This is a genomic window from Halomonas sp. MCCC 1A11062 (genome assembly GCF_021404355.1).
In the GTDB taxonomy this organism is placed as follows: domain Bacteria; phylum Pseudomonadota; class Gammaproteobacteria; order Pseudomonadales; family Halomonadaceae; genus Halomonas; species Halomonas aerodenitrificans.
The window spans coordinates 1-53,561 of the sequence record NZ_JABFTW010000027.1 but is presented as its reverse complement, the minus strand read 5'-3'; the positions used below and the strand labels follow the sequence as shown (position 1 = coordinate 53,561).

The following is a 53,561-nucleotide window of genomic DNA, read 5'->3' as shown; positions in this document are numbered from 1 at the left end:
AAGGACAAGCGCAAGGCCGGCACACCTTCAACAACCATGAAATAACCCAGCGGGCCTAGGGGGTCACTTTTATTTCGGCGTTCTACGCCCAAAGGGGGTCACTTTTCAGTCGGCGTTGACAGCTATATGCTCGTCCGCTCCGTAGTCAGCTTCTTGACAGGCATTTTGACCTGGCTATTCGCATTGCTGACAGGTCTCGATCTCGCCATCGCCTGGGGAATTTTGGCCTTTGCGTTGAACTACATTCCTTTCCTGGGTTCCATTCTAGCCGTTTTCCCACCAGTAATTTTTGCCGTTGTCCAGTTCGATAGCTGGCAAGATCCGGCTCTGATTCTTCTCGGTATGACATTGATACAGTTTTCGATTGGCAACCTCCTGGATCCCAAACTCGAAGGTCATGCGCTGGCCATTTCACCAATTTCCGTCGTATTTTCCATTTTTTTCTGGGGAATGCTTTGGGGCATACCCGGGGCTTTTATGGGCGTCCCCTTACTGATCGCCATCGTCACGATTTGTCATCATTTTCATGACACCTGCTGGATAACGCGAATGTTGACTCCAGGTGGACGAAAAACCCCTCACTCAAGCACATGGCGATGATGAAATTCCATCTCTGTGGCGGGCTCTCCACTTCGTTTTATCCGCAACTGAAGATGGTACCCCCCCTCTTCTGGAAAACTGAAGAAATTTCCATAAGTAATCGTATCGGCGATAGACATGGGCTCCAGCGACCGATACGTTCCAGCATGACCTTCATGCCGTATGCGTGCAGCAACTTCAGCGTCCTCGATTCGCTGGCCGGATTCCTCATCTACTACAGTAACGATGAGGTGTTGCTCCCGGGTCGTGATACCCTCACGCCCCTGATGAATGACTCGATGCTCCCTTATCATCTCTGCTGGCAGAATACCAATATATACGGTCATGCCATCAGCCGACTGGGAGTATCTATCATCGGCTGACAATGACCCAGTACTCCATAATGTCAAGCAGGCAATAAGAAGCAGAGACTTTCTAAAATAATTCATGGCCTTTCTCCCAAAAAAATGCTTCGCCTATTTTCTCTTCCCACTACCATGCGTTTTTTGGTGGCAACTCCAAGGCTCATGAGTTGCATTATCCTTTACGTTCTGATCGACAAAACGGTAGTGTTCTTCCTTCAACCTCGTCCACCAATCATGGCTTACCTCGACTGCATGCTTCCTCAGTATATCCTCCACACAGTCGAGGCATATTCGCGTTGCATCATAAGCAAGGTCGAGCCGACTTTTCCTTGAGTCATACGATACACTCTCCAGCCCATAAAGCTGATCGATGTCGGCGATTGCCGCCTGAATCGCCGCCTCATCACAGGGCACCAGCTTCAGATGCCGGGTTACCAGATTGATCTCGGACACACCCAAGCGGCGATCTTTATCGCTCATATCAATTACCTTATTCTTCAAGAGTATCGTGCTAGCGCATCAGTCCTTTAAGTATTGCTCGGACTGGAGCCACTCACATTGATATGGATCAAGTTTGATCTCACCTTAAAAAAACAGCCAGACATGACGTTATTACTTTATGCACCTCTTCGCTTTCTTTGAAAGAAAATTTTCAACGTAGCTGCCGATTGCAAGATCAAGACGCTTCCGATAAGAGCAAGGAACCAGAATCGAAACCAGTTTGGATCCGGAACCCCACGCTGAAAAACCAGATTCCTGAGGCTCAGCTCATAGTGCAAGAAGAGGAAGTAGCTTGCATGAAGGGCTACAAGATAGAAAATTACGTAAGCGTAATTCTGAAGGTGCTTCCATGTTGAGCTGCCCAGGAAGCGCATGGCCTTGTCGGACGATATGGCGAACAGCACGAGCCCAAGGAAGAGAGCGATCAGACCGATCATGTTGGCAAGCCCGAAGCCCGGGTCAACGAGAACTGGGTCCGAAAGCCCCACTACCGGCAAGTCCTGATAGCCTAAAAAACCGCGGATCGACCAGCGTGCCCAGCCATCCCACACCAGGAAACCGTGTACCAAGGCAAAAATGGCAAACCAGATTCCAAAAGCTCGCCGCCAATTGACGAGATAACCTAGTCTCCGGGGCCACAGCCTTGCCAGCGGACCTATCGCCATGACGACAACCAATAGAATGAAGGCGGCATCACCGAAGGCCCGCCAAGTGCGCATTTCCGCGTCCCACTCCATACGGCTCAACCAGAATAGCCCGGCTGCCGCGGCACCGGTCAGGGCGACAGCGAAGTGCTTGCCAAAGTGCCAGCTCTTTGTCTGCTCCTTGGTTTTTGTTGGTGATGCCCCTTCATCCATGATCCCACTAGCCTGTGCTCTATGCTCCATCTCCAACCCTCTCTCCTCTTTATCCTGACGTCTCGACTTCGCCGGGCTAAGCGCGCTGATAAATGGCGTCAGTCGAGGCGTACCCAGTCGCGACCGCCGTTGTCGCTCTGCAGCAGCCGCCCTTCGTCATCGGCTGCCACCAGGCGCTCAGGGTTGCTGGGATCCACCGCCAGGTGCAGGAGATAACGCTCTCCCCAACCACGCTTCACGACTTCCCACTCGCGGTTGGCCTCTTCGGCCATCAACAGACCGCTATCCAGCATGAAGGCATAGAGCCGCCCATCATGGGCCACCACCAGACTTACGGGACGGCGCTCGGGGTGAATGGGACGCCAGCGCTGGCCGCCATTGGGGCTCATCAGCAATCCGCCCTGGGTGGCAGCAAAAAGATGCTCGGGGTCACGGCTGGAAGCCGCCAGAGCGATCAGGCCGTCGGGAGCTCGTCCCTGGATCTCCCATTGATGCCCCCCGTCATGGCTGACCTGCAGCCAGCCAGCGTAAGCGCCGTAGAGCACATTCGGGTCGGCCTCACTGACGGTAAGTTGATGAAAATCCACCGGGCCATCGACACCTGGCGAACGCTGCTCCCAGCGCTTGCCGCCATCGGTGGAAACCACCAGGCCAAGGTTACCGCCTCGGGCCGGGTGGCCGCTGGCAAAGAACGTTTCGGCGTCGGCAGGGTGCGGCGTGAAGCCCATGAAGTCATGGGTCTCCTCCGAAATCCGGCGCGCCATTCGGTCGGCACCAACGGCGTAGAAGCCATGGTGGGTAGCCAGCCAGAGGCGATCGCTGTCCGAGCGGTCGAAGGCCAGGCCGTGTATATGGGTTTGCTGGCGCAGCTGCTCCAGGCTGATACCCTTCTCTTCGCGTGAGCAGCCCGCCAACAGCAGGGTCGCCAACGCAGTCAGCAGCAGAAAGGCGCTTTGGAAATAGCGCATCGTGAAATCTCTCTCATCATGATTGGACCCGGAGCCGCCCGGCGGCCCCGGATTGAAGAAGCAGCGGCGATCTCAGCTCACGCGGATCGTCGCCATCATGCCGACCTCCTCGTGCTCGATGATGTGGCAATGGAACAGCCAGTCGCCGGGTTCACGGAACACCATTCGCAGCTTCAGACGCTGATAAGGCGCCAGATTGACGGTGTCTTTCCAGGCCAGCCAAGGCGCTTGCTGCCATTCGCCTTCGGCATCGCGGGTGGCGATCACCTGGAAATGGGTACCGTGCACATGGAAAGGATGATCCATGTGGGAGTTGTTGAAGACCTCCCACTCCTCCACCTCGCCCACCTTGCCTTCGAACAGAATCTCATCCATGGCGAAGGCACGACCGTTGATCAGGAAATCCACCTCGGGGCGCTCGGCCGCTGCGTCCATGGCATGATCAGCCCCATGGCCAGGGCCGTGGGTACCATGATGACTGCCGCTGCCATGACCGGCATGCGGATCGCCGTGGCCGGCACCGTGATCGTCATGGCCGACATGCGGGTCGCCGTGGCCGGCACCGTGATCGTCATGGCCCGGCATCACTTCGGTCAGTTCCACCCGGCGTTGCACTGCCGGTTCACCCAACGGCTCGACACGGCCCAGGCGCTCGGGCAGTGCGATGGGAGCTTGAACCGCCGAGTCGAGCGTGTGAATCGCCAGCAGCGGTGCCACGTCGTCCAGATGGGGCGGCCTGTCTCCCATCCAGCCACGCTCGTAGGGGTGGCTGGCCAATTGGAAGTGTCCCTCGGCCCGCTCGCTGACCCGCACCAGCAGGTCGGCCCGCTCGCCCGGAGTGAGCAGCAGTTCCTCCAGCGGCTGCGGCCGCTCGATCGGCCCGCCGTCGGTGCCGATCAGGATCAACTCGTGATCATCCAGACGCAGGCGCAGATAGCGTCCGGCACAGGCATTGATCAGCCGCAGGCGCAAGGTAGAGCCCGGCGCCACATCGAGCCGCGGTTCGCGCTGGCCGTTGACCAGCAGCAGCTCGCCCTCGCGGCCGTTCATCCAGTCCTCAGCGGTATGGGGCGCGACCTCGCCATTCGCCCTCAGGCGCAGGTCGCTGATCACCAGCAGGTGCTCCTCGACCCCGGCAGGCAGTGCATCCTCGGCGGGGCGAACCAGCAGCGCTCCCGCCAGGCCATGCGCCACCTGCCTGGCCGTGCCCTCGTGAGGGTGGGGGTGGAACCAGTGCAGGCCCGCACTCCCGCTGGGGAAGACGTAGCGGTACTGGCGCGACTCACCCGGCGCCACGGCGTCCCAGGGAGCGCCATCGTGCGCCTGCGGTACCGGCACGCCGTGCCAGTGCAAGGTGGTCTCCTGCTCCAGCTCGTTGATCAGGGTGATATCCAGCTCATCGCCCTCTCTCACCTCGATCAGTGGCGCCACTTTGCCGTTGTAGAGCCATAGCCTGGCCTCGAGCTCATCGCTCAGGGGCACACTGTGGGGGGCCGGGGTCAGCACGCTGCGAAAGCGGCCGGCGGATTCGCTCAGGTTGACGATACGCGGCAGCGGCTGTAGCGGCTGGCCGCCCTTCGGCAAGGCGGCCAGGCTGGCAGGCGGCACCCCATGGGGGTGCTGGCGAGACAGGGCGTAACCCATGGTGCCAGCCGTCGACAGCAACAGCGCGCCCAGCGCCGAGTAGCCCAAGAATTCACGACGTTTCATTGACTTGTCCTCGAGACATGTACGCTCTCACCGCGAATCGATCGTCCGCGGCGCCATCAGGGAAAAGAGGTTCAGACCCGAGGAGGGCGTTCGATGGGATCCGGCGGTCCAAAAGGCCCGTCGGGAACGGCATCGAACGAGATCAATGAAGACGCCAAGGCGCGACCGTCCGACGACATCACGACGGTTCCGCACTGCAGGCAGGGTAGGCAGCAGGGAGACGCTGCGGAGGAATGCGGCTCATCCGGATCGGTCATTTCCCAGGCCAGCGGCTGCTCCTGGGCTACCAGGCTATCCAGGCAGGAAGCATCGCCATGGTGCCCACCGGCAACCACGGGTGGCACGATGACCAACATCAGAGCCAGCGACAGGCTCAGTAGCCAGTGCCAGGAGAATCGACGCATGGAGGTAGGGACGTATGAGCCAGTGGTAACCGGAGTATTTCATGCTCGGGAGAGGGGGAGCAACCTGGGTCCTGCCCATACCTTGCCTGAAAGATTCTTACGTTCGGGGTGGTCGGCTGACCGAGATCAGGAAATGGTGACTTTTCGCGGCTTGCGAGCCGGCGGCGCTTGTCTGCCTTTCTTCACATCGCGATGATGAACGGGTAGCTCTTCATCGGATACCAGCCGCTCATGCGCAGAATACTGCTTGTCCTGGTCAGCCTGTGCCTGGTCCTGTCACTGTCGGCAGGCTCAACGGCACTTGCCAGCGTGGACGCTGTGCGCGATGCCGCCCATGGCCAGCATGAGGCAGCCCGAGACGAGCACCCCGCCTGCGGCCAGACGGCCCACACCGATGTGACCGAGTGCCAGGTCAGCTGCCTGAGCAGCAGCCACTGCATGAGTGGGGCCATGCCGCTCGCTGCGACCCTGAGTTCGCCTGCCCTGGCGACGCGGCCCCCTTGCCATACCGGGGTCCGGCCCACTCCTCCCTGCTTCATGGATGAGCGACCTCCCAGAACCGCCTGATTTGCCGCTAACGACCCGGCGCGCCAGCGCCATTGACCTCGTATGCTGTCTATCAGGAGCCCACCATGGCGACCCTTCTCACCTATTCAGCCCCCTTGCTGTCGGGCAAGCCCGCCATGCCAGGAACAACCGCCCGAGCCGCCGTCCTCATGGCCGGCATGCTGCTGGCCGGCACACAGGCAACGCAGAGTTTCGCGCATGACGAGCCGGCACATACGCATGTCGCTCCGACGAGTGTGAGCCATGCGGCACATGACCATGACCATGACCATGACCATGACCATGACCAACAGGAGCATGGAAGTAAGGCGACCCACGATCACGGTCATCAGCAAGATCACGGCCACGACCACCAGGGTCACGACCACGCAGGCAGCGCGGAGAAGCACGACCCTGCTCATCGCACCCACGATGCCGAGCACGTGGAAGCGGCTCATGATGCGCACGATTATGACCACGCACATGACCACGCGCATGAGCATGCTCACGATCGGGCCATGCCGGAGGCATGGGCAGCCCGTGAGAACCCCCTGCCGCTGAGCGCCGAAGCCCTTGCCCGCGGTGAGCAGGTTTACCAGCAGTACTGCTACGCCTGCCATGGCCCGCTGGGCCAAGGCGATGGCCTGGCGCCCGCCGTCGCCTACTTCGATCCCAGCCCCACCAACCTGGCGCTGCACGGGCCGGCCCATGGCGCCGCGGAATATGCCTGGATCATCAGCGAGGGCAATGCCGAGAGCGCCATGCCGCGCTTCGACACCAAGCTGAGCGAGAAGGAAATCTGGTCCGTGGTGCACTACATTCGCCATGGCCTGACGCAAGCGCCGGACGAGCAGTACGCCCAGGCTCACCAGCACTGAAAACGAATCGGGCGCCCAAGGGCGCCCGATTCGCTCACGGCCTTACCAAGACAACTAGACGGCCAGTTCGCGCCAGAGCAGATGATCCTCTTCAGGCTCCTCTTCTTCGGGCTCCGGTTCCGGCTCGGGCGCCGGCGTCAGGGCAATGACCTCCCCGCTGGGATTCTCGAGCAGCTCGCGCAGCATTTCGTAGTTCAGGGCCGTTGCCGGCTCGTCATCGTCACGCTGCAGCATGGCCAGCGTTTCCATCAGGTTGGCCATGCCGGTTTCCTGCTCGCCCAGCGCCTCGTAGACCTGCACGTAGGGCGTGTCGCCGTCCCAACCCGCCTTGATCGGCTGGTTGATGAGGTGTACCTGCATACCGACCGGCACGCGGTCGAAGATCGACTCGATGTCCTCGGGGAACATGCGGATGCAGCCGCGGCTGGCCCGCATGCCGATACCATCGGGCAGATTCGTGCCGTGAATGAGATAGCCGGGGATGTCGAGCAGGATGGCATGCCTGCCCAGCGGGTTGTCCGGCCCCGGCGGCACCACGGCGGGCGCCGTTTCGCCACGCGCGGCGGCCTCCTCACGCACCGAGCGGGGCGGATACCAGGCCGGGTCCTTGAGCCGCATGGTGGTCTTGGTGATGCCCAGCGGCGTATCGAAACCTTCGCGACCGATGCCGATGGGATAGGTCTCGACGCGCGGTGTCTCACCCTCCCTCGTCGGCGGGTAGTAATAGAGCCTGAGTTCGGCCACGTTGATCACGATGCCCTTGCGCTCTACCGGGGGCAGGATGAAGCGGCCGGGAATCAGCACTTCGGTGCCCTCGCCCGGCATCCACACGCTGACATCGGGGTTGGCACGGCGGATCTCTTCGTAGCCGACGTTGTTGGCGCGGGCTATGTCGAGCAGGGTCTCCTCGGCTTGTGCCTTGACAACGTAATCCTCGCCGATGACGTCGCCCTGCTCAGGCAGAGGATAGTGCCCCTTGGGCCACTCCTGCTCCGTTTCGTTGCCGTTTTCCTCCGGTGCTTCCTCGGCCCAGCTCATCCCGGCCAGCAACACGGTGGCCAGTATGCCCAGACCAAGGGACAACCAGGTCTGGCGTCGCAAGAGCCAGTTGCACTCACGTACCGCAGCGTAAAGGTTCATAGCATTGCCTCTTGCCTGTCTATCCTTAGGAAACTAATGAAAAATGCCCCTATCATAACGATCTGTGCAAAATTCGACACCTCATGGGCTCCAGGTTCACCCTGCGCCGGTTCACAGCACGGGCGCAAAGAGGTAGGCGCCCCGCCCCGCGACACGCTGCCAAAGCGGCCGGTCGAGAATGTCCTCAGCCGTCATCTGGCGCGATCTGGCGAAGTCACGGTCGAACATCGCCTCCACATCGCTGGCAAACTCCCGGTCCATGATCAGCGCCGTCACCTCGAAGTTGAGGCGGAAGGAGCGATTGTCGAGGTTCACCGTGCCCACGGCGGCCCAGACGTCGTCCACCAGAAACGCCTTGCCGTGCAGAAAGCCTTCCTGATAGCGATGAATTTCGACCCCGGCGTCGATCAGCGGCCCCAGAAAGGCATAGGCCGCATAGAAGGTCAGCAGATTGTCCGGTCGCTCGGGAATCAGGATCCTGACATCGATACCGTTGAGTGCCGCCAGCTTGAGCATGCCCTGCACACCCTCGTCGGGAACGAAATAGGGGCTCGAGATCCAGATCCGCTCGCGCGCGGAATGGATTGCCTGCTGGATCATCAGGCTGGCGGTCTCGAAGCGATCCGCCGGACCGGTGGGCAGGATCAGTGCCGGCACCCCATTGACCGAAGGTACGGTGGGCTCCCAGGGTAGATCGGGCACCTCCTCGGTGGCCCAGTGCCAGTCCTCGATGAAGACGAGCTGCAGCGCCAGCGCCGCCGGTCCCTCCAGCTTGAGGTGAGTGTCACGCCATGGGCCAAGATCCTCGTGGCCGTGGAGATACTCGTCCCCAATGTTGAAGCCACCCACCCAGGCGCGCGCTCCATCGGCCACCACGATCTTGCGGTGATTGCGAAAGTTGAGCTGGAAGCGGTTGCCCGGCCCACGCGTCGAGTGGAATCGGTGTACGTTCACCCCGGCATCGCGCAGCGTCTGCAGATAGGCGTTCGGCAGTTTGTAGCTACCGATCTCGTCGTACAGGAAATAGACCTCGACACCTTCGCTGGCCTTGGCAATCAGGCGCTGCTGGAGCTCGCGGCCGAGGTCGTCGTTGCGCACGATGTAGAACTGCACCAGCAGGTAACGCTCCGCAGCGTCGATACCGGCAAAGATGCTGGCGAAGGTCTCCTCACCGTCGATCAACAGCGTGGCGTCGTTACCGCCCAGGTAAGGCAGCTTGGCCAACTGCTCCACGCCGGCCAGGTGACGGTGCTCGTGCGGCCACTCGACACCATGCGCGCGCAGCTCGCCGAGCTTGTCCGCCAGGGCTCGGGCCAGCTCGGAATCCTCGTCACGACGCGAGGTGACATAGCCTTCGAAGGTGTTGCGCCCGAAGATCCAGTAGGTCGGCACGGCGACGTAGGGAATGGTGTTGAGCGAGACGATCCAGGCGATTGCCCCCTGGGACGTGCGGCTCGACATCAGCGCTTCCACCGACGACACCAGCCCTACCACATGCGCCACCAGCATGAACACGGCCAGCTTGCCCCAGGAGCGGCGCCCCCGGGGCCGTGTGCGCGTCAACCAGGCGACCATCAACTCGCCTCTTGCGCGGAAGTCGACACCGCGACTCGCTCATCGCGAGCCTGCCGCCGCGACCATGCGATGAGCGCTGCGCCAGCGGCGATCATCGGCAGGGTCAGCAGCATGCCCATGGTCACCCAGCCGAAGGCGATGAAACCGATATGGGCATCGGGCAGGCGCACGAACTCCACGGCAAAGCGGAAGACGCCGTAGAGCAGCAGGAACAGTCCCGATACCAGACCTCTGCGCCGAGGGCGGCTCGAGATCCACCACAGCACCGCGAACAGCACCACACCCTCGAGGGCAAACTCGTAGAGCGCCGAAGGGTGGCGTGGCTCCGGCCCCAGGTGCGGGAACGGCATGGCCCAGGGCAGATCGCTCACGCGCCCCGGCAGTTCGTGGTTGATGAAGTTGCCGATGCGCCCGGCGCCCAGCCCTATCGGCACCAGCGGAGCGATGAAATCGGTCAGCTGGAAGAAGGCGAGATTCTTCTTGCGCGCAAACAGCAGCGCCGCCAGCAGCACGCCGATCAGGCCGCCATGAAAACTCATTCCCCCATCCCAGAGCCGGAAGGCCCACAGCGGGTTGGCCAGGAACTGCTCCATACCGTAGAACAGCACATACCCCAGGCGTCCTCCGGCCACCACGCCGATGGCGGCATAGAACAGCAGATCGCCAATGTCGTCATGAGTGAGCCCCAGGCGATGGGCGCGATAGCGCCCCAGCAGCCAGGCGGCGACGAAGCCCACCACGTACATCAACCCATACCAGTGGATCTGCAGCGGCCCGATGGCGATGGCCACCGGATCGATGTCGGGATAGTTCATCTCGATCGTGCTCCTTGCAGGCACATGGCTGGAGCCATCGCACCTGCGGCGAATTGAGTGTGAATGCCGCTGAGCATCGACATTCCGAATCCAATGCCGGGCACAGCGACACCGCTGTGCGGGCAAGCATCATTCAGAAAGGGGCAGGCGCTATGCCCGCGGAGGGCGCTCCGGTCGCTCGCGAGGGGCGTGGAGAAGCGTCGTGTCGACGGGCCGACGAGGCTCGAGTGAGCGAGGGGCCACTGAGGCAAGCGCTAGGCCGGCACTGGAGCAAACAGGTGTTGCACTCGTACAGGCAGGTTGTTCGCCCCCCTGGGCTTGGCCGTTGTCGGCCTCGAACACGAGGCCAGCGTCCAGAGACGAAGAGGCACCCGTCTGGCAATCGGCGTCAGCGTAATTCCAGGCGCCCAGGGCCACCTGCGGCAGCGTAAGCACGATGCCGAAGAGGAGACAGAGCAGCCAGGCGAAAGGGCGAGAACGCATCGAAATGGATCAACCGAGTGTAGGTCATGGTCGTGCCTAGTCTTCCATGCTCGCAAGCGAGTCGCAAGCGCCCCTGTTCTCATGCCAAAAAAAAGCAAAAAAACAACAACCTATGTGCGGCACTCAGGTTGAGAAAAACGATGCTGATTGATACAAGTCAAAGGGAGGCTCAGCGGGTTCGTCTATTCTGATATTGCCTATCATGTCGGAGCGCCACGCCATGCTGCAGCGGGCCGTTACACCCTCACAGCACTGCATCACCCGTCGCGGGTGGTGCCGCAGTTGGCTTTTCAGCCTGCTGCTGCTGTCGATGGCCGTGGTGTTCGGCGTTCAGGCAATGGCGCATCCAGCGCCGGCATCTCCACACTCCGTGGTCGAAAGCCTTGCGCAAGCAAACCCGCCAGCACCTGCGCCACACTGCGAGCACGGCCACGGCGGGGAACATGCCGCAGAGCTCCTGCTGCGCGCGGAGCGCCTGGACGTCGATGGCGCTCCTTGCCATCGCCCTGTTCCCGCGGTGACACCGCCGCCCGTCGCCGTCACCATCGGCTTGCCCAGTGCCGCTCCCACGCTTGCCAACCCACCGCTCTATCTGTTGACGCAGCGCCTGCGTCCCTGACTCCTCTGCAACACCCCACCTGTCTTGCGGCAATTCCCGGTGACGTCCCACTGGACGCTCGCCAATTCCGGCAGCAAACCCCGAGCGTTCACGCTCGCAGGAGAACGACATGAAACTGCGCAAGCTCGCAATTGCCACGGGCCTCGCCCTGGCTATCGGTACTACCGCCTCCAGCCTGACTCTTGCCCAGGGGATGGGGCCAGGAGGCGGCATGATGGGCGGCGGCATGGGCCCCGGCATGATGGGCGGCGACATGATGCCCTGCCCGATGATGGATGGCGGCAAAGGCATGCTGCAGATGCTCGAGCCCGAACAGCGCAGCGAACTGCGCGAACTCATGCGTGAGCATCGCCCCACCCAGTTCGAGCGCATGGGGCAGCTGATGAACCTGCGCGACGACCTGATGGCTGCCATGCATGCCGAGCGACCCGATCCCGAAGAGGTGCAGGCCATTCATGCTCAGATGGCGGAACTCCATGGCGAGATGATGGCGGAGATGGTGCGCATGCGTAACGCCATGCACGACCTGCTCACCGACGAGCAGCGCGAGCAATGGCAACAGCAAGCCACACCGCAAGCCGACGAGTCGGATGACCACGCGGCCCACCACTGATCGTCGATAGCCGCCTGGTATCGGGCGGCCGGCCACGGCCGCCCGGGAACACGGCGCGAGGGAGCATGCGATGACCACAGCGACGAAACGGATCACCCTGACAGTGCCCGGCATGGGCAGCGACCACTGCGCCGGTATCGTACGCACGACGCTCCAGCGTCTCGACGGCGTCGGCGACATCCAGACCAATATCGCCAGCCACCGAGTCAGCGTCGGCGTCGCGCAGGGCGGCCCCGACGCCGATGCCTTGAAGCAGGCGGTGGAGGGGGCCGGCTATGACGTCGCGGCGGTAAGCGGCGAAGCCGAGGCGGATGGCGAGGCAGATGCCGTCATCGAGGAAGGCTACCTGCGTCAGGCCCGCAAGCGGCTGTGGATCGCCGGCGTGCCCACCACGCTGATCATGATCCTGATGATGCCGCACATGTTCTGGCAGCCGATTCCCGGCTACCTGGCCATCGTCGCCCTGCTCGCCTTCCCGGTGGTGTTCCTGTATGGCGGTGCGGCCACCCATCGCTCGAGCTGGCGCTCGCTGAAGAACGGCACCTTCAACATGGATGTGCTGATCTCCATGGGCAGCCTGCCGCCCTACCTGATCGGCCTGATCGGCTTCGTCTACCCGATGACCTCTTTCATCGAGATGGCGGCCACCATCATGACCTTCCATCTGCTGGGCCGTTATCTCGAGGCACTGGCCAAGGGGCGCGCTTCACAAGCCATTCGTCGCCTGCTGACGCTGGGCGCCAAGACCGCCCGAGTAGAACGCGGTGGCGAAGAGGTCGAGGTGCCGGTCAAGGAGCTCGAGCCCGGCGACATCATGGTCGTGCGCCCCGGCGACAAGATCCCCACCGACGGCGAGGTGATCGAGGGCGAGAGCCACCTCGACGAATCCATCGCCACCGGCGAATCGATCCCCGTCTACAAGAGCGTCGGCGACAGCGTGATCGGCGCCACCATCAACAAGGAGGGGCGGCTGCGAGTGAGGGCCACCAAGGTCGGTGGCGACACCTTCCTCTCCCAGGTGGTACGTCTGATCGACCAGGCCCAGGGCTCGCGGGTGCCGATCCAGGAGTTCGCCGACCGCATGACCGGCCGCTTCGTGCCGGCGGTACTGTTGATCTCGCTGGCCAGCCTGGTCGCCTGGCTGCTGCTTCCCGACGTCTTGCGCCCGATCCTCGACTGGGGCGCGAACTTCCTGCCCTGGGTGAACCCGGAAGCCAGTACACCGGTGCTGGCACTCATCGCCGCCATCGCCGTGCTGGTCATCGCCTGTCCCTGCGCGCTGGGTCTGGCCACGCCGACGGCCCTGATGGTCGGCTCCGGCATCGGCGCCGAGCGCGGCATCCTGATCCGTTCCGGCGAGGCGATCCAGACCTTCAAGGACATCAAGGTCATGGTGCTCGACAAGACCGGCACCATCACCCGCGGCGAGCCGAAGCTCACTGAGGTGGTCACGGCGGAAGGAGTCGAAGAGAAAGAGCTGCTGAGACTGGCGGCAAGCGTCGAGAACGCCTCGGAGCACCCCATCGCTCGCGCCATCGTCGACGGCTCCGTCGAGCGCGGCATCAAGCCCGGCGAGGTCAGCGAGTTTCGCTCCACCGGCGCCCGCGGCGTCTCCGGCAGAGTCGAAGACAAGCAGGTGCTGATCGGCAACCGCCGGCTGCTCGAGGAGGAGGGCATCACAGGGCTGGAAGCGCTGGACGCGGCCATGCATGAGCTCGAAGGCAAGGGGCGTACCGCCGTCATCGTCGCCGCCGAGGGCCGTGCCCGAGGTGTCCTGGCAGTCGCCGATACGCTCAAGGGCGAGTCGGTCGAGGCCATTCGCGGAATGCACGCGCTCGGCCTGCACGTGGTGATGATCACCGGCGACAACGAGCGCGCCGCCCGGGCGGTGGCCGCCGAGGTCGGCATCGACGAGGTCCAGGCCGGCGTGCTGCCCGAAGGCAAGGTCGAGGCCATTCGCAAGCTGCAGGAGAAGCACGGCCCCCACGTGGCCATGGTGGGTGACGGTATCAACGATGCCGCCGCCCTCAAGCAGGCCAACGTCGGTATCGCCATCGGCGCCGGCGCCGACGTGGCCATCGAGGCCGCCGATGTGACCCTGGTAAGCGGCGAGCTCACCGGCGTGGTGGAGGCCATGCACCTCTCCCGCGCCACCTTCAGCAAGATCGTGCAGAACCTGCTGTGGGCCAGCGGCTACAACGTGGCAGCGATTCCCATGGCCGCCGCAGGCCTGCTGCACCCTATGATCGGCGTCATCGCCATGACCGCCAGTTCGCTGTCGGTGATCGGCAATTCGCTGCTGCTCAAGCGCCGTTATGCCCGCCTACCACCCCGAGGAGATGCCTCATGAACGCCCTTCCCGACCCCCGGCCGCAGGAATCCCATCAGGACCGCGGCTCGAGGGATGAATCCCGAGGCTCGTCTTCAGGCGGTTTGCACGCCTGGCTGATGCCCCTCTGCCTGATCCTGATGGGCGGCGCTTTCGTCCTGGTCATGTGGCGCGGACAAACCGCTGGCGGCGCCTGGCTGCTGCTGCCCATGCTGCTATGCCTGGGCATGCACTTCCTGATGCACCGTCATGGCCATGGCCATCGGCATCGCGATAAGTGACGGTGATGAGTTGCGCTGGGTCAATGCAGCGCAACTCGTCTCGCCTTAGGATGAGACCAAGCACCGTGAGGCAACACCATGACGCGATTCGCCCCTTCTAACCTGCAACATCGACGCATCCTGCGCTTGCTGGCGCTGCTGCTCGCGTTGCTGGTGGCGATGAGCAGCCTCACGACGCACGCCGCCATACAGGCCGACTCGGTCGACTGCATCGCCGTCGAACAGCTTCATGAAGCAAACGACAGCGAAGAACATAACTGCGGCACCTGCACCGCAGTTATACCCCGCACGCGGCTGGCTCTCACCGGGCCCGCCGAGCAAACGGCCACGCCCGACGCGGCCTTCATGCCCCACTCCTCGTTGCCCCCGCAGCGCCCTCCTAGAGCCTGATCGACATCGGCGGCCTCGCCGCCTGGCCATTCCGAGCCGTACACGATTTCGTAGATCAGGAGTTTCATCATGACCCTTTTTCGCAAAGGCACCCTTGCTCGTCGCCCCGTCACCGCTGCCATTTCCCACACACACCTGGCCACGCGGTTCCACCCTGCCTTCGGCTGGCTGCTCGCCGTCGGTCTGACGCTTGCCAGCACCGTCAGCCAGGCCGGTCAGATGCCTCACGGCCAGGTGTTCACCGCCAACGAGCATGGCGCCTCGCTGACTCATATCCAACTGGATGAAGGCACCACGACCACACATGACATCGCCATTGCACCGCATAACGTTCAGGTCAGCGCCGACGGGCGCTACCTGCTGGCGGTCGGCGAGCGCGCCGGACACGCGCATGGCGACGATGGCCACACCCATGGCGACGAGCCGGGCAAGCTGAAGGTGTTCAATGCCCTCGATTTCGATGGCACACCGCTCGCCGTCATACCGGTAGGCAGCCATCCGGCGCACGTGGTGAGCGACCTGAGCAGCCAGTTCGCCTTCGTGACCAATGCCGGCGATGCCAGCGTGTCGGTGATCGATCTGGCCGCCCGGGAAGTGGTCGCCACCATCGCCACCGGAGAGTACCCCCACGGCCTGCGTCTGAGCCCCGACGGGAGCGAACTCTACGTGGCCAACGTGATGGATGGCAGCGTCTCGGTGATCGACGTGGCAGCCCGCGAGGAAGTAGCGCGCATCCCCGTGGGGGCAACCCCCGTACAGGTGGGCTTTACCGCCGACGGCGCCCAGCTCTACGTCTCGCTGCGTGACGAGAACCGAGTGGCGGTGATCGACACCGCCACTCGGGAAGTCACCACCGCGGTCGAGGTCAATCGGCTGCCGATCCAGGTCTACGGCACCCCAGATAGCCGGCTCATGCTGGTGGCCAATGAAGGAACGAGCGACGAGCCCGACAACCGCGTCTCGGTGATCGACACCGCTACCCAGCAGATCGTTGCCACCCATGAGGTCGGTGCGGGCGCTCACGGCATCAGCATCGACGCCAGCGGTCGCTTCGCCTTCGTTACCAGCCTGTTCGACGATTCGCTGTCGATCATCGATCTGACAACCGGCGACATCGTTGCCACCCATGCCACCGGCCACGGTCCCAACGGCGTGACCTGGCTGGCCCACTGAGAAGGAGCACCACCATGATGACCGACTGCCTCGCCCTGATGGGCCACATGAGCTGGCTGGGCTGGCTAATGCCGCTAGCCGTTCTCGCTCTGCTGGGCCTCGGCATTGCCGCCCTGCTCAAGTACCTGTTCACCTCGTCCAAGCCCACCACCGGAGCAAGCTCATGAACCCTCGTACCTCATCCCTGCTGCTTTCCGCCAGCCTGCTGCTGAGCGCCGCCGGCACCGCCCACGCCGCACTGCCCGCCGAGGCCACCCTCTACATGAACCCCGAGTGCGGCTGCTGTCACGAGTATGCCCGCCAACTGGAAGAGAAAGGCGTCTCGGTCACCATCATCGACGACGTGGAAGTCGGCAAGATCAAGCAGCAGGTCGGCCTGCCCTTCGGCCTGGGTTCCTGCCACACCACGCTGATGGGCGACTACGCCATCGAGGGCCACGTGCCCTTCGACGCCGTGGAGCGACTGTTCCAGGAGCGCCCGAGGATCGGCGGCATCGGGCTGGCCGGCATGCCCATCGGCACCCCCGGCATGCCCGGACCCAAGCGCGGTGACTGGGACGTCTACCAGTTCACCGACCAGGAGCCGATGCCGTTCATGACGCTGTGATATCGCAACGCGCCGGTACTGCCGGCGCGTTCCAATCCGCTCCAGGGAGCGCCGGATCAGCCGCGCGTCACATAGCGCAGGATCTCGACTACCTGCTCGGTGGTGGTCGCCCAGGCCATGGCCGCGGCATCGACCTCCTTCAGCGGGTGGACGATCTCCTCGCCGTGAAGGGTCACGTACGGCTTGCCGAGTGCTGCGCAGTAGCCGGCATCGAAGGCCGCGTTCCACTGCTTGTACTTGTCGCCGAAGCGCACCACCACCAGGTCGCTCTGCTCGATCAGGGTCTTGGTACGAATGGCATTGACCTTGGCCGACTTGTGGTCGCGCCAGAAGGCGTCGCTTTCGCGTCCCAGGTGGTCGCCTGCGGCATCGCTGGCGTCATGGTCGGTGACAGGCGCGGTGAACACGATGTCCAGACCGGCAGCCTTTGCGCCGCGCTCGATCTCGTCACGCCAGTCGGTATGGATCTCGCCGGATAGGTAGACATGTAAGCTCATCGGGGCGCTCCTGAAGGAAATGGTTCTCCATCATAGCCAGCCGATATTTGTATACAAGTCTTGTGTACCCGTTCGAAATCTCCTTTTTCCAAAGCGTGCCGTAGCGGCGAGACGGATCCCTACACAAGTTGTAGGCAATCTCTTACAGAATGGAGAGGAAATGGATGACATTCGCAATGCGAAAAAGGCGCTACCTTGAACTTACTCACGCCGGTTCTTGCACAGCAGTCGTGAGTCCCTTGCTTATGCCCGCTCTGAGAGCGGGCTTCTTTTTTATCGCTTCTAGCCGATCTGCAGCTCATCCCCGACCATGAGACTCTCTCCCGCTCCACGGAGAAGCGTGGCGTTCTGACCGAAGTAGGCGCCAGGACGCAGCGGCTGGGTCTTCATCTCAATCAGCGTTTGCAGCGGCTCACCGGGAATGTCGATGGTGCCGCGGGCCTGATCGACGGTGGTGATCTTGCAGCGCTGACAGGGTTTGCGCAGCCCGAAACGATACCTGCCATCCTGAGCGGCCAGCTCGCGCCAACCATCCTCGGCGAAGTCGGGAGCCCCCTCGAGCACGATGTTCGGACGGAAGCGGTTCATGGGCAGCGGTGCAAGCCCCTTCTGCGCCAGGTTCCGGTTGAGAGCGTCGAGAGAGGCCTGCGAGGCAATGAGGAACGGATAGCCGTCGGCGAAGGCAGTATGGGCCTCCTCACCTTGCAGGTAGTGCGACTCGACCGGGCGCCGATGCTCCTCGTCGAAGCGCACCAGACGCAGGCTGCTACCACGCAGATCGCCCAGCACCGCCGTCAGCCAGTCGCTGGCCTCGGCACCTTCGTCAAGGGCCTGACAGGCGTCGTCCCACACATAGGCGGTCAGCCTCGGTCGATCGCGGCTCGCCAGCTCGATGGCCAACGGCTCCGCCTCGGGATGTTCCAGCACCAGCCAGTCGCTCTCGAGACGCACCGAGACTCGCGCCATGCCTGGCAGCTGCCGCTGGGTAACGAAGCGCCCCACCTGATCGACCACCATCCAGTGACGGTCATAGGCCAGACCGCGTACCCCCAGCGTGGCTTGCTCCAGGCCGATACCGCCCAGCGACTTGACCGGATAAACGTTGAGTTTCGAGATTTTCACGCTGCTTCCTCTGCTGAACATTTCTTAACTCGCCTTGGCGAGACGCCCCGCATAAGCTGATGACGCAAGTTAAATTGATGCTAGTCTCAGTGGACCAAGGAGAGGAACCATGCTGAAACGTCTTGCCTTGTTGACTGCCGCCCTGCTGCTGACCTTCTCGACGGCCGCTCATGCCAACGATCTCGAAGGCGAGATCGAGTCGCTGGATCGTGAAGCGCGCACCCTGACCGTTCAGGGCATCGTCTTCCACACCGATGACGATACCGATTACGACGACGGCCTGAGCAGCTTCGACGATCTCGAAGAGGGGCAAAGGGTCGAGATCGATTTCGAGTACGACGGCGAGCGCCACCTCGCCAAGGAGATCGAGCTCGAAGACTGACAGCACCCACGGCACTGACAGGCGGGCCGGCATTGGCGACAATGTCGGCCCGTTTGCATTTCAGGACACCATCATGACCCAAGCCTGGCAACAGTATCGTAGCGCACCCGCGCTTGGCACGCGCCTCGTTCGACACGACGAGCTGCCGGTGGGCTCTACCCACAGCCTGACCCTGCAGGGAGAGAAGGGAAGCTTTCCACTGCTGCTGGTGCGCCTCAGCGACGCGCTGTTCGGCTATGTCAACGCCTGTCCTCACCAGTTCCTGCCACTCGACCAGCGCGGCCCGCGCATTCTCAGTCAGGATGGCGAGTCACTGCGCTGCACAAATCACGATGCCACCTTCTCCGCCCGCACCGGCGAAGGCACCGGCGGGCTTGGCGTCGACTGTGCGCTCGACCCGGTGCCGGTGAGCGTCGACGCCGAGGGCTGGGTCGTCGTTGGCGGGCCGGACGAGTAGGCATCGTTGATGCATATCATCATGTTTATTGATGGATAGAAGGCTATCCATCTTCCGGCCGTTTCGTTTACGCTCACCGTTCAGCCACTGCTCGCCAAGGACCGTTGCATGACGCCGGCCGATTCCCTGCGCCTGATTCTGCTCTCTTCGCTATGGGGCATGTCGTTCATCTTCATGCGAGTGGCGGTACCCGAGTTCGGCCCGGTACCGCTCATCCTGGTGCGCATGGGCATCGGTGCGCTGCTGCTGCTTCCGCTGCTGCTCAGCCTGCGCTATCTCAAGCTGGTGTGGGAGAACAAGGGCGGCCTGCTGCTGCTCGGGCTGGTGAACCATGTACTGCCCTTCGTGCTGCTGGCACTGGCCACCGTGCGTCTGGAGGCGGGCTTCACCTCGCTGATCAACGCCACCACGCCGATCTTCACCGCCCTGCTCGGTGCGCTGTTCTTCACCACGCCAGTCCAGCGTCAGCAGTACCTGGGTCTGGCACTGGCCTTCTTCGGCGTCTACGTGCTGTCGGCCAACCGGCTGGACTTCGCCCTGGGCGGCGATGGCTGGTTCATCCTCGCCGCGGTGGGCGCCACCTTCTGCTACGGCGTGGCGACCAACTACTCCAAGACCTACCTGTCGCACCTGCCAGTACGCGTGCTCGCCGCCGGCAGCACTGCCATGTCGGCGCTGATTCTGCTGATCCCCGGGCTGCTGCTGTGGCCCAGCGAGCCGATCGGCGGCCTGGCGTGGGGCAACGCCCTGGGCCTGGCCGTGTTCAGCACCACCCTGGCCTTCCTGCTCTACTTCGGGCTGATCTCGAGCGCCGGTGCCACCGCCACCTCGACGGTCACTTTCCTGGTGCCGGTGAGCGCCCTGCTATGGGGCTACCTACTGCTGGACGAACGCCTCAGCCTGCAGGTGCTGGTGGGCATGGCCATCACCCTGGCGGGCACCGCCATTGCCACCGGCATGATTCGCTGGCGACGCCGCGAGCTGGCCTGAACCGACACGCTGTAAACGAACGAGAGCGGCAGCGTCGTTACGCTGCCGCTCTCTCGTTACCGCACCGCTGATGAATCAGAAGTTGGGCTTGCGCTTCTCGACGAAGGCGCTCATACCCTCCTTCTGCTCGCTGCCGGCAAAGCCCAGCGCGAACAGGCTGGTCTCCAGCGCCAACGCACTGTCGAGGTCCTGATCCATGCCATCGTGCACCGCCTGCTTGGCGCTGCGCACCGCCAGCGGGCCGTTGCCGGCGAGCTGTTTGGTCAGTTCCTCGGCATAGGCCTCGAGCTCGGCCAGGGGCATCACCCGGTTGACCAAGCCGATACGCAGGGCCTCCTGAGCATCGATCTTGCGCCCAGTGGTAACCAGGTCCAGTGCCATGGCCGGTCCTACCCGACGCGGCAGGCGCTGAGTGCCGCCGAAGCCGGGAATTACCCCGAGCAGCACCTCGGGCTGGCCGAAGATGGCGTTGTCGCTGGCTACGGCCCAGTCGCAGGCCAGCGCCAGTTCGCAGCCGCCGCCAAGACAAAACCCGTTCACCAGGGCGACCACCGGCACCGGCAACGTTTCCAGTCGCTTGATGGTACGCAGGGCCTGGCTGGCGAAGGCGCGTGCCTCCTCCGGGGTCTTGGTGCGCATTTCGGTGATGTCGGCACCGGCCACGAAGGCCTTCTCACCCGCGCCGGTGATCAGCAGGGCGCGCAGGTCGCTGCGCTTCTCCAGCTCGGTGAGCAGCGCTTCCAGCTCGGTGAGCACGGCGCTGTTGAGGGCATTCAGCGCCTTGGGACGGGTGATGGTCAGGCGCACGACGCCGGCGTTGTCGACCATCTCGATCAGCTTCTCGCTCATGGGGGCTCCTTGCTTGTAGTCAGAACGATACCGACCAACCCTAGCGAACGCTTGGTTGGTCGGCAATCCTTTCTTGGTCGAGCGCAGTAGTGAATCGTCGCTTATTGGTAGATGTGGAAGCCGCGCCCTGATTTCCGCCCCAGATAACCGGCCGCCACCATGCGCCTGAGCAGCGGACAGGGGCGATATTTCGGGTCGCCGAAGCCCTCCTGCAATACCTCCATGATCGCCAGGCAGACGTCCAGGCCGATCAGGTCGGCCAGGGCCAGCGGCCCCATCGGGTGAGCGGCGCCAAGCTGCATCGACTGATCGATGTCCTCGGCGCTGGCGGCGCCCTCCTGCAACAGGAAGGCGGCCTCGTTGATCATCGGGATCAACAGGCGATTGACGGCGAACCCGGGCGAGTCGGCGATGGCCACCGGCGTCTTGCCGAGCTGCCGGGTCAGTTCCTCGATGCGCGCCGCGGTGGCATCAGAGGTCTGCTCGGCGCGGATCACCTCGACCAGCTTGAGCACCGGAACCGGATTGAAGAAGTGCATGCCCACCACCCGCTCCGGACGCTCGCACACCGCAGCAAGCCGGGTCAGCGACAGCGACGAGGTGTTCGAGGCCAGAATGGCATCGTGGCTCAGCCGGCTCAGGTCACGAAACAGCTTCTCCTTCAGCGCCGGCTGCTCGGGAGCGGCCTCGATGATCACCTCGCAGCCGCGCAGGGCCTCCAGCGAAGTGGTCGTCTCCAGGCGTGCCATGGCCTCGGCCTTGTCGTCGTCACTGAGCTTCTCCTTGGCCACCAGCCTGCCGAGCCCCTTGTCGATGGCGGCCTGGGTGCGGCCCAACTGCTCGGCGGCCACGTCGTAGAGCCGCGTGGGAAAGCCGCTGGCCACCAGCACCTGCGCGATGCCCTGCCCCATGGTGCCGGCGCCGACCACACCGATTGCCTGTCGTGTCATTGTCTTGCTCCCGTTCACTGCTTGCGCGCTTCTTCGCGCAGGACGAATTTCTGGATCTTGCCGGTAGAGGTCTTGGGCAGCTCGGTGAAGATCACCGTCTTGGGCACCTTGAAGCGTGCCAGATGCTGGCGACAGTGCTCGATGATGTCGGCTTCGGTGACCTCGCCGAAGCCCACCTTGAGCTTGACGAAGGCGCAGGGCGTCTCGCCCCACTTCTCGTCGGGCTTGGCCACCACCGCGGCCTCCTCAACAGCGGGATGGGAGTAGATGGCATCCTCCACCTCGATGGTGGAGATGTTCTCGCCACCGGAGATGATGATGTCCTTGGAGCGATCCTTGATCTCGATGTAGCCGTCAGGGTGCCACACGGCGAGATCGCCGGTGTGGTACCAGCCACCCTCAAGCGCCTGCTCGGTGGCGGCCTCGTTCTTGAGATAGCCCTTCATCACGTTGTTGCCACGCATCAGGATCTCGCCGATGGTCTCACCGTCCTTGGGCACCGGCTCCAGGGTGTTGGGGTCGGCGACACAGAGCGCTTCCAGCATGTGATAGCGCACGCCCTGACGCGCCTTGATCCTGGCCCGCTCCTCCAGCGGCAGCTCGTCCCACGCCTCGCGCCAGGCGCACACCGTTACCGGCCCGTAGACCTCGGTGAGACCGTACACATGGGTCACTTCGATACCGAGCTTCTCGACCCCAGCGATCACCGAGGCGGGCGGCGCGGCGCCGGCGGTGGTGACCTTCACCGGGTGGTCGAAAGCACGCTTCTGCTCCGCCGGCAGGTTGACCAGGCCGTTGAGTACGATCGGCGCACCGCTGAAGTGGGTGACCTTCTCGTCGACGATCAGGTCCATGATCTTCTTCGGATCGACCCTGCGCAGGCAAACGCTGACGCCGGCATTGGCGGCGATGGTCCAGGGGAAGCACCAGCCGTTGCAGTGGAACATCGGCAGGGTCCAGAGATAGACCGGATGATGCGGCATGGCCCACTCGAGGATGTTGCTCACCGCGTTGAGGTAGGCGCCGCGATGATGGTAGACCACCCCCTTGGGCTTGCCGGTGGTGCCCGAGGTGTAGTTGAGCGAGATCGCCTGCCACTCGTCCTCCGGGAGCTGGTAGGCGTACTCCGGATCGCCCTCGGCCAGTAGCGCCTCGTACTCCAGCTCACCGATATGGCGTGTTTCGCCCTCGTACAGGGCGTCGTCCACGTCGATCACCAGCGGCTTGATCGCCAGGCGCGAGACGGCGTCCTCGATTACCCCGGCGAACTCGGGGTCGACCAGCACCGCCTGAGCCTCGCCGTGCTCGAGCATGTAGGCGATGGCCTCGGCGTCGAGGCGGATGTTGAGGGTATTCAGCACGCAGCCGGCCAGCGGCACGCCGAAGTGCGCCTCGAACATGGCCGGCACGTTGGGCAGCATGACGGCCACCGTTTCACCGGGCTGGATGCCGCGTTTCTCCAGCGCCGAGGCGAGCCTCCGGCAGCGGCTCCAGGTCTCTCGCCAACTGCGACGGATGTCGCCGTGGATCACTGCCGGGTAGTCCGGGTAGATGGAAGCGCTGCGCTCGATGAAGGTCAGCGGCGATAGCGCCACGAAGTTGGCCTGCGTCTTGGGCAGGTCCTGTTCGAAGATGCTGTCGTTCATGGTGGGCTCCGAGTGGGTATCGTTCTTATAGGTACTGTCCTGACCACCGACCGCCGGCGTGGCGGCCGGTAGAGTAACGGCTCAGGGAAGCGTGACCCGATAGTCGGCCAGACTCTGCATGCCGGCCTCGATCACGCTGCGGTTGGCGCGCCCGACCGGCAACCACTGACGCAGAGCGTAATCGGCGGCGGCGAGCTTGGCGCGATAGAAGGGGTCGCTGCTGCCACCCGCCTCGACGGCACGCGCCTTGAGGGCGGCCCGGCCCATCTGCCAGGCGCACAGTACGTGGCCGGCCAGGCTGAGGAACGGCGTAGCATAGGCCTGCACGGCGTCGGCGCCGTGCTGCGGGTCGCGGCTCGCTTCGAGCACCAGCGCCATGGCGGCACGCAGATCGGCGGCACCGGCGGCCAGGCTCTCGCCCAGGGCGGCAAGTTCGCCGCTCTCGCGCAGCGCGTTGGCGGTGGCCTCGACCTCGTCGATCAGCCCACTCAGCGCCGCCCCACCGTCGCGGGAGAGCTTGCGCCCGGCCAGGTCGAGCGCCTGAATGCCGTTGGTGCCCTCGTAGATCGGTGCGATGCGGGCATCGCGCAGCAGCTGGGCGGCGCCGGTCTCCTCGATGAAGCCCATGCCGCCGTGCACCTGAACGCCGAGCGAAGCTATCTCCACCGCCTGATCGGTGGAGAACGCCTTGACCACCGGGATCAGCACGTCGACCCTTGCCTGGGCCGCTTCGCGCTCGGCGGCATCTGCCGCGTGGCGCGCCACGTCGAGCTGGGCGGCGCAGTAGAGCGCCAGCGCCCGCAGCGCATCGGTACGAGCGCGCATGGAGAGCAGCATGCGGCGCACGTCGAGATGCTCGCTGATGGTGGCCTCGGCGCCGCGTGCCCTGCCCTGTACGCGATCCAGTGCATAGGCGAAGGCATGCTGGCAGGCACGCTCGGCCACACCGATGCCCTGGATGCCGACCTTGTGACGCGCCTCGTTCATCATGGTGAACATGTGATTCAGGCCGCGTCCCTCTTCGCCCACCAGGTAACCGATGGCGCCATCGTTCTCACCGAAGCTCAGGGTGCAGGTGGGCGAGCCGTGGATGCCCAGCTTGTGCTCGATGGAGGCGCAGGTGACGTCGTTGCGCTCCCCCAGCGAGCCATCGGCATTGACCAGGTATTTAGGTACCAAGAACAGCGAGATACCCTTGTTGCCCTCGGGGGCATCAGGTGTACGAGCCAATACCAGGTGGATGATGTTCTCACTGGCGTCGTGCTCGCCCCAGGTGATGAAGATCTTCTGGCCGAACAGGCGGTAGTGATCGCCCTCTTCATCAGGGCATGGAACTGCTCGCGTGCGCACCTTGGAAAGATCGGAGCCGGCCTGGGGCTCGGTGAGGTTCATGGTGCCGGTCCAGCTGCCCTCGACCAGCTTGGGCAGGTAGGTCTCCTTGAGTGCGTCGCTGCCGTGGTGGGCCAGCGCCTCGATGGCACCGGCGGTCAGCATCGGGCACAGACCCAGCGCCATGTTGGCGCCGTGGAGCATTTCCTGCACGCTGCTCGCCACCACCTCGGGCAGACCCTGGCCGCCCAACGCCTGGGACACACCGATGCCATTCCAGCCGCCTTCCGCATAAGCCTGGTAGGCCTCGGCGAAGCCGTCCGGCAGAGTCACGCCGCCATCCTCACGCCGCACGCAGCCCTGGCGGTCGCCGCTGGCATTCAGCGGTGCCCACACTTCGCCGGCGAGCCTGGCCGCCTCCTCCAGTACCGCTTCGACCAGGTCGGGGCTGGCTTCCTCGAAGCCGGGCAGATCGAGGGAGCGATGCTCGAGCAGTTCCTCGAGCACGAAGCGAAGGTCACGAACGGGAGCGACGAAGGGAAACATGGAAGCACCTCAGGAAAAATGATAACAGCGATAGTAGATATACTACTTTTAGTTGGCCATTATCACTAGGTCGCAGCCTGGTGGCCAGTGCCGCTCTCATGGGCGCATGAAAAACGCCCGATGCGAAGGCATCGGGCGTCATAGAGGGTCAGCAGTTTCAGCGTCGAGGATCGCTGTCGAGCGCTTCCTTTTCTCGCTCCACGGCCGGGACGTCATCCTCACCATGATAAAAGACGATATGCGGCTCGTCCGGTGGCGGCGGGCCAACCAGGGGCTCGGCGACCTCCACTTCGGGTACCACGTTGGAGAGATCCTCCATGTGCTCGTGCTCGATAGCGCCCTGCACCAGCTCTTCGGTGACGGTGAGCTCGGCACCCACCGGCGACATGGGAGTATTGGGCGAGAATGGCGCCACCGGTACCGGCGCCGGGCGCACGCTGCGCCGCCAGGTGAAGAAGCCCACCAGGAACAACCCCAGAGCGCCAAAAGCCCAGAACAGCCCGGCATCGCCCACCCAGGCCATGGCCGGTGAAATCAGCGGCGGGCTGACCGTGGAGCCGATGGCGTTGATCAACAGTAGGCCCTGGCTCATGCGCACCAGCGCTCCGGCCGGGGCCCGGTCGGCGGCATGGCTCACTGCCACCGGATAGAGTGCGAAGACCCCGCCACCGAGCAGGAACAGCAGCGCCGCCAGCACCCAGGTGGTAAGCGGCAGCAGCAGCATGCCGGCCGAGATCAGGGTGCAGAACGCTCCGATCATGATCAGCACGATCTGGCGATCGTGGCGGTCCGACCAACGCCCGAGGGGGTACTGCAGCAGCATGGCGCCGAGGATCACCACCGCCATCATCTGCCCCACCTGCGCCACCGTGAGTCCGATGCGCTGTAAATAGAGCGGCAATAACGTGTAGACGGCGGCGACCGCCAGGCCCGAGCCGAAGCTGCCCATCACCCCGGTGGGGGTCATGACGATAAGCCGCATCGGCGAGAGCGGTTCGGCGTGCTCGATCAGCGGCGAGACCCGCGGAATCATCGCCATGGGCAGCACCGACAGCGAGGCCAGCATGCCGATGACCATGAACGGCGCGGCCTCGCCCATGGCATCGGTGACACCGAGCAGCAGCTGGCCGAGGACGCCGGCGGCATACAGCGAGATCATGTAGAGGGCGAGCAGCCTGCCGCGCACCTTCTGGTCGCCAGAGGTGAGCAGCCAGCTTTCGATGACCAGATAGACCCCCACGGTGGCCCAGCCGCCGATCAGGCGCAGGCCGAACCAGGCCCAGGGGTCGAAGATCAGCGCCTGCAGCAGCACCGTGACAGCCACCAGCGAGGCAAAGCTGCCGTAGGCACGAATGTGGCCGATGCGCAGCAGCAGCCGGTCGTTGAACATCGCCCCCAGCGCCAGGCCGATGAAGTAGGCCGAGGAGACCCAGCCGATCACGACCGGCGATTCGCCGGCGGCGTCGAGCCGCAGCGTGATTAGCGTGGCCAGGAAGCCGTTGCCGATACCTAGAATGAAAAGACCCAGCAGGGGGGCCAGGGCCATGGCCAGCAGTTGCCGCGACATCAGCGCGCCTCTCGACAGAACCGAAGAATGGACAAAGGAAGAAAGATGGCAGAAAACGCCGTGGAACGCTGCCCATCGCCGTTGCGTTTGGCATTCGAACGGCCAACGCTTGGGTGGGGCGGCGCGAATCATACGCTCGGCAGCGCCGGTGTCAAATGCTTAATCCTCTTCCTCTCTGCCAGTCAGAGCAATCCACCATTCTAGATCAAAAAAACAGCAAGACAGGCCAAAAATAGCCTGCATCAGCGCTTCTGCAGCAAGGCCACGTCGGCGGCCGGAAACTCGACGCTCATGCCCAGGTGCTCGGCCAGCCACTCGAAGCTCGCCTCGCTGAAGAAGCACACATGAGTGGGGTCGAGAATGTAGTGCCAGCGTGCGAAGGCCTCCTCACCGGTCATCCGTTTGGTCATCAGCCCCAACCAGCCGCCCGCTGGCAGCAGCGCCGCTAGCCGCGCGAGCTCGCGCCCCGGGGCGAACAGATGCTCCACCACCTCGGTAGCGGTGATGAAGTCGTAGCGGCGCTGGAGCACGCTGGCATCGGGCGCATAGAACGGGTCATAGACCGCCATCGGGTGGCCTACCTCCTCGAACATCAGCGATAGCGTCGGGCCGGGACCGGCGCCGAAATCGAGGCCGCTGGCTCCCGGCGCCAGCCGGTGCTGCAGCGGCTCGAACAGGCGCGACAGGAAACGCCGATAGCCGGGGTCGTCGGGGCGGTTCTGGTGCTGATTGTAGACCGCCCTCTCCTGCTCGGGCGACAGACGCTGTTCAGGCGGCACGAAAGCCAGCCGGCAATTCTCGCAGCGGTAGTAGTCGCGCCGCGCATCGTGATGAAAATGGCGCGAATGCGGGCTAGCGCATAGCGGGCAGGTCGGCATCGTCGTATCCTTCATGGCCTGACGAAAAACACATCATAACGAGGAGGCCGGCAATGCTGTCAGGTCTGGACCACCTGGTCATCACCGTGACCGACATCTCCCGCGCCGTGGATTTCTATTCTCGCGTACTCGGGCTCGAGGTGCGTTATCGCGATCGTGAGCGAGTCGATCTGCTGCTCGGCGACATCGCCCTGCGCCTGCACTGGACGGCAACCGACATCGAGCCGCGTGCCGCCACGCCCACGCCGGGCAGCCTGGACCTGTGTCTGCGCAGCCTGCTGCCGTTGGACGAGGTCCAGCGCCACCTCGAAGCGCTGGACGTGGAGGTCGAGCTCGGCCCCGTCTCCCGCCAGGGTGCCACCGGCCCCATCGAATCGCTCTATCTGCGCGACCCCGACGGCAACCTGCTCGAACTCAGCCGGCCGCTGAAAGAAACGCTGGAATAATGGCCCCGCTGGCAATGACGCGCGTGACCGGTATCATTGGGGCAAATCGTGTTTGACTGGATGGCCCATGAACGACAGCCCCGATAGCCGCAACGTCATCGAACCGAATGGCACTCCCGACATCACCCTGCCCATCGTCGTCTATGCCCTGCTTCTGGCGGGCGTGGTCAGCGGGGGGCTGACGGCCATCGTCGGCGTGGTCATCGCCTATGTCTATCGCGGCCAGGGTCCCCACTGGTTCGACGAGCACTATCGCTACCAGATCCGTACCTTCTGGCTCTCCGTGCTCTACTTTGCCATCTCCGGCGTGCTCACCCTGGTGATGATCGGCTTCGTGACCTGGCTGCTGGCCGTGGTGTGGCTGGTAGTGCGCTGCGTCAAGGGCATCAAGCGCCTGCAGGAGCACCGCGAGCCCGACAACGTGGATGCCTGGCTGATCTGAACCATGAGCGAGTCGCAACCCCCTTCCGCTACCCTGCAAGGCCGCGCCATTGCCACCCTGTGGCGCACCCTGGCCGGGCGTCGCCCCGCCATGCTGTGGCGCCTGGCACGTGTTTCCGGCCCGCTGGTGCATCGTTTCAGCCGGCGCGAGCGCGAGGTCACCGAGATCAATCTCGCCGAGGTCTTCCCCGAACAAGATCTCGCCACGCGCCGCCGGCTGGCCCGGGAGAGCCTGACCCACTCCACCGCCACCATGCTCGAGCTGGGCTTCGCCTGGATGGGCGAGCCGCAGCGGGTAGAGGACTCGATTCTCGAGATCCACGGCCGCGAACTGCTCGACGAAGCCCGCGCCGAGGGACGCGGCGTGATCGTGCTGGCCCCGCACTTCGGCAACTGGGAGGTGCTCAACTTCTGGCTCTCCAGCCACTTCCCCTTCACCGCCATGTACGAGCCGCCCAAGATCGCCGAGCTCGATCCGGTGATCCGCCAAGGGCGCGAGCGCATGGGCGCAAGCCTGGTGCCGACCAACCCGCGCGGAGTGGCCGCCCTGCTCAAGGCGCTGAAGCGCAGCGAAGCGGTGGGCATCCTGCCCGATCAGGAGCCCAACTGGGGCAGCGGCGTGTTCGCGCCCTTCTACCACCGCCTGGCCTATACCGCGACCCTGCTACCCAAGCTGGTGGCACGCACCGACGCCCGGGTCGTCACCGGCGTGGCCCGACGCATTCCCGGGCGCGGCTTCGCCATCCACTTCCTGGCCGCCGACGAGCGCGTCTATGACACCGACGAGGAACAATCGGCCACCGGCGTCAACGCCTGCGTGGAAGACGCCATCGCCCTGGACCCGGCCCAGTACCAGTGGGAATACAAGCGCTATCGCAAGGTGATCGAGGAGCAGCAGGGCGTGCCGAACCACCAGGAGTTTCGGCTCTACTGAACGCTGCCGCCGTTCGTACCCAGGGGGATGAATGCCTCAAGGACGAGAACGCCATCCATGATCCACCCCAGGCCGCTCAAGGCGCTGACATGGCTCGTGCTTTTTCTGGCACTGCTCTACGCGCTCTATCTGGCCACTGCCAATGCCCTGCTCGCCAGCGCCTGGGGGCGTGCCCAGCTCGACCGCACGCCGCGGTTCTCCCTGGAATGGGAGCGCGCCTGGACGCTCTTTCCCGGTCAGCTCGAGGTCACTCAGCTGAGCCTGGCCGGCAGCGCCGCCGAGCGTGACTTCACCCTGGCGGCCGAACGCGCCTCTCTGCGTTTCGCCCTCACTCCCCTGCTCGACCGTGAAGTCAGCATTCGCACCTTGGAAGCCGAGGGGATCCGTCAGGCCAGCCTCGACGCCTACCGGCTTGCAGGCAGCGGTACCCTAAAGCTGGCCGGCTTTCATTGGCGCGCCGGCGAGATCGGCGCCGAGCGCTTCTCGCTGCAGCTGGAAGAGGGCAGCGTGCTGCATGGCGATACGCTACTGGTGGAAGGCGTAACGCTTGATGCCGACCTGCGCCTGGCACCGCTGATCCTGGCCGAACACCCCGGCAGCGAAGCGGCACGCTTCGTCTCCGGCAGCCTCGCCCTGGCCGGGCGCAGTGACGCCTACGACGTTTTCAATCCCTACCTTGCTGCGCTGGGCTGGCTCGAGATCGACGGGCGCGGCGACCTCACCGGCGACATCGCCATCAAGCGCGGCGAGGTGCTGCCGGGCAGCCGTCTGCGCCTGGACTCCCCTCGCCTGAGCGTGCGGCTCGATGAGCGCCACTGGCTGGAAGCGGGAGCGCTCTACCGCATCGACGGCTCCGGCGCCGTCGAGGTCGAGGTGGCGCAAAGCGCGCGTCTGGCGCTTGAGCTCGACGACATCGAGATGACCGAAGCGACACCCGACGCTTCGCTCGCCACCACGGCCCAGCCGCTGCTCGGCGGCGAAGGGTTCCGGCTGGCGCTTGAGACCCCCGTGCTGCGCCTGTACGCTCCGCCGGACGAACTGCGGCGTGCCGAACTGCACTGGCGCAACGCCGAGGCGTTCGACATCGCCGCCTTCGAGCGCTACCTGCCGCCACCCGTACCGCTTAGGTTGGAAGGCGGTTCGGCACGGCTACAGGGCGGGCTCGTCTATGACGACGAGCGCTTGGCCGGCGGTTTCGACCTCACCGGAGAGGCCATCTCGGTGCGCCTCGGCGAGCAGCCGCTGACCGGCTGGCTCGGCCTGCACCTGCCCATCGTCGAGCTCGACGTGGAACGCGGCGCAGTGGACGTTTCCGGCACGCGCTTCGAGCTCGAGGCGGCCGCCCCTGGCGAGGCGCAGCCGCTCAGCACGGCCCTGTCGCTGGCCACCGCCCGCTTCCGCTCGCCGCTGGCATGGCGCGAACTGGATGACGACGCCCTGCGCGATGGAGAGACTCCATGGCAAGCGGAGCTGGAGCTGTCCGGCCACGTCGCCAATCTCGCCGTGCTCGACCCCTTTCTCAGCGGGCTGTTCGATGGGCGCGGCCTCACCCTGCAGGGTGGCGGCCGGCTCGATGGTGCGCTCCAGGTGCGCAACGGGCAGCCACTGCCGGGCAGCCGGCTCGACGTTTACTCCGAAGCGCTGGGCGCCCGCTTTCTCGACTTTCACACCCAGGGCGACGGTCGCGCCCATCTGGCCCTGACCTCCGGCGAGCCCCACCCCGAGGCAAGCGTGGAGCTCGTCTTCGGCGAGGTGGACCTCACCCGCCTCAGCGATGGCCGCCGGCTGTTCCAAGCCGAGCACCTCGCGCTTGCCGCCGCCGCTCAGGCGGACTCACAGGCCACACGCCCCGACACTGCTGAGATCGAGTGGCGCGGCGCGCGCATCCCCGACGTCAGCGTGCTCGACGCTTACCTGCCGTCAACGGCCCCGCTGCGGCTGCACGGCGGCCAGGCCGGGAGCAATGGGCGACTGCTGATCGACGAGGAGCGCGCCCGAGGGCAGGTCACCCTGTCGGGCGATGCCATTCGTGGTCGCCTGCTGCAGGAAGCGTTCGAGGGGGAACTGCAGTTGGTCCTCGAGCTGCGCGACCTCCACCCCGCCAGCCAGCGCCTGGACCTCTCCGGTAGTCGCCTGACTATCGATGCCGCGACCAACGGCGCCGAGCCCCTGCGCACCCAGCTGGTGGCCCGGCAGGCCAGTCTCCAGGGCGGCTTCGACTGGCCCGGCAGCGAGGCGTCGCGCCGACCGCTTTCCGGCACGCTGCGGCTGGACGGCTTGTTCGACCGGCTCGGCTTTCTCAACGCCTTTCTGCCCGACGAGCACGGCCTGGCCATTCAAGGTGGCGGACGCCTGAGCGCCGACCTGCGCTTCAGCGACGGCGAAGCCACGCCCGGCAGCCAGCTGCGCGTGCACTCCGAGCGACTCGGCGCCCGCTTCATGCACTACGAGGCCTTCGGCGACGGCTCGCTGAGCGTGACGATCGACGCCCGCGGTGCCGAGCTCAACCTGTCGCTGCCCCGCTTCGGCCTGCGCCGTCAGGCGGACGAAGGCGCGCTGATCGAGGGCCGGCTGCTGAACATTCACAGCCGCGCACGCCATTTCGATCTGCCCGAGGGGCTGCGCGAACTGAGTACGCGCATCGATATTCCCCACTTGGTGACAGCGGATCTCGCCACGCTCAACGACTACCTGCCCCAGGGCGGCGCCATCGAGCTGCTCGCCGGCCAGGCGCGTATCGCCACCCAGCTGCAACTCGAAGGCATGCGCGCCAGCGGCCGGCTGGAGCTGCATGCACCGGACGCCCGCCTCGCCCTGCACGAGCAGACTCTTGCGGGCGCTCTGCATCTGGAGACCCGGCTCGCCGACGGCGACCTGGAGAGTCTCGACTTCGACGTCTCCGGCTCGCGGCTCAGTCTCGACGGCGTGCGCCTGGCGGACGCCGGCGGCAGTCTCAGCCATGGCTGGTGGGCGCGGCTCGAGCTGCCCGAGGGACGCATGCGCTGGGAGCGGCCGCTGGAGCTCGATGCCCAACTGGAACTGGCCATGCGCGACAGCGGCCTGCTGGTGAATCTGCTCGTCGATGCCGCCCGCGAACGACGCTGGCTGCGTGAACGCCTCACCCTCGGTGAGGTACACGGCGAGACTCGGGTCATGCTGAGCGACGACACCGTACGGCTGGAGAATCTCACCGTGCAGGGCGGCGACCGCCTGGAGCTGCTGGCCAACCTCGCCCTGCGCGACTCCCAGCTTGCCGGTCGCGCCTTCGCCCGCTATGGGCCGCTGCGGCTGGGCATCGAGATCGACGAGGGCAGGCGTCGCTGGCAGCTGCGCAACGCCCGCTCGTGGTACGCCAGCGGGCTGCCGGCCAGCGAGCTGGTCCTGCCCGAGAGCGAGGCCTGGTTCGAACGGCTGGACGTCGGGGTGGAATGAATCAGAGCGGAATGAACCGGGGGAATGAAGCAAATGGCCCGGATGGCTGGAAAGCGGCCGCCGACCTGCTAGACTGGCCACAACGCTTGACGGGGTGCCGGTGGAACCGGCTGAGATCGCCATACGACATGTCTGCTGCAGACGCGTCGTCACGGCGGGGCCCGTTGAACCTGATCCGGCTCGTACCGGCGTAGGAATCAAGCGGTGGCCAGGCACCAGTACCTCCCTCTTCAGCCCTGCCCCACTCTTCTCCCCTTCGCCCGCGCTCCGGATCCGTCCACACCCGGAGGCAAGATGGGCTATCGCTTCACCGACCTGACCCGCGCCTGCCACGACGACTGGCGCGCCTACATCGAGCACGACTTCGTCCGTGGCTTGGGCACCGGCACCCTGGATGAAGGCGCCTTTCGCCACTATCTGCAGCAGGACTACCTGTTCCTGATCCACTTCGCCCGCGCCTACGCGCTGGCCGCCTACAAGAGCCGCACCCTGGCCGACCTGCGCCAGGCCCATGAGGGGCTCAAGGCCATCGTCGACGTGGAGCTCGGCCTGCACGTGGGCTACTGCCGAGAATGGGGCATCTCCGAGGCGGAGCTGGCCGCGCTGCCCGAGGCCCGGGCCACCATGGCCTACACCCGCTACGTGCTGGACACCGGCAACCGCGGCGACCTGCTCGACCTGCACGTGGCGCTGGCCCCCTGCTTGGTGGGCTACGGCGAGATCGCCCACTGGCTGGGCGCCCAGCCGAATACCCTGCGCGGTAACGCCAACCCCTATGACGCCTGGATCGCCATGTACGAGGGCGAGGAGTTCCAGGCCGCCATGCAGGCGGAACTGGCATGGCTCGACGCCCGCCTGGCCGACGTCACCCCGGCACGTTTCGACGAGCTCGTCGAAGTGTTCCGCGATGCCACCCGGCTCGAGATCGATTTCTGGCAGATGGGGCTCGACCGCAGCCTCTGACGCACCCCTGACCGACAACAACGCATCAAGGATTCCAGTTTATGAGCAAGACCGCCCACTTCCTCGCCGAGACCGCCAAGGTCGACGAAGCCGCCATCCAGCCGCTGCCCGGCTCGCGCAAGCTCTACGTCGAAGGCTCGCGCCCCGACATTCGCGTGCCCTTCCGCGAGATCTCGCTGTCGCCGACCAAGACTTCCGGTGCCGATGAAGAGAACCCGCCGCTGCTGGTCTACGACACCTCCGGTCCCTACACCGACCCGCAGGCCGAGATCGACCTGCGCCGCGGCCTGCCCGAGCTGCGCCGCGCCTGGATCGAGGAGCGCGGTGACACCGAGTTCCTCGACGGCCCCACCAGCGAGTACGGCCAGCGCCGCGCCAACGACCCGACCCTGGCCCAGTTGCGCTTCGACCTGAGCCGCACGCCACGCCGCGCCAAACCCGGAAAGAACGTCACTCAACTGCACTACGCCCGCCAGGGCATCATCACGCCGGAGATGGAGTTCATCGCCATCCGCGAGAACCAGCGCCGCCAGGCCTTGGGCACCGCCGAGGTCGAGCGCATCCTCGGCCATCAGCATCCGGGCCAGAGCTTCGGCGCACGCCTGCCGGAAGAGATCACCCCGGAGTTCGTGCGCGCCGAGGTGGCCGCCGGTCGCGCCATCATTCCCTGCAACATCAACCACCCGGAGTCGGAGCCGATGATCATCGGCCGCAACTTCCTGGTGAAGATCAACGGCAACCTGGGCAACTCGGCGGTCACCTCCTCCATTGAGGAGGAGGTCGACAAGATGACCTGGGGCATCCGCTGGGGTGCGGACACCATCATGGACCTCTCCACCGGCCAGAACATCCACGAGACCCGCGAGTGGATCATTCGCAACTCGCCGGTGCCGATCGGTACGGTGCCGATCTACCAGGCCCTGGAGAAGGTCAACGGCGTGGCCGAGAACCTCACCTGGGAGGTGTTCCGCGACACCCTGATCGAGCAGGCCGAGCAGGGCGTGGACTACTTCACCATTCACGCCGGCGTGCTGCTGCGCTACGTGCCGCTCACCGCCAAGCGCGTCACCGGCATCGTCTCCCGCGGTGGCTCGATCATGGCCAAGTGGTGCCTCTATCATCACCAGGAGAGCTTCCTCTACACCCACTTCGAGGAGATCTGCGAGATCTGCAAGCAGTACGATGTCGCCTTCTCGCTGGGTGACGGCCTGCGCCCCGGCTCCATCGCCGACGCCAACGACGAAGCACAGATGGCCGAGCTCAAGACCCTGGGCGAGCTGACCAAGATCGCCTGGAAGCACGACGTGCAGGTGATGATCGAAGGCCCCGGCCACGTGCCCATGCACCTGGTCAAGGAGAACATGGACAAGCAGCTGGAGTACTGCGACGAGGCGCCCTTCTATACCCTCGGCCCGCTGGTCACCGACATCGCTCCCGGCTACGACCACATCACCTCCGGCATCGGCGCGGCGATGATCGGCTGGTTCGGCTGCGCCATGCTGTGCTACGTCACGCCCAAGGAGCACCTCGGCCTGCCCAACAAGGACGACGTCAAGACCGGCATCATCACCTACAAGATCGCCGCCCATGCGGCGGATCTGGCCAAGGGCCACCCTGCAGCGCAAAGGCGTGACAACGCGCTGTCCAAGGCGCGCTTCGAGTTCCGCTGGGAAGACCAGTTCAATCTCGGCCTGGACCCGGACACCGCCCGCGAGTACCACGACGAGACCCTGCCCAAAGACTCCGCCAAGGTGGCTCACTTCTGCTCCATGTGCGGGCCCAAGTTCTGCTCCATGAAGATCACCCAGGAAGTGCGCGACTACGCTGCCGAGCACGGCCTCACCGGCGACGCCGATGCGGTGATGAAAGGCATGGAGGAACAGGCGGAGAAATTCCGCAAGCAAGGTGCGGAGCTCTACAAGGAGGTGTGAGCCCTCATCGGTTCCGCCCACGCCGGCCCAAGTGGCCGGCGTGTTTTTTTGCTGGCATAGGCGACATCGAGGAACGCTCGGATGTAGCCTGTAGAAACCTGCAAGGAGAAGTGCGGAGGGAGCGAGCCCATGCCACACCTGCACGTCGCGCTGGTGACCGAGCGCCCCGAAGTGAGCCTGATCCCGATACTACAGCTGCGCCCACAGCGGGTCGTGCTGGTGCCGTGCCAGGCATCGCCCCAGGCCGCCGAACGCCTGGCCATCCTGCTGCGTCACGAAATGTGCGGTGAAATTGAGGTCGAGGTATGTCCAACCCTCACCACCCAGGACCCGATGCGCTGCGCCATCTATGCCAACGAATTGGCCGAGAACCTCTATCGTGAGCAGTTCGACGCAACGAACCTCTCGGTGACGCTGGACCTGGGCGAGTGCGGCACCCTGACCGCACTGCTGTTTCAGCAGGCCATGCAGCAGTGCTCGGCCGACTGGCTGTATGTGGACACTCAGGCAGGAGTGCTTTACCGCATGGACTGCGACAGCACCGACAGGCAGCCTGATACCATCGCCATCGAGCCGGTACTGAATGTCGACCGCTACCTGCAGGCCAACGGGCGCAAGCGCGTTCGCGCCCTCTCCGACGGTGCCGCCTGGCGCGACGCCTGCCAGCTCCGCAAGCCTCTCACGTATTATCTTGCTCATCATGCCGATCGGCTGGCCGCCCTGCTCGGTGAACTGCACGACATGGTGCATGGCACCGATGGCGTGCTGGCAGAACCCGATCCTCGTGCGGGGCCACAATTACGCCCCGGTGGCGAACGCCAGCGACTGCGGGCCTCCCCGCACTTTCCCGCCACCGATGCGTTAAAGGTCCTTAGCGAGGCCCGGCTGCTGCAGTGGGCGAGCGACGATCCGCACAGCGTCGTCATCGACACGCTGGAAGGTGCCCTCTACCTGGGTGGCGGCTGGCTCACCGAATACACCTGGCTCAGCACGCAGGAGGCCGGATTGGCCCACGCCTGCTGCGAGGCCCACCTACTCGACCTGAGTGTTCAACACAATCACGAGCCCGTTGTGTCGGATTGCCTGGCGGTCGAGCGCAACCAGCTCCTGTTCGTCGAATGGTTGATCGCCCGCCCTGGGGCAGAAGTCTGCCTCGAACAGGGCCTGAAGCGGCTACATGAAATCCTCGATCACTCCGCCGGGCTCTCGGCCACCCGCGTCCTGCTCGCCTGCGGCGAGTTCGACAAGGCCAAGCAGCGCCTTACCGAACTGCAGCGCCGACAGGGCTTGCGCGTCGAGGTGGTGGAAAGCGCAGAGCTGAAGCACCTACCCGCACTGCTGGCCAAGTGGAAGGAACATGGCAGGTGGCCCGGCGGCTGACGATACACTTCAACCCTCGCTGATCAATTGATACAAACGCTGCTGCGCATCCCGGCTGGAGATGCTCGGGTCATCGAAGAACTCGGCCAGGATCGCCATCCACGCTGCCACTTGGTGGGATGGCATCCCCCGCGAATGCACCTCGGTTCGATCCTTTTCCTTGATAAGTGCCTGTAAACCCAGTTGACCGCAGCTATCGAGCTCGCCTGGGTCGACATCGAGTCGCGCCGGCAGCGCGCCCTTGATTCGGCTGAAGGCCACTTGATTGTCGGCATCGAAAACCGTACGGGCGAAGTCCCGTTGCGCCTCGACTTCCCCCGCCCTGGCCGTCAGAGGAAAGGCAAAGGCGTCGAGCACCATGAAGTAAGCAATCGAGGTTCCGGGGATGAAGGTGCAGCCGAAGTCCCGGTCAGCACGATAACCAAGCAATGTAAGCTCCCCCTTGGCCCAATCCCCCATGAACTGCATGCCGGCTTCTCCGCTGCCGATCGACGCGGTGGCATCGGCCCATGTCTTGCCCTCACGAGCCATCAGCGGCAGTGCGAAACGGGATACACGACGCAACAGATCTAGAGCGGCCAGCATTCCCTCGTCGAGCACGGCTTCTGCCTCACCATGGAAAACCCTCTCGTAGCCCTCGGCCCCCATGGCGTCATACATGATGCCGTGGAAAAGCACGGCGATTTCCCAAGGCTCCGCCCCGATGGCAACGGGTGGGTAGCCTGCCGCCTCTATACGCTCGGCGGCAGCCAAGATCTCCTCCCAGCTATTGGGTACTCCGAGGCCAAGCTCATCGAAAATCCTCTGGCTGGTCCAGAGCCAGTTTTCCACATGAATGTTGGACGGAACGAAATACACCTTGCCTTCATGGCGGATACGTTCGAGAACGAAGCTGGGCAATCGTTCGTACCAGCCCTGCTCCTGGGCCACCAGTTCCATGTCCTTGACGACACCGAACTCGCGCAGCTCCCTGGCGCTGGCCGTGACGTTCCACTGCATGACGGCCGGTGGATACCCATGTGCGATCCGGTCGCTGACGACTCGCTTCAAAGCGGCCTCGCTCTCGGTCGGCATATCCACCCAGCGATGGCCGGCCTCGCTCCAGGCCTGCCGGTAAACGTCGAGCGCTGCCTCTTCGCTGCTGGATGTCCAGTAGTACACGACATCGACGGTGTGGCCAGTAGCAGGCTCGGCAGCCTGAACATCGGCAAACGTCACCCCCACCATCAGACAGAGAACTTTCCAAAGACACTTCATGGCGTTTTCCTTCTTCTTCGCTTCACCGTGTCCTCACGTCGGCGTTCTCGGCTCAGCCTTGGCAGAGGTATCGTGACTATCCGTCGCGGTTGCTGCGGCACATTCCTTTTTCTCGACTTTCCTTCTCCCGCCGGCACCCGGTGCATTGAACCAGCGATCCGCGACTTCACTTCCCGGCATCGGCTTGGCGAATAGATAGCCTTGTGCCACCTCACACCCCAGCTCAAGCAGGAAATGCCGCTGGGCCTGGGTTTCGATGCCCTCTGCAACGCAGCGCTTACCCAGGTTGCGCGACAGATCGACCATGGCCCGTATGATCTGTTCCGAGCGGTCGTCCAGGCCGATGTCGGCAATGAAGCCACGATCGATCTTCAGCTCGTCGAAGGGAAAATCGCGCAGATGCAATAGCGAGGCGAAGCCGGTGCCGAAATCATCAAGGGCAATGGAGACACCGTACTGGCGAAAACACGTCATGGTAGCGCGCATGAGATCGGCATAGCGGTTGAGAAAGACGTCCTCCGTCACTTCCACAGCGATATCGGACCAGTCGAGCCCATGCTCATGAATGGCCGAAGCCAACATTTCGAAGCCGTTGTCGTTGATGAGCAATGCTTCTGGCAAATTGATTGCCACTGGGCCAGGCGTATAGCCCGCTTGCTTCCAAGCCAGGAGATCGCAGCAGACGCCCCTTGCCACCGCGCGTGTCATCTCTCCTATGAGGCGCGGGTCTTCCATCAGCGGCAGGAAGGCGCCTGGGGCCAGCAACCCGAGAGTGGGATGCTGCCAACGAACCAGCGCCTCGAAACCCAAATGATGACCCGAGTACAGGCATACCTTGGGTTGGTAATGGACCACGAACTCGTCACGATCGGCAGCACAGACGAGTGCAGCGGACAGTTCGCTTTGCTCCAGCTGTAAAGCAAGGGCGTCCTTGTCGAAGATGACGGCTCTGTTTCTCTCCGACTTGGCGGCATAGAGAGCCAAGTCTGCCACACGGATCAAACCGGCTTCATCCGTCGCATGATAAGGCACCATGGCGCCCCCCACGCTGGCGGATATTCGCAGCGTATTGCCTTCGAACTGAAACTCACTGGCTATTGTGCCGGCCACCCGCTCGGCAATGGCATTGAATGTTCGCTCGTCATCCAACTCCGGCAGGAGAATGGCAAACTCGTCACCACCGATACGGGCAATCACATCGTCGGAACGAAAGACACTGCGGAACGCATGCGCCACATGCAGCAGCGTGGCATCGCCGGCCGGGTGGCCAAAGCTGTCGTTGATCGACTTGAAGTGATCCAGATCGACCAGCAGCAAGGAAAACCCCTTGCCATTCACACTGTAACGTCTCAGCAGGGTGCGCAGTGCCGAATTGAAGTACGCACGGTTTCTCAGCGCAGTGAGCGAGTCCGTCTGCGCCAAATGAGCCAGTTCACTCTCGTAGTTCATCTTCCGTCGATGTTCGCTTCGCAACCTCCGCAATAGCGGGAAGAATAAAAAAGCGCTCGCCAGAATCAGCACCGAAGCTAGCATCAACAAGAGCGCAGTAATGAGAGACTTCGCATTGTCGATACTGGAAACGCTTCGCCCATGAGAATACTTTATGATGCTATTGAAATGGCGCATCAAATGGCCATCTGCCGTGGCGGCAAAGTCGATGGGTCCCCAGAAGGCGTACCGCCGCTTTCGATCCTCATGGCTGGAGTCGATGATCCTTTCGGCGCGGGAAAGGAACTCCTCGAGTCGCCAGTTGAGTTCGAGATAGATGTCCTCCTGACCCGAGCCTCGGGAGCTGATACGCTCCAGAAGGTTTTTATTCAACATCTCCTGATCGCGTTCCAACAGCAGCATGGTGGCGCGAAGATCGGCGATGGTCTCACGAATCTCTTCCAGCATGGGCGTAATGATGTATTCGGGAATGTCAGGATCCGCTGATGCCCGCATGACCGCCCTTGTCTGATTGGCGAGCTGTTGGAACCGAATGAATTGCCTCCCGGAGAGAAAGCTTATCTCCTGCTGGATGGCATGCCGATCGAGCGCAATTCTGACCGTTGCGTACGTGGCACCGATCAAAAGGGTCATGATAATCGCGGCACCAATGTAGTACCGGCCGATAGAGCGGATGTATTTTTCTATCGAAAAAACGGATTTCGGGGGGTGTGAAGGTGGTTCAGGCATCAGCTTTCGCTCTATGGTGTCATAGCATTCCTTTCCGGCATCATCCTGACAACCAGCGATTCCATTTTCTTTTCGGGCTTCAATGGCCCTTCCTAGCGCCTGATAGAGTCGTCAAAACCTCGACGTCGAAATATCCTACTGCTTTGCTTGGTCTTGAACTGACGGCACCGCTGACATAGGCCGCTGCAGTGCAAAGAGAGCATGATCGCAATTCTTTAACCTGCTTTCCAGCGAAAGATTTACTCAGGAATAAACCTAATACTTAGGTCCATGGCGACGAATTAAAATTAAGCCAAACATCTAGACACAAGGGGCAATATTGATCTTGGTGAGTCCTGCGCTTTTTGGACAAACCCTGCCAAGATGGGGGCCGACCCCCGCCCACTAGTTTTCCATACGACTTGCCCCCGGCCATTGCCGGGGGCAGGTGGTTAGTGCGTTATGCGGTACGCACCTGCTTAGAAGCGGAAACGCAAACCGACGCTTGCCGCATCGAAGGTGTGATCGGAGCGATCCAGGTAGCGCATGTAGTCGGCGCCGACGGAGAAGTTGGGCGCGATGTCGAATTCGGCCCCCGCACCGTAGGAGAGGCCGTCTTCACGCCCCACATCGAAGTCGACCTCGGTGATACCGGCCAGGCCGTAGAGGCGGAATTCATCGGAGAGCGGCAAAATACCCTTACCGTAGGCCCCAATGAGATGATCCAGCTCGACCGGGCCATCCGAGCCACCCGTGCCCAGATGCGCTTCGACACCGAAGAATTCGTTGAACTGAGCACCACCGCGCAGGCGCAGGCCGGCGGAATCGCCCGAAGGCCCGACATCGTTGCTGAGATCCCAGAACATGGCATCTGCGCCGATATAGCCTTGCGGGTACATCGGCATATGAGCCTGCTGCTGGGTGCGCGGCTGAGCCTGCCCCTGCCCTTGAGCCTGAGTACGCTGCTGGGTCTGGGCTTGGGTTTGAGTTTGAGGTTGGGTCTGAGGCTGAGGCTGAGGCTGAGGCTGAGTCTGCTGAGCCTGGGCCGAGGAAATGAATGTACCTGCCATCAGTGCTGCAGCGGGAACGGCTAGCAGTTTCATGTCTGCACCTCCATTAAGAAACGGTGTTTCCTTACACCACCTCCAGTGTGGTACAGGCTTTTCGACCATGCAAGCCGAATACACAGAAGATAGTTTCGATTCGTAACGAGAAGCCGTCCTTCAGCGTGGAGAAAGACTCAGCGCCACGATGCCGCCCAGCACGATCGCCCCACCGACCAGTTGAGTGCCCGACAGCATCTGCCCCAACACCAGATAGCCGAGCAGCAGCGAGGCGACCGGCTCCACGTTCATCACCGGCGCATTGCGCGCCATCTCCAGCCGCGGCACGCTGATGAACAGCACCGAGAAAGCCACGCTGTAGAGCAGAGCCAGTGCAGCGAGCGCGCCCCAACCCACAGGACTCGCCGGCAGAGCCATGCCGCCCGGCACCAGTTGCAGTCCACCGGCCACGACCATTAGTACCAACACCGTGAGCATGGTCAGCAGGCTGCGCAGGGTGCTGCCCACCTCTCCAAGATGGTGCTCGGTGGTCCACAGCGCCACGGAAAAGGCGGCCGCAGCCCCCAGGCCGAAGCCGATGCCCGTCAGCCACTCCGGACCAAGCGCTTCGGGCGCAGCCAGCCAGGCGGGAATATCGAGCACTACCACCAGACCGACCAGAATCGCAGCCATGATCAGCGCCGCGCGCAGCGTTGGCCGCGGCCCACCCAGCGCCCAGGTCAGCAGCGCCAACTGGATGGGAAAGGTGTTCATCAGCAGCAGCGCCACGACCACGGGAACGCGCGCCACCGCCGCATAGAGGCACAGGCTCTGGATGGCCACCATCAGACCGGCCAGCAGCTGCCAGCGCCCGGCACCGGCCGGAAAGGCGAGGCGCTTGCGCTGCCAGAGAAACAGCACGACCAGCACGGCAAGCGCCGTCGCCGAGCGCACCAGCACGGCCAGTAGCAAGCCGGTGCCCTCGTCGAAAGCCAGGCGCGCCGCGACGTGATTGCTGGCAAACAGCGTCGCGACAGCGACCAGAATGGCAATGGCGAGATGGCGGGGCAACAGGCCTGGGTGGGAGGCCGAATGGTCGGATAGCGCAGTGCTCATGACGGATTCCGGTCGGGACGAAGCGCTCAGCATGCCAGCGTTCTTGCCCAGCCCCAACAGGCCGCCGCAAGATGACTTAACAATAAGCCTGCGAAGCAGGACATGCTAGACTAAAGTCTTACGTCTATGCTGCCCCTACAGCCTGCCAACGGGAGAACGGATGGAGACTTCGGTTCTGGTCATCAACTGCGGTTCCTCTTCGATCAAGTACGCCCTCGTGCCCAAGGATCCTGCCCGCCCGCGCCTGTCGGGGCTGGCCGAACGTCTGGGCAGCGGCGACGCCCGCCTGAAGGGAACCGACAGCAACGGCGAATCGTTCGAGCAGGCCCTTGAAGGCGCCGACCACGCCCGCGCGCTGGAAGCCATTCTCGAGCGGCTTGAGGGGCGCCTGCCGGTGGCAGTCGGCCATCGCATCGTGCACGGCGGCGAGCGTTTTACCCGCGCCGCGTTGATCAATGACGAAGTGGTCTCCGCCATCGAGCAGACCGCGGCCCTGGCTCCGCTGCACAACCCCGCCAATTTGACGGGGCTTGCCGCGACTCGCCGCCTGTTTCCCGACCTGCCCCAGGTAGCGGTGTTCGATACCGCCTTTCACCAGAGCCTGCCGCCGCGGGCCTACCGCTACGCCTTGCCTGAGGTGCTCTACCGCGAGCATGGCATACGGCGTTATGGCTTCCACGGCACCAGCCATGCCTATGTCAGTCGGCGCGCCGATGCCTTGAGCGGCCTCGAGGGTGGCGGTTGGCTCACCGCCCATCTGGGCAACGGCTGCTCCACCTGTGCCGTATGGAAGGGCCAGAGCCTGGACACCAGCATGGGACTGACGCCCCTGGAAGGGCTGGTGATGGGCTCGCGCAGCGGCGACGTCGACCCGGGCCTGCATGCCCACCTGGCACGCCAACTGGGCTGGTCGCTGGAGCGCATCGACGAGGTGCTCAACCGCGAGAGCGGCCTGCTGGGGCTCTCGGGCCTGACCAACGACATGCGCGAGCTGGAGGCCGCCGAGGCGGAAGGACATGCTGGGGCGACGCTTGCCATCGAGGTGTTCTGCTATCGCATCGCCAAGTCGCTGGCCGGGCTCTCCTGTGCCCTGCCCCGTCTCGACGGTCTCGTCTTCACCGGCGGGATAGGCGAGAACTCGTCGCTGGCACGCGAACGGGTCGTCGCCCTGCTGCCCCACTTCGGGCTGCAGCTCAACCGCACCGTCAACAGCGAGACGATCCGCGGCCAGGAGGGCCGCATCGACGCCGGTGGCCGCCAGCTGTGGGTCATTCCCACCGACGAAGAGGGGCAGATCGCCACCGAAACCCGCCAGCGACTGGAAGAGACCGCTGCATGACGCCGCACGACGCACGTTCACATACCAAGGTGCTGCTGATGGTGCCTACCGCGGTGGGAGTCGGGCTGACCTCCGCCAGCCTGGGCCTGATGCAGGCGCTGGATACCATCGGCCTGAAAACGGGCTTTCTCAAGCCGTTCCGCCAGGACGAGCTGAACGGACCCGGCCCCGACCGCTCCACCGCGCTGGTGAGCAGCACCCTCGATCTGCGCCCGCCGGCCCCCATCGCCCAGGCTGACATGGAGCGCCTGCTGCGACAGGACCGTCTCGACGTGCTGATGGAGCAGGTCATCGAACTCTTCGATCAGGCCATGGACGGCCAAGACGGCACCACACCCGATCTGATCGTGGTGGAGGGTGTAGTCCCCACCGCCCATGGCACCTACGCCACCCAGCTCAACGCCCAGTTGGCCCATGCGCTCAACGCACGAGTCATTCTGGTCGGCAGTGGCGACGCCGCAGCCCCCGAAGCGTTGGCCGAACAGCTCGACATGCATGCCAGTGCCTTCGGTGGGGTGGGCTCGGCGCGTACCCTGGGCTGCATCCTGATGCGCATGCAGAACCTGCCCGGCGGCGAGGAGCCCACGCTGGCGCCCGGTACCAGCAGCGTCATGCTCGACGATACCTTCCTGGACGAACTGCGCCGCCACTCACCGGCGCTGGCCACCGACCGTTTCCACCTGATCGGCGTGGTGCCCTACAACCCGGCACTGATCGCACCGCGGGTGATCGATGTGGCACGGGCGCTCGACGCCAGGTTCCTGCACGAGGGCGACGCCGCCAACCGCCGCGTGCTCTCCACCAGCCTGTGCGCCCGCAGCGCCGCCAATGCCCTGCACGCATTCCGCCCCGGCAGCCTGATCGTGACCTCCGGCGACCGCGACGACATCGTGCTGGCCTCGGCGCTGGCCACCATGAACGGCGTGCCCATGGCCGGCGTGCTACTGACCAACGGCTTCATGCCCAACGACAACATGATCGAGATGTGCCGCCCGGCGCTGAAGACCGGCATGCCAGTGCTGGCGGTGGATACCGACAGCTTCACCACCGCCAAAAACCTGGGCCGGATGGGCAACGACATTCCCATGGACGATCTGGAGCGCGCCGAGCAGGTGACCCGCTTCGTGGCCGGGCATCTGGATCTGCAATGGCTCAGGGAACACCTGAGCCGGGGCTTCACCCGTCGGCTGTCGCCCTCGGCGTTCCGTCATCAGTTGGTCAAGTTGGCTCAGCGCGCCAACCGGCGCATCATCCTGCCTGAGGGCAGCGAGCCGCGCACCGTGGAGGCCGCCGCCATCTGCCAGCGCCGCGGTATCGCCAACTGCATTCTGCTGGCCCGCCGCGAGGAGGTCGAGGAGGTCGCTCGCAACCGCGGCATCGAGCTGCCGGAAGGGCTCGAGATCCTCGACCCCGAGCACATTCGCAGCCGCTACGTGGCGCCCATGGTGGAACGCCGGCGCGGCAAGGTGAACGAGCTGACCGCAGAGGATCAGCTGCAGGACAATGTGGTGCTGGGTACCATGATGCTGCAGCTCGATGAAGTGGACGGCCTGGTCTCCGGCGCCGTTCATACCACCGCCAACACCGTGCGCCCCGCCTTCCAGCTGATCAAGACCGCGCCCGACTATCGCCAGGTGTCGTCGATCTTCTTCATGCTGCTGCCGGAGCAGGTGGTGGTCTACGGCGACTGCGCGGTGAACCCGGACCCCGACGCCGAGGCGCTGGCCGAGATCGCCATTCAGAGCGCGCGCTCCGCCCAGGCCTTCGGCATCGAGCCGCGGGTGGCCATGATCAGCTATTCGACCGGGGAGTCCGGCAGCGGCGCCGACGTCGACAAGGTGCGTCAGGCCACGCGGCTGGCTCGGGAACAGGCGCCGGACCTGTTGATCGACGGGCCGCTGCAGTACGACGCCGCCGCCATCGAGAGCGTGGGCCGCCAGAAGGCGCCCGACTCGCCGGTGGCGGGACGCGCCACGGTGTTCGTGTTCCCCGACCTCAATACCGGCAACACCACCTACAAGGCGGTGCAGCGCAGTGCGCGGGTAGTCAGCGTGGGGCCGATGCTGCAGGGACTCAACAAACCGGTCAACGACCTCTCACGCGGTGCCCTGGTCGACGACATCGTCTACACCATCGCGCTGACGGCGATCCAGGCCGCCCAGCGCGGTTGAGCCTGCACGCCCGAGACGCCGTGCCGGGCGATAGGGCGTGGGGTCGATGGCAGGTTCCCGCTCGAGCAGCAGGTCGACCAGCAGCCCGGTCGCCGCCGGCGCAAGTACCAAACCGTTGCGGAAATGTCCGGCATTGACGAATAGCCCGTCGATGCCGGGCACGGCGCCGATGAAGGGGATGCCGTCCGGGGCCGCCGGTCGCAGTCCGGCCCAGTGATGCTCGACCCGGCACTCAGCCAGCGCCGGCAGCATCGCCACGGCGCTTTGCCACAGCGACTCGCGCGCCTCTTCGGTGGTGCTCTTGTCGAAGTCGGTCTGCTCCAGGGTCGAACCGACCAGCACCCGACCATCGCCGCGCGGAATCAGGTAGCGGCCATCGGCGAGCACCACCCGTTCCAGCAGCTGTCGCCCGCCCGCCATGGGTGGGGTGGCGAACAGCATCATCTGGCCTTTCACCGGGCGTACCGGCAGCGCCACGTCATGGTCGGCCAGCAGCACGCCGCTCCAGGCGCCGCCGCACAGGATCACCCGCTCGGCAGCGAAACGCTGCTGCCCGGCGACGACACCCCGCACATGCCCCCGCTCGACGATGAGCCGCTCGACGGCCGCCCCTTCCACCACTCGGGCGTTGGGCAACATCTCCAGGCGTGCACGCAGCGCCCGGCACAGCCGCGGGTTGCGCACGCTGCCCAGGCTAGGCATCCACAGTCCTTCGCCCAGCCCCTCGACCAGCCAGGGTTCCTGGCGGTAGATGAAGTCCGCGTCGACCCGCTCCAGCGGCCAGCCCTGATTCTGCGCCCAGTCGCAGGCACGCTCGGCGTCGTCCACGCTCAGGTAGAGCAGCCCCTTCTGGCGGTACTCGATGTCGATACCGGTAGCGTCGCGCAGCAGCGTGGCCATCTCGGCATAGCGCTCCCCCGCGCCCCGGGCGAGCTGCGATACCGGCTCGCTGTAGCGCCAGGGATAGAGCGGCGAGACGATGCCGCCACCGGCCCAGGAGGCCTCCTGGCCGCAGCGGCCTCGCTCCAGCAGGGTAACGCCATGGCCGGCCTCGGCCAGCTGGCAGGCGGTCAGCATGCCGATGACGCCACCGCCAACGATCAGGAAGTCGTTCACGCAATGCTCCGATACAGGGTCCCGCCACAGCGGGTGCCGAGGACTCAGGACACGACTGCGCCCCGTCGAGACGGGGCGCAAGGTTGCAGCGGGTGGTGGGTCAGGGGTTGCCCTTCAGCCTCTCGCTGCGCCGTCGTAACAGTTCCATGGTAACCAATAGCAGCGTCGAGATCAGGATCAGAATGGTGGCCATCGCGGCAATGGCCGGGCTGATGTTCTCGCGAATGCCGGAGAACATCTGGATCGGCAGGGTGCGCTCGGTGGGGCTGGCGATGAACAGCGCCACCACCACTTCATCGAACGAGGTGGCAAAGGCGAACAGGCCGCCCGACACCACGCCGGGCACGATCTGCGGCAGCACGATGGTGAAGAACACCCGCATCGGGTTGGCGCCCAGGCTCGCCCCGGCGCGCACCTGATTGAAATCGAAGCCCTGAAGAGTGGCGTTGACGGTGATCACCACAAAGGGCACACCCAGTACAGTATGGGCCAGCACCAGCCCGGTGTAGGAGTTGAGCAGGCCAACCTGGGCGAAGAAGAAGTACATGCCCACCGCAACGATCACCAGCGGTACCACCATGGGCGAGATCAGCAGCGCCACGATCAGCCCCTTGCCGGGAAACTCGGCGCGATTGAGGCCCACCGCCGCCAGGGTACCGAAGATCATCGCCAGCAGCGTGGCCAGCGGCGCCACGATCAGGCTGTTCTTGAGCGCCCCCATCCACGCCGAGGAGGTGAAGATCGCCTCGTACCAGCGCAGCGAGAAGCCCGGCAGCGGGTAGGTCAGGAATGAGCCGCTGCTGAACGACAGCGGCACGATCACCAGTACCGGCGCGATCAGGAACAGCAGTATCAGGCCGCAGAAGATGCGAAAGACCCAGAACCACACTTTCTCTACCGGCGAGGCGTAGGGAGGTAGCGACATGGCTCAGCTCCTGATCAGCTGCTTGCGGTTCACCAGGCGGTGGTAAACCAGGTAGAGCAGTAGAGTGACCACCAGCAGCAGGCTGCCCAGCGCCGCCGCCATGCCCCAGTTGTTGGTGGTGTTGGTGTAGTAGGCCACGTAGTAGCTCACCATCTGATCGGCCGGCCCGCCCACCAGCGCCGGGGTGATGTAGTAACCCAGCGCCATGATGAAGACCAGGATGGTGCCGGCTGCCACGCCGGAGATGGTCTGCGGCACGTAGACCTGCCAGAAGGCGGCGAAGGGGTGTGCCCCCAGCGACACCGCGGCGCGCTGATAGCTCGGTGAGATGCCCTTCATCACGCTGTACAGCGGCAGCACCATGAACGGCAGCAGAATGTGCACCATGGCGAAGAACACCCCGATGCGGTTGAACACCAGCTGCAGCGGCGAGTCGATCAGCCCGCTGAAGATAAGGCTCTGGTTCACCAGGCCGTTGGACTGCAGCAGGATGATCCACGCCGCGGTACGCACCAGCAGCGAGGTCCAGAACGGCAGCAGTACCAGAATCATCAGCATGTTGCTGGTCTTGGCCGGCAACGTGGCCAGCAGATAGGCCAGCGGGAAGCCCAGTGCCAGACAGATCAGGGTGACGCCACCGGCGATCACCAGCGTGCGCTGGAACACGCTCAGGTAGAGGCGGTCGCGCTCGGCGACGCGCGCTATCTCACCGTCGGTGCCACGCTGCAGATCGAGCGAGGCCAGCAGGTAGCGGTCGGTGGTGGTGGGCGCGGTACGCTGAATGCCGAGCCAGGTCTCGGTCTCGCCCCAGGCGGGATCGATCTCGGTCAGGGTCGCGACCCAATCGGTATCGGGGCCGACCGCATCCACCGTCGGCAGGCCACGCAGGGTATTCATCAACAGGCTGCGATAACGGGAATCCTCGTAGTTGAGGCGCCGGCTGATGCGCCCCAGCCCACCGCCCTGACGTGAATCACGCAGCTCGGCGGCAAAGGCGGCCAGAGTGGCCTCGTCCGGCAGCCCGCTGCCGTCCCAGTGGCGCAGCCCCTCTGCCGTGAGCGGCATCACCGAATCGAGTTCGGTGTTGTCGACGCTGCGCCACAGCATGTTGCCGATGGGTACCACGAAGACGACGATCAGAAACAGCGCCAGCGGCGCCACCAGACCAATGGCCTTGAGCTTGCGCAGCCGTTCGGCACGGCGTAACTGCGCCTTGAGATTACCGCCAGGCTTGGCTGGCGACATGGTTGCCGACAGGTTCGCAGACATCGCCTACCCCATGGTTCAAGCGTGCCGGGCCCAGCCCTAGGGCGGGCCCGAAGTGAAAGCAGGGCTGGCGGCGGCCCAAGGCCGCCGCTCGGCGTCGCTCAGCGGGCCGCCCAGGCGCTGAAGCGTTGCTCCAGCTCTTCACCATGATCGACCCAGAAGCCGGTATCGATGGCCAACGCCCCTATCATGTTCTCCTCGTAGGTGGGCATGCGTCGCGCCTGGGTCTCATCCAGTTGGGCGATGGCTTCCGGGTGCACCGGGCCGTAGGGAATCTCGCTGGAGTAAGCTGCCTGGTTCTCGGGCTGGCTGGCGAACTCGATGAAGGCATAGGCCTCGTCGACGTGTTCACTGCCGGCGACGATGGCCCAGTAGTCGAGGTCGTAGATGCTCTCGTTCCACACGATCTCGAGGTTGCTGCCCTCTTCCTGGGCAGCGGCAATGCGACCGTTGTATGCAGAGGTCATCGCCACGTCGCCGGATACCAGCCACTGGGGCGGCTGGGCACCGGCCTCCCACCACTGAATGTGGCTCTTGATCTCGTCGAGCTTGGCAAAGGCGCGATCGACCCCCTCGTCGGTGCGCAGCACCTCATAGACCTCATCGGCGGCCACGCCATCTGCCATGAGCGCGAACTCCAGGGTGTACTTGGCGCCACGGCGCAGCCCGCGTGTGCCGGGGAACTGCTCGACGTCCCAGAAATCGGCCCAGGAGGTCGGTGCACTGTCCAGCGCATCGGCGTTGTAGGCCAGCACCGTCGACCAGACGAAGGTGCCCACGCCACACTCGTCGAAGGCTGCGTCGATCAGCACGCTGCCCAGCCCCAGGCGCTGCCAGTCGATGGGTTCGAACAGACCCTCGAAGCAGCCGCGTACCAGCTCGGGAGATTCCATTTCCACCAGATCCCAGCTGACGTTGCCGGTTTCCACCATGGCGCGGATCCGCGACAGCTCGCCGTTGTAGTCACCCGGTGTGAGTCGGATGCCCGTCTCCTCGGTAAAGGGGCCGTAGTAGGCGTTCTGCATGGCATCGCCGGAGGCGCCACCGAAGGAGATCACGGTCAGTGCCTGAGCGCTGGCGGAAACCGCCAGACCGAGGCTGACCAGGCCGCCGAGGGCGATGCCACGGCTGATGCGGGATAGTGGGAAGCGCTGCTGAGTCATTGTCTTTCTCCCGGCCAAAGGCCTTTGTTATTGAATTTACTGCGTTGTTGCGGAGCAGGAGGCGTCGAGTGCGCGCACGTCCTCGTCTCGCCAGCCGAGTTCGATCACATCTCCCGGCTGCATACTGCTTTCGAAATCGTCCACCGGCACCCGCGCCATGAACTCGTCGTTGTCGGCCAGTTCGCAGCGGACTCTCAAGTGGTCGCCCAGGTAGATGAACTCGCGGATGCGCGCCTGGAGCCGATTGGGCAGGCCCTGGGCGGAGCCGTTGAGCTTGACCCGCTCGGGGCGAATCGACAGCCGCGTGGCATCCCCCACCGCGAGTCCGCTGCCGATCAGCGCACCCGTGCTGAAACCGTCGCCGAAACTGACCCGGCAATGACGCCCCTCCACCGACTGAATGCGCCCTGCCAGGGTGTTGTTCTCGCCGATGAACTGGGCGACGAAGGCATTGGCGGGATGCTCATAGAGGTTGGTCGGGGTGTCGATCTGCTGAATCACGCCATCGTTGAACACCGCCACCCGGTCCGACATGGTCAGCGCTTCGCTCTGGTCGTGGGTGACGAAGACCACGGTGAGCCCGAGCCGCTCATGGAGATGCTTGATCTCCAGTTGCATCTGCTCGCGTAGCTGCTTGTCCAGCGCGCCCAGCGGCTCGTCCATCAACACCAACTGCGGCTCGAAGACCAGCGAGCGGGCCAGCGCCACGCGCTGCTGCTGGCCGCCGGAGAGCTGGGTGGGTCGGCGCTTGGCAAAGTCGCGCAGCTGGATCATGTCGAGAATGTGAGCCACCTTGCGGTCGGCCTCGGCGGCCGGCATGCGACGCGTCTTGAGCGGGTAGCGGATGTTCTCCTCTACCGTCATGTGGGGAAACAGGGCATAGTTCTGAAACACCATGCCGAAGTTGCGCTTGTGGGGCGGTACGCTGTTGAGCCGCTGCTCGCGCAGGAAGATGTCGCCACTGGTCGGCACTTCGAAACCGGCCAGCATCATCAGGCAGGTGGTCTTGCCAGAGCCGGAGGGCCCCAGCAGCGTGACGAACTCCCCTTGGCGAATCGTCAGGTTGAGATCCTTGACCACCAGATGCTCGCCGTCGTAAGTCTTCTGAACGCCTGTAAACGTAATCAAGGGCGGCGGATGAGGGTGCGATTCGTTGGTCTTGTCGTGAGGCATCGTTTCACCCATGGCGATTTCAGAGGGGTGCAGACGTCAAGAATAATGCAAGACGTTCACTGAAAGTTTCAACATTCAAGCTAAACATCGCCAAGAACATCGTCAAGTATATTCCACATCCTTCTTTAGCCGTAATTCAACGCAACAGGCAAATGCCCCTCCCATTCAGGTACTCGGTTGAACCCACCAGGCAAGCCCACCCTTTCATGCAGACCTAGGCTGGCCTAGAGTGGAGGCATGTTCAGCTACAACTGAAGGAGGAATGCCCATGGCGGTTCAAGAGCGACCCCCGGTCGTGGCAGGCCCTGAACGACGAGCCCAACTGACACTCTTTGCACGCAATTTCTTCAAGCATCCCCGCATGCTGGGCTCCATCATCCCCAGCTCGTCATTCCTCATTCGCCGGCTGCTGGAGCCCGTGGAATGGGAACGAGCACGTGTGATCGTCGAATACGGGCCCGGCGTGGGCACCATCACCCACGAGATCCTGGGTCGCTTGCACCCCGACGCAACGCTGGTGGTCATCGAGACCAACGACGATTTCGTCGACTTCCTGAACCGCTCCATGACCGACCCTCGTCTCAAGGTGATTGCCGGCTCGGCGGAAAACATCGAGGAGGAACTCGAGCGCCTGGGCCTGCCGGCAGCCGACTATGTGGTCGCCGGTCTGCCTTTCAGCACCATGCCAGCCGACTGCCGCGAGCGTATCCTCCAACAGAGCCAGAAAGCCCTGGCCACAGGTGGATCCATGCTGATCTATCAGTTCTCACCCAAGGTCTCTTCCGACCTGCGCCAGATCTTCTCGCGCGTGGAGAGCGCCTTCGAACCGATCAATATCCCCCCCGCCAAGGTCTATTTCTGCCATAAGTGATGCTCCCTTACGTCGACCGCAGGCCCACTGGCCTGCGGTAGATCGGAGCCATTCTCGACCAGCCCCATTCGCTTGACCGCCCCCGGTTGACAGCGTTGCTTTCCGCTTCCGGCACCGTCGATTCCAAGATTGCTTAGGCTTTGTACGAAAAGTCGGCGAGCGATGGCCAGACAAGGCAAAAATCGGCGAAAAGACGGAGTTTACGGGGTGTAAATGAGTACTTTGAGCCGATTTTTAACGCCGTATGGGCGAGCGCAGACAGTTTTCGTACAGAGCCTTGTGTCTCTCCGGGCTTGTTGATTAGCTACCAGCAGGCCTTGGCATCAGGGTGAGCATCCGCAGAGCCTGAGGCGCTACAGCCTGGGACTTAGATTATGCCCCCTGATGCCTA

51 protein-coding genes and 1 riboswitch are annotated in these 53,561 nt (G+C 64.1%); of the genes, 23 read left to right on the top strand and 28 right to left on the bottom strand.

All coding sequences use genetic code 11. From position 1 onward, the window contains the following. The first annotated feature begins 126 nt into the window (after positions 1-126). Entirely contained in the window at positions 127-600 is a 474-nt protein-coding gene (locus HOP58_RS20125; protein ID WP_234261345.1) for an AI-2E family transporter, read from the top strand. On the opposite strand, the gene HOP58_RS20120 is transcribed toward HOP58_RS20125, so the two are convergent. The 8 genes from HOP58_RS20120 to HOP58_RS20080 all read right to left on the bottom strand — a co-directional run bounded on the left by HOP58_RS20120 (position 579) and on the right by HOP58_RS20080 (position 6,427). Beyond that, positions 579-1,028, bottom strand: coding sequence for a hypothetical protein (locus HOP58_RS20120; protein WP_234238352.1), 450 nt, complete (start codon positions 1,026-1,028; stop codon positions 579-581). The genes HOP58_RS20125 and HOP58_RS20120 overlap by 22 nt on opposite strands. A 27-nt stretch (positions 1,029-1,055) precedes the next feature. Then, complete coding sequence (locus HOP58_RS20115) at positions 1,056-1,424, bottom strand: cation transporter (protein WP_191224382.1); 369 nt, start codon at positions 1,422-1,424, stop codon at positions 1,056-1,058. A gap of 137 nt (positions 1,425-1,561) precedes the next feature. Then, a complete protein-coding gene (locus tag HOP58_RS20110) occupies positions 1,562-2,302 on the bottom strand; it encodes a ferric reductase-like transmembrane domain-containing protein (protein WP_191224381.1) in 741 nt (246 codons plus the stop codon). Positions 2,303-2,400: 98 nt separating this feature from the next. Then, complete coding sequence (locus HOP58_RS20105; protein ID WP_103970521.1) at positions 2,401-3,270, bottom strand: hypothetical protein; 870 nt, start codon at positions 3,268-3,270, stop codon at positions 2,401-2,403. Positions 3,271-3,342: 72 nt separating this feature from the next. Continuing rightward, positions 3,343-4,980, bottom strand: a complete 1,638-nt coding sequence (locus tag HOP58_RS23090) for a multicopper oxidase family protein (RefSeq protein ID WP_267963531.1) — start codon at positions 4,978-4,980, stop codon at positions 3,343-3,345. A 71-nt stretch (positions 4,981-5,051) separates the two neighbouring features. Further along, entirely contained in the window at positions 5,052-5,384 is a 333-nt protein-coding gene (locus HOP58_RS20090) for a hypothetical protein (protein ID WP_234238355.1), read from the bottom strand. 291 nt (positions 5,385-5,675) lie between these two features. Continuing rightward, positions 5,676-5,891 carry a hypothetical protein gene (locus HOP58_RS20085; RefSeq protein WP_234261344.1) on the bottom strand — a complete coding sequence of 72 codons (216 nt, stop codon included), beginning with the start codon at positions 5,889-5,891 and terminating at the stop codon, positions 5,676-5,678. A gap of 146 nt (positions 5,892-6,037) precedes the next feature. Continuing rightward, the gene (locus HOP58_RS20080; protein WP_234238356.1) at positions 6,038-6,427 is read right to left on the bottom strand and encodes a hypothetical protein; all 390 of its coding nucleotides are present in this window, start codon (positions 6,425-6,427) and stop codon (positions 6,038-6,040) included. Between the two features lie 21 nt (positions 6,428-6,448). Here HOP58_RS20080 and HOP58_RS20075 point away from each other — a divergent pair, with 21 nt between their 5' ends. Beyond that, positions 6,449-6,808, top strand: a complete 360-nt coding sequence (locus HOP58_RS20075; protein ID WP_234261343.1) for a cytochrome c — start codon at positions 6,449-6,451, stop codon at positions 6,806-6,808. A gap of 54 nt (positions 6,809-6,862) precedes the next feature. Here the strand turns inward: HOP58_RS20075 and HOP58_RS20070 are convergent, their stop codons facing one another. The 3 genes from HOP58_RS20070 to lgt form a co-directional block, all read right to left on the bottom strand. Continuing rightward, on the bottom strand, positions 6,863-7,948 hold the full coding sequence (locus HOP58_RS20070) for a L,D-transpeptidase family protein (RefSeq protein WP_086511155.1): 1,086 nt from the start codon (positions 7,946-7,948) through the stop codon (positions 6,863-6,865). A 111-nt stretch (positions 7,949-8,059) separates the two neighbouring features. Continuing rightward, complete coding sequence (gene cls / locus HOP58_RS20065) at positions 8,060-9,523, bottom strand: cardiolipin synthase (protein ID WP_234261342.1); 1,464 nt, start codon at positions 9,521-9,523, stop codon at positions 8,060-8,062. Next, complete coding sequence (gene lgt, locus HOP58_RS20060; RefSeq protein WP_086511160.1) at positions 9,523-10,338, bottom strand: prolipoprotein diacylglyceryl transferase; 816 nt, start codon at positions 10,336-10,338, stop codon at positions 9,523-9,525. Before lgt ends, cls begins: the two co-directional genes overlap by 1 nt. A 685-nt stretch (positions 10,339-11,023) precedes the next feature. On the opposite strand from lgt, the gene HOP58_RS20055 reads away from it, so the two are divergent. From HOP58_RS20055 to HOP58_RS20020, 8 genes are all read left to right on the top strand, one after another. Next, on the top strand, positions 11,024-11,440 hold the full coding sequence (locus tag HOP58_RS20055) for a hypothetical protein (protein WP_234261341.1): 417 nt from the start codon (positions 11,024-11,026) through the stop codon (positions 11,438-11,440). 109 nt (positions 11,441-11,549) lie between these two features. Further along, positions 11,550-12,053 carry a Spy/CpxP family protein refolding chaperone gene (locus HOP58_RS20050; protein ID WP_234261340.1) on the top strand — a complete coding sequence of 168 codons (504 nt, stop codon included), beginning with the start codon at positions 11,550-11,552 and terminating at the stop codon, positions 12,051-12,053. A gap of 70 nt (positions 12,054-12,123) precedes the next feature. Beyond that, a complete protein-coding gene (locus HOP58_RS20045) occupies positions 12,124-14,403 on the top strand; it encodes a heavy metal translocating P-type ATPase (protein ID WP_234261339.1) in 2,280 nt (759 codons plus the stop codon). After that, positions 14,400-14,663 (top strand): DUF2933 domain-containing protein, encoded by a 264-nt coding sequence (locus HOP58_RS20040; protein ID WP_140162530.1) that lies wholly within the window; start codon positions 14,400-14,402, stop codon positions 14,661-14,663. The genes HOP58_RS20045 and HOP58_RS20040 overlap by 4 nt, the downstream gene beginning before the upstream one ends. A 78-nt stretch (positions 14,664-14,741) precedes the next feature. Then, positions 14,742-15,053, top strand: coding sequence for a hypothetical protein (locus tag HOP58_RS20035; RefSeq protein ID WP_234238362.1), 312 nt, complete (start codon positions 14,742-14,744; stop codon positions 15,051-15,053). Positions 15,054-15,122: 69 nt separating this feature from the next. Further along, positions 15,123-16,226, top strand: coding sequence for a cytochrome D1 domain-containing protein (locus HOP58_RS20030; RefSeq protein WP_234261338.1), 1,104 nt, complete (start codon positions 15,123-15,125; stop codon positions 16,224-16,226). Positions 16,227-16,240: 14 nt separating this feature from the next. After that, the gene (locus HOP58_RS20025; protein WP_191224410.1) at positions 16,241-16,393 is read left to right on the top strand and encodes a hypothetical protein; all 153 of its coding nucleotides are present in this window, start codon (positions 16,241-16,243) and stop codon (positions 16,391-16,393) included. Beyond that, complete coding sequence (locus HOP58_RS20020; RefSeq protein WP_234261337.1) at positions 16,390-16,833, top strand: DUF411 domain-containing protein; 444 nt, start codon at positions 16,390-16,392, stop codon at positions 16,831-16,833. Before HOP58_RS20025 ends, HOP58_RS20020 begins: the two co-directional genes overlap by 4 nt. Positions 16,834-16,889: 56 nt before the next feature. Here the strand turns inward: HOP58_RS20020 and HOP58_RS20015 are convergent, their stop codons facing one another. Then, a complete protein-coding gene (locus HOP58_RS20015) occupies positions 16,890-17,330 on the bottom strand; it encodes a YtoQ family protein (RefSeq protein WP_086511171.1) in 441 nt (146 codons plus the stop codon). Between the two features lie 282 nt (positions 17,331-17,612). After that, positions 17,613-18,452, bottom strand: coding sequence for an MOSC N-terminal beta barrel domain-containing protein (locus HOP58_RS20010; protein WP_234261336.1), 840 nt, complete (start codon positions 18,450-18,452; stop codon positions 17,613-17,615). A 109-nt stretch (positions 18,453-18,561) separates the two neighbouring features. Here HOP58_RS20010 and HOP58_RS20005 point away from each other — a divergent pair, with 109 nt between their 5' ends. From HOP58_RS20005 to HOP58_RS19995, 3 genes are all read left to right on the top strand, one after another. After that, positions 18,562-18,834 (top strand): DUF5666 domain-containing protein, encoded by a 273-nt coding sequence (locus HOP58_RS20005; RefSeq protein WP_234244996.1) that lies wholly within the window; start codon positions 18,562-18,564, stop codon positions 18,832-18,834. 73 nt (positions 18,835-18,907) lie between these two features. Beyond that, the gene (locus HOP58_RS20000; RefSeq protein WP_234261335.1) at positions 18,908-19,291 is read left to right on the top strand and encodes a Rieske 2Fe-2S domain-containing protein; all 384 of its coding nucleotides are present in this window, start codon (positions 18,908-18,910) and stop codon (positions 19,289-19,291) included. 108 nt (positions 19,292-19,399) lie between these two features. Continuing rightward, on the top strand, positions 19,400-20,281 hold the full coding sequence (locus HOP58_RS19995; RefSeq protein WP_234261334.1) for a DMT family transporter: 882 nt from the start codon (positions 19,400-19,402) through the stop codon (positions 20,279-20,281). Between the two features lie 75 nt (positions 20,282-20,356). Here the strand turns inward: HOP58_RS19995 and HOP58_RS19990 are convergent, their stop codons facing one another. The 6 genes from HOP58_RS19990 to HOP58_RS19965 all read right to left on the bottom strand — a co-directional run bounded on the left by HOP58_RS19990 (position 20,357) and on the right by HOP58_RS19965 (position 28,046). Continuing rightward, the gene (locus tag HOP58_RS19990) at positions 20,357-21,130 is read right to left on the bottom strand and encodes an enoyl-CoA hydratase-related protein (protein ID WP_234261333.1); all 774 of its coding nucleotides are present in this window, start codon (positions 21,128-21,130) and stop codon (positions 20,357-20,359) included. Positions 21,131-21,231: 101 nt separating this feature from the next. After that, positions 21,232-22,080: a 3-hydroxybutyryl-CoA dehydrogenase gene (locus tag HOP58_RS19985; RefSeq protein ID WP_234261332.1), complete on the bottom strand. Its 849-nt coding sequence runs from the start codon at positions 22,078-22,080 to the stop codon at positions 21,232-21,234. Between the two features lie 14 nt (positions 22,081-22,094). Beyond that, positions 22,095-23,726, bottom strand: coding sequence for an acyl-CoA synthetase (locus HOP58_RS19980; RefSeq protein WP_234261331.1), 1,632 nt, complete (start codon positions 23,724-23,726; stop codon positions 22,095-22,097). An 81-nt stretch (positions 23,727-23,807) separates the two neighbouring features. Then, positions 23,808-25,601 (bottom strand): acyl-CoA dehydrogenase, encoded by a 1,794-nt coding sequence (locus tag HOP58_RS19975; protein ID WP_234261330.1) that lies wholly within the window; start codon positions 25,599-25,601, stop codon positions 23,808-23,810. Positions 25,602-25,758: 157 nt separating this feature from the next. Next, positions 25,759-27,168: an MFS transporter gene (locus tag HOP58_RS19970; RefSeq protein ID WP_010629362.1), complete on the bottom strand. Its 1,410-nt coding sequence runs from the start codon at positions 27,166-27,168 to the stop codon at positions 25,759-25,761. A 242-nt stretch (positions 27,169-27,410) separates the two neighbouring features. Continuing rightward, positions 27,411-28,046: a class I SAM-dependent methyltransferase gene (locus tag HOP58_RS19965; RefSeq protein ID WP_234261329.1), complete on the bottom strand. Its 636-nt coding sequence runs from the start codon at positions 28,044-28,046 to the stop codon at positions 27,411-27,413. Between the two features lie 53 nt (positions 28,047-28,099). Between HOP58_RS19965 and HOP58_RS19960 the strand changes: the two genes are divergently transcribed. The 7 genes from HOP58_RS19960 to HOP58_RS19930 all read left to right on the top strand — a co-directional run bounded on the left by HOP58_RS19960 (position 28,100) and on the right by HOP58_RS19930 (position 37,573). Further along, positions 28,100-28,492 carry a VOC family protein gene (locus tag HOP58_RS19960; RefSeq protein WP_010629364.1) on the top strand — a complete coding sequence of 131 codons (393 nt, stop codon included), beginning with the start codon at positions 28,100-28,102 and terminating at the stop codon, positions 28,490-28,492. Between the two features lie 67 nt (positions 28,493-28,559). Next, complete coding sequence (locus tag HOP58_RS19955; protein ID WP_010629365.1) at positions 28,560-28,934, top strand: membrane protein; 375 nt, start codon at positions 28,560-28,562, stop codon at positions 28,932-28,934. Positions 28,935-28,937: 3 nt separating this feature from the next. Continuing rightward, positions 28,938-29,867 (top strand): lysophospholipid acyltransferase family protein, encoded by a 930-nt coding sequence (locus tag HOP58_RS19950; RefSeq protein ID WP_234261328.1) that lies wholly within the window; start codon positions 28,938-28,940, stop codon positions 29,865-29,867. A gap of 57 nt (positions 29,868-29,924) precedes the next feature. Beyond that, positions 29,925-33,299, top strand: coding sequence for a hypothetical protein (locus HOP58_RS19945; RefSeq protein ID WP_234261327.1), 3,375 nt, complete (start codon positions 29,925-29,927; stop codon positions 33,297-33,299). A gap of 80 nt (positions 33,300-33,379) precedes the next feature. Then, positions 33,380-33,513: riboswitch (TPP riboswitch) on the top strand. 80 nt (positions 33,514-33,593) lie between these two features. Further along, positions 33,594-34,262 (top strand): thiaminase II, encoded by a 669-nt coding sequence (tenA, locus tag HOP58_RS19940; protein WP_234261326.1) that lies wholly within the window; start codon positions 33,594-33,596, stop codon positions 34,260-34,262. Positions 34,263-34,303: 41 nt separating this feature from the next. Continuing rightward, positions 34,304-36,193, top strand: a complete 1,890-nt coding sequence (gene thiC, locus HOP58_RS19935; protein WP_234261325.1) for a phosphomethylpyrimidine synthase ThiC — start codon at positions 34,304-34,306, stop codon at positions 36,191-36,193. A 129-nt stretch (positions 36,194-36,322) separates the two neighbouring features. Continuing rightward, positions 36,323-37,573 carry a DUF1887 family CARF protein gene (locus tag HOP58_RS19930; RefSeq protein ID WP_234261324.1) on the top strand — a complete coding sequence of 417 codons (1,251 nt, stop codon included), beginning with the start codon at positions 36,323-36,325 and terminating at the stop codon, positions 37,571-37,573. A 9-nt stretch (positions 37,574-37,582) separates the two neighbouring features. Here the strand turns inward: HOP58_RS19930 and HOP58_RS19925 are convergent, their stop codons facing one another. From HOP58_RS19925 to HOP58_RS19910, 4 genes are all read right to left on the bottom strand, one after another. Next, complete coding sequence (locus HOP58_RS19925; RefSeq protein ID WP_234261323.1) at positions 37,583-38,830, bottom strand: ABC transporter substrate-binding protein; 1,248 nt, start codon at positions 38,828-38,830, stop codon at positions 37,583-37,585. 33 nt (positions 38,831-38,863) lie between these two features. Continuing rightward, positions 38,864-41,008 (bottom strand): EAL domain-containing protein, encoded by a 2,145-nt coding sequence (locus tag HOP58_RS19920; RefSeq protein ID WP_234261322.1) that lies wholly within the window; start codon positions 41,006-41,008, stop codon positions 38,864-38,866. A 458-nt stretch (positions 41,009-41,466) separates the two neighbouring features. Continuing rightward, positions 41,467-42,090 carry a porin family protein gene (locus HOP58_RS19915; protein WP_234261321.1) on the bottom strand — a complete coding sequence of 208 codons (624 nt, stop codon included), beginning with the start codon at positions 42,088-42,090 and terminating at the stop codon, positions 41,467-41,469. Between the two features lie 120 nt (positions 42,091-42,210). Continuing rightward, positions 42,211-43,146 (bottom strand): DMT family transporter, encoded by a 936-nt coding sequence (locus HOP58_RS19910; protein ID WP_234261320.1) that lies wholly within the window; start codon positions 43,144-43,146, stop codon positions 42,211-42,213. A 160-nt stretch (positions 43,147-43,306) separates the two neighbouring features. On the opposite strand from HOP58_RS19910, the gene HOP58_RS19905 reads away from it, so the two are divergent. Both HOP58_RS19905 and pta read left to right on the top strand, forming a co-directional pair. Beyond that, complete coding sequence (locus tag HOP58_RS19905) at positions 43,307-44,485, top strand: acetate kinase (protein ID WP_234261319.1); 1,179 nt, start codon at positions 43,307-43,309, stop codon at positions 44,483-44,485. Beyond that, positions 44,482-46,656 carry a phosphate acetyltransferase gene (pta, locus tag HOP58_RS19900; RefSeq protein ID WP_234261318.1) on the top strand — a complete coding sequence of 725 codons (2,175 nt, stop codon included), beginning with the start codon at positions 44,482-44,484 and terminating at the stop codon, positions 46,654-46,656. Before HOP58_RS19905 ends, pta begins: the two co-directional genes overlap by 4 nt. Here the strand turns inward: pta and thiO are convergent. From thiO to HOP58_RS19875, 5 genes are all read right to left on the bottom strand, one after another. Next, positions 46,582-47,772: a glycine oxidase ThiO gene (gene thiO / locus HOP58_RS19895; protein WP_234261317.1), complete on the bottom strand. Its 1,191-nt coding sequence runs from the start codon at positions 47,770-47,772 to the stop codon at positions 46,582-46,584. The genes pta and thiO overlap by 75 nt on opposite strands. Before the next feature lie 100 nt (positions 47,773-47,872). Continuing rightward, positions 47,873-48,697, bottom strand: coding sequence for an ABC transporter permease (locus HOP58_RS19890; protein ID WP_010629376.1), 825 nt, complete (start codon positions 48,695-48,697; stop codon positions 47,873-47,875). 3 nt (positions 48,698-48,700) lie between these two features. After that, positions 48,701-49,966 carry an ABC transporter permease gene (locus HOP58_RS19885; RefSeq protein ID WP_234252956.1) on the bottom strand — a complete coding sequence of 422 codons (1,266 nt, stop codon included), beginning with the start codon at positions 49,964-49,966 and terminating at the stop codon, positions 48,701-48,703. A gap of 98 nt (positions 49,967-50,064) precedes the next feature. Continuing rightward, positions 50,065-51,126, bottom strand: a complete 1,062-nt coding sequence (locus HOP58_RS19880) for an ABC transporter substrate-binding protein (RefSeq protein WP_234252955.1) — start codon at positions 51,124-51,126, stop codon at positions 50,065-50,067. 36 nt (positions 51,127-51,162) lie between these two features. After that, positions 51,163-52,299, bottom strand: coding sequence for an ABC transporter ATP-binding protein (locus tag HOP58_RS19875; protein ID WP_010629379.1), 1,137 nt, complete (start codon positions 52,297-52,299; stop codon positions 51,163-51,165). Between the two features lie 268 nt (positions 52,300-52,567). Between HOP58_RS19875 and HOP58_RS19870 the strand changes: the two genes are divergently transcribed. Then, a complete protein-coding gene (locus HOP58_RS19870) occupies positions 52,568-53,170 on the top strand; it encodes a methyltransferase (protein WP_234261316.1) in 603 nt (200 codons plus the stop codon). Positions 53,171-53,561: the final 391 nt, after the last annotated feature.

Coding starts and splice junctions, on each gene's coding strand:
- HOP58_RS20125 (WP_234261345.1), top strand. CDS start 127: ATGCTCGTCCGCTCCGTAGTCAGCTTCTTGACAGGCATTTTGACCTGG.
- HOP58_RS20120 (WP_234238352.1), bottom strand. CDS start 1,028: ATGAATTATTTTAGAAAGTCTCTGCTTCTTATTGCCTGCTTGACATTA.
- HOP58_RS20115 (WP_191224382.1), bottom strand. CDS start 1,424: ATGAGCGATAAAGATCGCCGCTTGGGTGTGTCCGAGATCAATCTGGTA.
- HOP58_RS20110 (WP_191224381.1), bottom strand. CDS start 2,302: ATGGATGAAGGGGCATCACCAACAAAAACCAAGGAGCAGACAAAGAGC.
- HOP58_RS20105 (WP_103970521.1), bottom strand. CDS start 3,270: ATGCGCTATTTCCAAAGCGCCTTTCTGCTGCTGACTGCGTTGGCGACC.
- HOP58_RS23090 (WP_267963531.1), bottom strand. CDS start 4,980: ATGAAACGTCGTGAATTCTTGGGCTACTCGGCGCTGGGCGCGCTGTTG.
- HOP58_RS20090 (WP_234238355.1), bottom strand. CDS start 5,384: ATGCGTCGATTCTCCTGGCACTGGCTACTGAGCCTGTCGCTGGCTCTG.
- HOP58_RS20085 (WP_234261344.1), bottom strand. CDS start 5,891: ATGGCAAGGGGGCCGCGTCGCCAGGGCAGGCGAACTCAGGGTCGCAGC.
- HOP58_RS20080 (WP_234238356.1), bottom strand. CDS start 6,427: ATGCGCGTGGTCATGTGCGTGGTCATAATCGTGCGCATCATGAGCCGC.
- HOP58_RS20075 (WP_234261343.1), top strand. CDS start 6,449: ATGCCGGAGGCATGGGCAGCCCGTGAGAACCCCCTGCCGCTGAGCGCC.
- HOP58_RS20070 (WP_086511155.1), bottom strand. CDS start 7,948: ATGAACCTTTACGCTGCGGTACGTGAGTGCAACTGGCTCTTGCGACGC.
- cls (WP_234261342.1), bottom strand. CDS start 9,523: ATGGTCGCCTGGTTGACGCGCACACGGCCCCGGGGGCGCCGCTCCTGG.
- lgt (WP_086511160.1), bottom strand. CDS start 10,338: ATGAACTATCCCGACATCGATCCGGTGGCCATCGCCATCGGGCCGCTG.
- HOP58_RS20055 (WP_234261341.1), top strand. CDS start 11,024: ATGTCGGAGCGCCACGCCATGCTGCAGCGGGCCGTTACACCCTCACAG.
- HOP58_RS20050 (WP_234261340.1), top strand. CDS start 11,550: ATGAAACTGCGCAAGCTCGCAATTGCCACGGGCCTCGCCCTGGCTATC.
- HOP58_RS20045 (WP_234261339.1), top strand. CDS start 12,124: ATGACCACAGCGACGAAACGGATCACCCTGACAGTGCCCGGCATGGGC.
- HOP58_RS20040 (WP_140162530.1), top strand. CDS start 14,400: ATGAACGCCCTTCCCGACCCCCGGCCGCAGGAATCCCATCAGGACCGC.
- HOP58_RS20035 (WP_234238362.1), top strand. CDS start 14,742: ATGACGCGATTCGCCCCTTCTAACCTGCAACATCGACGCATCCTGCGC.
- HOP58_RS20030 (WP_234261338.1), top strand. CDS start 15,123: ATGACCCTTTTTCGCAAAGGCACCCTTGCTCGTCGCCCCGTCACCGCT.
- HOP58_RS20025 (WP_191224410.1), top strand. CDS start 16,241: ATGATGACCGACTGCCTCGCCCTGATGGGCCACATGAGCTGGCTGGGC.
- HOP58_RS20020 (WP_234261337.1), top strand. CDS start 16,390: ATGAACCCTCGTACCTCATCCCTGCTGCTTTCCGCCAGCCTGCTGCTG.
- HOP58_RS20015 (WP_086511171.1), bottom strand. CDS start 17,330: ATGAGCTTACATGTCTACCTATCCGGCGAGATCCATACCGACTGGCGT.
- HOP58_RS20005 (WP_234244996.1), top strand. CDS start 18,562: ATGCTGAAACGTCTTGCCTTGTTGACTGCCGCCCTGCTGCTGACCTTC.
- HOP58_RS20000 (WP_234261335.1), top strand. CDS start 18,908: ATGACCCAAGCCTGGCAACAGTATCGTAGCGCACCCGCGCTTGGCACG.
- HOP58_RS19995 (WP_234261334.1), top strand. CDS start 19,400: ATGACGCCGGCCGATTCCCTGCGCCTGATTCTGCTCTCTTCGCTATGG.
- HOP58_RS19990 (WP_234261333.1), bottom strand. CDS start 21,130: ATGAGCGAGAAGCTGATCGAGATGGTCGACAACGCCGGCGTCGTGCGC.
- HOP58_RS19985 (WP_234261332.1), bottom strand. CDS start 22,080: ATGACACGACAGGCAATCGGTGTGGTCGGCGCCGGCACCATGGGGCAG.
- HOP58_RS19980 (WP_234261331.1), bottom strand. CDS start 23,726: ATGAACGACAGCATCTTCGAACAGGACCTGCCCAAGACGCAGGCCAAC.
- HOP58_RS19975 (WP_234261330.1), bottom strand. CDS start 25,601: ATGTTTCCCTTCGTCGCTCCCGTTCGTGACCTTCGCTTCGTGCTCGAG.
- HOP58_RS19970 (WP_010629362.1), bottom strand. CDS start 27,168: ATGTCGCGGCAACTGCTGGCCATGGCCCTGGCCCCCCTGCTGGGTCTT.
- HOP58_RS19965 (WP_234261329.1), bottom strand. CDS start 28,046: ATGCCGACCTGCCCGCTATGCGCTAGCCCGCATTCGCGCCATTTTCAT.
- HOP58_RS19960 (WP_010629364.1), top strand. CDS start 28,100: ATGCTGTCAGGTCTGGACCACCTGGTCATCACCGTGACCGACATCTCC.
- HOP58_RS19955 (WP_010629365.1), top strand. CDS start 28,560: ATGAACGACAGCCCCGATAGCCGCAACGTCATCGAACCGAATGGCACT.
- HOP58_RS19950 (WP_234261328.1), top strand. CDS start 28,938: ATGAGCGAGTCGCAACCCCCTTCCGCTACCCTGCAAGGCCGCGCCATT.
- HOP58_RS19945 (WP_234261327.1), top strand. CDS start 29,925: ATGATCCACCCCAGGCCGCTCAAGGCGCTGACATGGCTCGTGCTTTTT.
- tenA (WP_234261326.1), top strand. CDS start 33,594: ATGGGCTATCGCTTCACCGACCTGACCCGCGCCTGCCACGACGACTGG.
- thiC (WP_234261325.1), top strand. CDS start 34,304: ATGAGCAAGACCGCCCACTTCCTCGCCGAGACCGCCAAGGTCGACGAA.
- HOP58_RS19930 (WP_234261324.1), top strand. CDS start 36,323: ATGCCACACCTGCACGTCGCGCTGGTGACCGAGCGCCCCGAAGTGAGC.
- HOP58_RS19925 (WP_234261323.1), bottom strand. CDS start 38,830: ATGAAGTGTCTTTGGAAAGTTCTCTGTCTGATGGTGGGGGTGACGTTT.
- HOP58_RS19920 (WP_234261322.1), bottom strand. CDS start 41,008: ATGCCTGAACCACCTTCACACCCCCCGAAATCCGTTTTTTCGATAGAA.
- HOP58_RS19915 (WP_234261321.1), bottom strand. CDS start 42,090: ATGAAACTGCTAGCCGTTCCCGCTGCAGCACTGATGGCAGGTACATTC.
- HOP58_RS19910 (WP_234261320.1), bottom strand. CDS start 43,146: ATGAGCACTGCGCTATCCGACCATTCGGCCTCCCACCCAGGCCTGTTG.
- HOP58_RS19905 (WP_234261319.1), top strand. CDS start 43,307: ATGGAGACTTCGGTTCTGGTCATCAACTGCGGTTCCTCTTCGATCAAG.
- pta (WP_234261318.1), top strand. CDS start 44,482: ATGACGCCGCACGACGCACGTTCACATACCAAGGTGCTGCTGATGGTG.
- HOP58_RS19890 (WP_010629376.1), bottom strand. CDS start 48,697: ATGTCGCTACCTCCCTACGCCTCGCCGGTAGAGAAAGTGTGGTTCTGG.
- HOP58_RS19885 (WP_234252956.1), bottom strand. CDS start 49,966: ATGTCTGCGAACCTGTCGGCAACCATGTCGCCAGCCAAGCCTGGCGGT.
- HOP58_RS19880 (WP_234252955.1), bottom strand. CDS start 51,126: ATGACTCAGCAGCGCTTCCCACTATCCCGCATCAGCCGTGGCATCGCC.
- HOP58_RS19875 (WP_010629379.1), bottom strand. CDS start 52,299: ATGCCTCACGACAAGACCAACGAATCGCACCCTCATCCGCCGCCCTTG.
- HOP58_RS19870 (WP_234261316.1), top strand. CDS start 52,568: ATGGCGGTTCAAGAGCGACCCCCGGTCGTGGCAGGCCCTGAACGACGA.